Raw genomic sequence first — 57,671 nt, 5'->3', positions numbered from 1 at the left:
ACGGCGAGCTCCCGCGCCTGCCGCGGGTCGAGCTCGCCGAGCTGGGCCGCCTGGGCCTCCAGGACGATCCCGGTGACCTCGTGGGCGACGAAGTCATGCAGGTCGCGGGCCGTCTCCAGCCGCTGGACCCGCCGCGCGTCCGCCACCGCGCGCACCCGCCGGTCGTCCAGCGACCTGAGGTACAGCGCGACGGCGGCCACGGTGACCACGGCGAAGGACGACAGGAGGCAGGCGATGACCGACGCCTCCGCCGTCGGGCGGGGCATGCGCAGCGTCAGCCGCAGCGGCAGCGCGACGGCCGCCGCGATCCCGAGCGCCGTCCCGATGACCGCCGCCTGCCGCCCCGGCAGCCGCCGTACGACCCGTCCGAACAGGAGCAGCAGCGCGCCCATCTCGACGGGCAGCCACAGCCCGGCGAACTGGTGCCGCCCCTGGTAGACGAATGTGACGGTGTAGGAGACCAGCGCGACGACGCTCGCCGCCGTGGCGAGGCCGATCCGCCGGTACGGCCAGCGCGCCAGCGCGACGGCGAGGGCCAGGGTGGCCGACAGGGCGACGACCAGCGCGTGCGGGGGAGCGAGGATCGCCGGCATCGGCACCATCGCCACGACCACGACGCACAGGAAGGCGCGGACCCGGGACCTCGTCATGCCACCGAGGGTACGCAGCCACCGCCTGGCCCCGGGCCGTCACCGCCGGGGCGAGGAGGGCGGGCGCCGCGGAGACAGCGCGCTGTGGCCCCTGCGCCTGCCGGGGCCGGGAGAGCCTCATCGCCCGCCGGCGTATCCCAGCTCCCAGGCCCGTACGGCGATGCCGACCCGGTTGCGCACGCCGAGCTTGCGCTGGATGCTCGCCACGTGCGTCTTGACCGTGCCCGGCGAGATGAACAGCTCGGCGGCGATGTCGGCGTTGGTCTTCCCCTCGGCCACCTGGCCGGCGATCTCGATCTCGCGCTCGGTCAGCGGCTCCGGCGGCGGCGTGTGCCGGGGACCGTCGCCCGTGACGTGCCTGAGCAGCCGCACCGTGACCGAGGGGCTGATCAGGGTGTCGCCGGCCACGGCGGCCCGGACCGCCTCGACCAGCAGCGCGGGGCCCGAGCGCTTGACCAGGAACCCCGACGCGCCGTGCCGCAGCGCCGGGTAGACGTACTCGTCCAGGTCGAAGGTCGTCACGACCACGACCTTGACCGGGATCGCCGCGCCGGGACCGGCGAGGGAGCGGGTCACCTCGAGCCCGTCCATCCTGGGCATGCGGATGTCGACGAGCGCCACGTCCGGCTGGAACCGACGGGCCATCTCCACCGCGGCCACCCCGTCGGCGGCCTCGCAGACGACCTGGATGTCCGGCTGGCTCTCCAGGATGCGGCGCAGGCCCCGCCGCACCATCTCCTGGTCGTCGGCGATCAGGACACGAATGGTCACCCGCCGATTCTTCCAGCCCCGCACACTCGTCCCGGGGCCGGGAGCGGCCCGCGGCGGTGTCACGCCCGGTCCGGCTCCTCGAACGTCATCGACACGTGCTCGGCGGTGGCCGTCATCAGGGCCCGCCGGGGCAGGCCCAGCTCGCTCAGCTCCTTGGCGATCGGGTGGTTGCCGAGGCGGACGAGCGCGCCGCCCGGCCGCCAGCGGATCTTCCGGGCGCGGACCGTCCAGGGGATGCGGCGGGTGACCCCGTCCAGGTGGGCGTAGGCGTCCGGCACGGGCAGGGCCTCACCGAGCGGCGGCGGGGGCGTCGCCGGCATGCCGGGCCTGATCAGCAGGTCGACGACCATCCGGCCGTCCCTGCGGAGCAGGCACCGCTTGTACGGCGAGCCGAGCCGCAGATCCACGTCGGCCAGCTCCTTGGGGAAGCCCCAGATGGTCCGCCCGGCCTCCAGCGTGAACGTCTGGTCGACCGGCAGCCAGTGGACGAAGGCGCCCGACCCCGCCCCGCGCAGGTCCTTCAGCCCGGCCAGCGGCCCCCGCCTCGGCGGCGGGCCCGCGTCGGCGGGCCGCACGAGGAAGGTGACCCCGAACTCGTTGTAGGAGCCCAGGTCGGAGTCGTGGTAACGGACGAACACCAGCGAGCACAGGGCCTTGCCCGGCAGGACCTCGGTGACGTCCATCCTGGAGTACGCGAGGACCGCGCGGGCGGCGTCGGCCCGCACCAGGTAGGCGGCGAGGCAGACCGACGCGTCGCGGACCTCCACCGGCGTCTCGACCCTGCGACCCTGGACGACATGGCTTGCCATCAAAGTCGCGCGGAGGGGACCGCCTGCTTCAGCAGGTGGGTGAATCCGCGCTTCCCCCCCTCGGGTTTTGTCAGTGCCTTGCAGTAGCGTGGTGGTCTGGTTACTGAGGGTGGGAGGTGGATGTGCGCAGGTCGTTCAAGTTCCTGTTGCGCCCCACCCGTAAGCAGGCCGCCGCGCTCGCCACCTGCCTTGAGGATCACCGGCAGCTCTACAACGCCGCCCTTGACCACCGGCGCACCGCCTACCGCAAGGCGGGCGTCACGGTTCGCTACGGCGACCAGTCCGGGGAGTTGAAGGACTTCCGTGCCGACGATCCCGCCGGTCAGGGCCGGTGGTCGTTTTCCTCCCAGCAGGCCACGCTGCGCCGCCTGGACAAGGCGTTCGCCGCGTTCTTCAAGCGCGTCCGCGAGGGACGTGCGCCGGGGTTCCCGCGTTTCAAGGGGCGCGGCTGGTTCGACACCGTGGAATGGCCGAAAGACGGCGACGGGTGCCGGTGGGACTCCCAGCCGGAACACCCGACGGCGACGTTCGTCCGCTTGCAGGGCATCGGGCACGTCCGAGTGCATCGGCACCGGCCGGCGCGCGGCCGGGTGAAGACGATCTCGGTGAAGCGGGAAGGCAACCACTGGTTTGTGATCCTGTCGTGTGATGACGTGCCCGCCCGCACCCTGCCCGCGACCGGTGCGGCCGTCGGCATCGACATGGGCGTGGCCTCGCTGGTCACGACCAGCGACGGCGATCCCCTGGCCAACCCGCGCCACCTCAAAGCGTCCGCCGGGCGTCTGGCCTCTGCTCAGCGAGACCTGGCCCGCAAGAAACGCGGCTCCAAACGCCGCCACAAGGCCGTAGTGCGGGTGGCCGCCCTGCACGCTAGGGTGCGGCGGCAGCGTCTCGACGGCGCGCACAAGGCCGCCCTGGCGTTGGTGCGCGCCTACGACGTGATCGTGCATGAGGACCTGCGGATTGCGAATATGACCCGCAGCGCGTCCGGCACGATCGAGGCCCCCGGCCGGAACGTCGCGGCCAAGTCGGGGTTGAACCGGAGCATCCTGGACGCGGGTTGGGGGGTGTTCCTGCGAGTCCTCGCGCACAAGGCTGAAAGCGCCGGTCGGGAGCTGATCGCAGTGAACCCCGCCAACACCTCCCGCGCGTGCGCCCGATGCGCGCATGTGGCGAAGGAGAACCGCGTCACCCAGGCCATGTTCTGCTGTATGGCGTGCGGGCATAGCGCGCACGCCGACGTGAACGCGGCGATCAACATTCTCAGGGCAGGGCTTGCCCTTCGCGACGCTGCGGAAGCGGCTTAGCGAGAAGCCGCTCCCTTCAGGGAGCGGAGGAGTCACGCTTCCAGTACAGCAAAGCCCGGCGGCCGGGCGACAGCCGTACGGCGGCAAGGTTTCGGCAGGCACCTGCGGGGAGTGGCGACCCGGCCCCCGCAGGATGCCGCCGTCACACCGCGGGAAGGGCCGTCGGTCCGGTGGGCACGGTGGCGGGGGGAACGTCGGGCGTCAGGCGCCAGTACCCGTACGGGTTGAAGCCGAAGCTCTCCTCGTCGTACCGGTGACATGGATGCCTCTCCAGCAGCCATCGCGGGCCGTCTGGGGAGAGACGGAACCCCTCGCCGTCGGAGATCATCACTGCCCGGTCCTCGGTCAGCAGGTAGAGCGCCAGGTTGTCCATGAGGTCCACCGCGTCCTCGACCTGCTGCCGGTGCGGCCGCTGCATGTCCGGCCAGTCGACCTCGAGTTCCACGTCGGGCGCGCCCAGCAGATGCATGCCGCAACTAGTGATCAGGTTTCCGGACGCGAGCGGCCGCGTGACCCAGGCGTCGAAGAGGGGGATGGCCAGCCCCACCCAGTCCGTCGCCTCGGCCGCCCGATCCGCCAGCGAAAGCCACCGGTCACGGCCGTGGGTCAGGCCGCTGCTCTCGTTCTTCACAGCGGTGGCGCCGGAGCGGAGCAGCGCGCCCGCCACCGCCAGCATGCGCCGCGAGACGTCGAACACCTCGCTCCACGCGCCTCCCGGCAGTTTGTGACCGTGCTCGGCCCCCGCGAGCACGTGCCGCCGCGGGTCGAACGCGATGTGCTGCGGCATCGACGGCGAGAGTACGTACACCACGGAGTCGTGCGTCTCCACGGCCTCCTCGTCGGACTCGTCGAAGGAGTCGTCGAACACGCTGGCCGCGAACGCCCTGGGCATCCGAGGATCGCCGACGGGCCGGAAGCTGTCGCGGTCGACGGTGAAGCCGGGCCCACCGACCCTGCCGACGACCTCCTCCACCGTGCGAAGGTCCAAGCCGGAGCCGAGCACGCAGAGCACGTGCCGCGGGAGTACGTCGTAATTCTGCTCGAACATGTGCAGAACCGTACGGAAGGCACCCCGCTAGGGAATCACCCGTGAGGATGCCAGACAGTCACCCGTGAGGATGATCAAAAGAGGTAGCGCGCGCCGTACGGCGGAAGGCCGACCTCCCGGCGGGCACGCGGAGTTCGGTGTGTCGGCCGACAGGCAAGCCGGTACGCGGTCTTCCGCCGCAGGCCGTGACCGCGTACCGGCTCACCGGAAGGCGCGTCAGCGCGCGGGTGCGGCGACGCGTACGAAGTCGGTCAGCGACAGGGGCGTGACCTGCGGATACCTGGCGTTGTCCAGGCTGTCGAACTTGGCCTTGCCGCTCACCATGCACCACTGGTATTGCAGCGCCACATAGTCGAACGGGTTGTGAGTGAGCGCCGCCTGACGGGTGATCTCCGCGCGCAGGTCGTCGGCGGTGCCAAGGTGGCGCAGTCGCAGGGTGCGGCCGGAGCCGCGCTGGACCGCATCGTGGAACTGGCGCATCGACATGACCTCACCGGCGAAGCGCAGCGTGCCGGTGGCGGACGGGTCGAGGGCGACGCGGGCGGTGTAGGCGGCGGTGTCGGCCACCGAGGTCAGGTCGAGCGGCTGGTCGGGGTCTCCCCAGTGGGACAGGGTGCCCTGCTCCCAGTCGATGAGCCCCATGAAGCCGGTCATCACCTCGTAGAAGGCCCCGTTGAGCACGGAGACCACCTCTAGGCGGGTGCCGGCGCGCGCGGCGGCGGCCTGCCGGCGCCAGTCCATCATGAAGTTGTCGCCGTCGTCCAGCTTGGTCACATCGATGGCGAAGTCGGACGGGATGAACCGACGGGCGCCGGCCTTCTCCGCGGCGCGCACGAGGTTGGCCTGCCCGTCCACGATCACTTCGGGGCCGCCCTGGACGGCCGAGATCACGGTCGTGGCGTCGCCGACGGCCTCGGCCAGTCGCTCGGCCGGATCGGTGATGTCGCCCTCGACCAGCTCCAGGCCGTCGGCCCGCAGAGCGGTCAGGGAACTCTTCTTCTCCTCGCCGGTGCCGGGCCGCACCAGGGCCCGTACGGGGACGCCCTGGTCGAGAAGGGCTTGGACGATCTGGCCGCCGAGCAGCCCGGTGGCGCCGGCCACAAAGATCTTGGGAAAAGAGGACATGGTGGGGACTCCTTGCGAGAAACCAACGTGGACGCTCACCTGTGGGGCCCGTGACCGGGCCGGAGGGGGCGTTTCGAGATTCGGTCAGGGGATGAGCAGGGTCTTGCCGACGGTGCCGCGCGCCTCGATGGCGGCATGCGCGTCGGCCGCCCGCTCCAGAGGGAAGCGTTGGCCGATAACCGGCGTGAGCTGTCCGGCCGCGGCCAGTTCCAGGACCTCGGTCGCCAGGTCGCGGGCGAGGGCGGGCCTGCTCCAGATGAGACCCGCGCTGAACCCGGTCAGGGTCAGGCCCCGGCCGACCAGTTCCATGGGCCGGACCTCCAGCGGCGTGCCGCTGGAGAAGCCGAACGCGATCTGGCGTCCGGCGCCCGGGGTGAGCAGCTCGAACGATTCGCGTCCGAGCGCTCCGCCGACATGGTCGAAGACCACGTCCATCGAGCCGCCCACGGCGTCACGAGCCCGGCCCGTCCAGCCGGGGAGCGTGTAGTCCACCACGTGGTCGGCACGCAGCTTGCCGAGCAGGGCGAGCTTGTGCTCCCCGCGCGCCGCCGCGACGACCGTCGCCCCGACCCGCTTGAGCAACTGCACCAGGAGCGTGCCGACGGCACCCGCGGCCGCCAGCACCAGGACCCGGTCACCGGCGGTCACGCGGGCCGCCCTGATCAGGCCCTGGGCCGTGACGCCGTACCGGTAGAGGGCGACGGCCTCGGGCAGGCCGATGCCGTCGTCGACCGGGATGAGGGTGCCGGCGGGGACGACGGCGGTCTCGGCGTACCCGCCCAAGCCCGTGGTGCTGGCCAGGACCCGCGCGCCGATCAGGGCGGTATCGCCGCCGGGACCGACCTCGGTGACCAGTCCGGCGATCTCCTTGCCGAGGATCACCGGCAGAGGCGCGCCGCCGAGCGCGCCGCGCATCGTCCCCGCGCGGACCCGCGTCTCCAGGAACTGGACGCCGACCGCGGCCACCTGCACCGCGACCTCGCCTGCCGTCGGCCTCGGTGTGGGCACGTCCGCGACGCGCAGTTGGGCCGGTGGCCCGAATTCGTGCAGCAAAACGGCACGCATCTGACATCACTTCCTTGGTGGAGAAGCAGTTTTGGGTGTGCGCGACGACGGCGACAGGCAGACGGCCGTGCCGCGTTCGGGCGCGCGAGAACCGGGACCGGCAGGGACTACGACAGCCCTGGCCCGGGTCGATGGAAGCCGGCCGCCGCGGACGGAAGCGCGGCGACCTATCGAGGACGGCAGGCAGCGCGATGCCACGAGCCGAGAGGGTGTGGAGCGGCGGCGGCAGCACCGGACTTCTACATGGCCGCAGTTCTACGTTCTGGCGTGGACGGACGACACAACCGTGATGGGCTCATTGCCCGTTTTTGATCGCTTCGCTGAGCGCGCCGAGGCTCGCGGCCAGTTGCTCGATGTCAGCCGCCTCCCAGTCCGCAAGCAGGGCGGCGACGGCGGCCGCGCGCGCCTTCCAGAGCTTGCTGATGGCGAGCTTTCCAGCCCGGGTGACGCTCACCAGTTGTGCCCGGGCATCGGCCGGATCGGGCCGGCGTTCGATGAATCCCCGTGACTCCAGGCGTTTGGCCGGAGGCGACAGGGTGGACTTGTCCACCTCCATCAGCTCCGCCAGGACCGACAGCCGCACCGGCGCGTGCAGCGACACCTGGGCCAGCAGGGTGTAGTCCCCCAATGACAGCTCCAGCCCGGAGGACGCCATGATCTTCCGCCGGGTGGCCGGAGAGAACATCCAGTTGCCCACCGTGGCCAGCGCTGCCGCCACTCCGTCGACGGCCTCACGCTGCGGGCGAGACAGGCCGTCCTTGCCGGCCGACACGTGCTCCATCACACCGTTCCCGAAAGGTTGGTTGTGCCAAACCAACTATCTCGCATGAGCAGACTCGATGCAAGTGCATGTACTCAACGGTTGAGGTAGAGCAGGACGGCCAGCACGCGGCGGTGGTCCTCCTCCGAGCCGGGCAGGCCGAGCTTGGCGAGGATCGAGCTGACGTGGGTCTCCACCGTCCGGTCGGTCAGGTAGAGCCGACGGGCGATGCCGACGTTGGTACGGCCCTCCGCCATCAGCGCCAGCACCTCCCGCTCCCGGGCGCTGAGCGACGCGAGGGGGTCGGCGGCCCGGCGTACGCCGATGAGACGCGAGACGACCTCGGGGTCGAGGGCGGACCCGCCCGCCGCCACCCGGCGCAGCGTGTCGAGGAAGTCGTCCACGTCGAAGACCCGGTCCTTGAGCAGGTAGCCGAACCCGCCGCGGGACACCAGGTCGACGGAGTGCCGGGTCTCGACGTGCTGGGAGAGCAGGACGATGCCGAGGCCGGGGTGGGCGTCGCGGATCCGCCGGGCCGCCCGAGCGCCGTCGTCGGTGTGGTCGGGCGGCATCCGGATGTCCGCGATGACCAGGTCGGGATCGGCGGCGTCCACGGCGGCGACCAGCCCGGGGGCGTCCTGGGCCTTGGCCACGACCTCGTGCCCGGCGTCGGCGAGCAGCCGGGCCAGCCCCTCCCTGAACAGGGCGGAGTCCTCACCGATCACGACGCGCACGGCAGCACCGCCTCCACCGTCGTCCCGCCGCCCTCCGGGCTGGACAGCCGCAGCGCGCCGCCCGCCGCGCGGACCCGGTCGGCCAGGCCCGCCAGCCCGGCGCCCGGCCGCATCTCGGCCCCGCCCCGCCCGTCGTCGCTGATCCGCACGGTGACCCGGTCGCCGGTCCGGCTGACGCGGACGCCGATGGCGGCGGGGGCGGCGTGCTTGACCGCGTTCGTCATCGCCTCGCTCGCCACGTAGTAGGCGGTCGTCGCCACGTCGTCGGGCAGGTCGTCGGCCGACACGTCGAGCGCCACGGGCACCGGGACCTTGCCGGCCAGCATGACCAGCGCGTTGCCGAGACCGTCGTCGAGGCTGCTCGGCCGCAGTCCGTGCGCGATCTGCCGCAGCTCGGTGACCGCGACGGCCAGCTCGGTCACCCACCCGTCCAGCACGGTGCCGAGGTCTGCCGTGCCGTCGCCGAGGTGGCGCTGGGCGAGCCGGATCGCCATGCCGAGGGACACCAGGCGCTGCTGGGCCCCGTCGTGCAGGTCGCGTTCGAGCCGCCGCCGCTCCTCGTAACCGGCGTGCAGCAGCCGGGTCCGGCTGGCCTCGGCCTCTTCGAGCGCCCTGCTCACCTCGATCCGCAGCCGGACCACCTCGATGAGCAGTGCGCTCGCGTCGGCCGCCTCGCGCAGCAGCTCCCGGCTCCCCGCCCGGCCGCGTACGATCGCCCCGATCTCGTGGCCCCCGAGCCGTACGGGTGTCACGGGGGAGTCGCCGGGATCGAGGGGGGCGCCTGCCGCGTCGACCAGCCCGGTGGGACCGGTGGCGTCGACCGGCCCGGGGGCATCGGTCGCGTCGACCGGCCCGGTGGCACCGGGCAGCCGGTAGCCGACGCGCAGCTCCGGATCCCGCAGCGCCTCGCGCAGCGCCGCCTCCAGTTCCTCCGGCCGCGCCAGCCCGGCGTGCATGCGGTCGCGCAGCCGCCGTACGGCGGTCAGCACGGCCTGCCGGGCCGGGTAGAACCGGCGGTCCACCCGGCGCTGGAGCCGGACGCGCAACGGGGACAGCGCGGCGGCGCAGACGGCGGTGGCGGCGGCCGCCGCGACGGGCGAGCCGCGGCCGGCGCCGAGACCGACGAGGAACGAGGCGGCCGTGTAGAAGCCGAGCAGGACCGCGGTCACCATGCCGTAGGTGACCGCCGCGCTGATCGCCCGGTCGACGTCGTAGAGGTCGTGGCGCAGCACCGCGATCGCGGTCGCCACCGGGATCGACACGGCCGTCGCCGCCAGGCCGATCACCACCAGGTCGGAACTGCCGAGGAACAGGTAGCTGGCCCAGCACAGCAGCAGCGTGAGCGGCAGGAAGCCGCCGCCGAGGGCGAACCACTTGAGCCGCGCCCGGCTGATCTCGTCGGCCGCCCGCCGGTAGCGGATCACCATCGCCGCCGCCGAGGCGACCAGCAGCCCGAGGAAGACCGGCAGCAGCGCCACTCCCACGATCCCCAGCACCGGCAGGTACGCCTCCGGAGGCCGCAGCAGGTGGGGCGTGCTCCCGAACGGCGGCGGGTAGGCGCCGGGGACGCAGGCCGCGAGCAGCATGAACAGCGCGGGCACGACCAGCAGCCCGGCGACGGCCCAGCGCCATCGCCGCCCCGGCAGGCGCCCGTCGGGAAAGACGAGCGTGAGCAGCGCCGCCGGCACGTACAGGAACATCCAGTCGCCCTGCGACAGCGCCGCGTAGACCTCGGAGAACGGCAGTCCCGGGCGCCGTGCGGCGAGGCTCTCGTACAGCTCGCCGACCGTCAGCCGCACGGACGTCGCCCCGGCCAGCACGAGCAGCAGGCCCACCACGCTGCGCGGCCGCCGCGTGGCGACCAGCACGCCGAGCACGACGGAGGGCAGGGCGAGCGCGGTGCCGATCGCGAGCGTCAGGCCGTCCTGCAGCGGCGCGCCGTCACCGGCGAGCACGGTCAGCGTCACCCCGACGCCCGTCAGCGCGCACACCACCAGCACGGCGGCGTACGCGAGCAGACGGGGGAGTGCCACGAGCACACCGTAGGCCGTGGGGCGGCCGGGGTGAATACGTGCCAGCACGGAGATGGAACCGGGGGCGGCCCGGATCCGCCGGCGGGGCCTGCGCGCTCACACTGCGGATGTCGGCAACCCGCAGCTCAGGAGAAGCCCATGAAACGCTCCGTCCCTCTCGTCATCGGCCTGGTCATCGCAGGCCTGTTCGGTCTCATCGACGTGATCTCGGTGCCGTTCGGCGACGGTGAGCACCCGCCGTTCGTGGTGGCCCTCGCCGACGGCGTACTCGGCCTGATCACCGTGGTCGGTGTCGTACTGGCCTGGCGCGGCAGCCGCGCCGGGGTGGTGGCCGTGATCGTCACCAGGCTGCTGTCGGCGCTCACCGCCGTGCCGGCGTTCTTCTCCGACGGGGTCCCGGCGCCGGCGGTCGCGGTGGCCGCGGTCGGCATCGTGCTCACCCTCGCCTGCGTCGCGTTCCTCGCGCCGGCGCTGCGCTCCCACGCCTGACCTTTCCTTCGGTTGAGGAGAATCCATGGAAACGGCTCCGCCGCACACTCGTCACGCGCCGCTCGCGCTGGCGTTGTTCACCGCGCCGTGGGGATTCGTCGTCGCCAACGCCGCGTACGCCTGGGCCACGCGCGGCGGGGGAAGCGACGCCACCGGCGCGGAGGCGCTCGCGCTCGCGGCGGCCCATCCCGGCGAGACGCGCCTGGCCACCGTCGCCGCGATGCTGGGCAGCCTGCTCATGGTCCCGGCGGTCCTCGGCGCCAGGCGGCTGCTCGCGGGCCGGAGCTCCAGGCTCGGCTTCCTCGGCGCGACCCTCATGGCAGGCGGCTACATCTGCTACTTCGCGATCGCCTTCAGCGGGATCACCGTGGACGTGATGGCGCGGCGCGGGGGCCCTCTCGCGGATTACGCGGCGGTCGTCGACGGCGCCCAGAGCGACCCGTCGGCCGTCTGGGTGTTCCTGCTCTTCGTGCTCGGCAACCTGGTCGGCACGCTGCTGCTCGGGCTGGCCCTGCTCCGCGCCCGCGTGGTGCCGCTCTCGGCCGCGGCCGGAATCATGGCGTGGCCGCCGCTGCACGTGATCGGGCTCGTCGCCGGCACCGAGTGGTTCGAGGTCGCGGGTGCGCTCACCCAGACAGCCGGCCTGGCCGTCACCGGCAGCCGCCTGCTGGCCGCGTCCCGGCGATCCGCGGACGCGCCCGCCCCTGTCGGCGCCGGCCGCTAGACGTTCTGCCCCGACAGGTCGGCCAGGCGGCCGGCGGGAGAGCGGTCCGGCAGGGCGGCGACGGAGCTCGGGGCCTGCGCCCAGCGCTCGAGCAGGGCGACGAACTCCCCGGCCACGGCGGGCCAGTTGTAGTGGTTCAGCGCCTCGACGTAGCCCCGGGCGCCCATCGCGGCACGCCGTTCCGCGTCCTCACGCAGGCGGAGCACGCACTGCACGACCGCGTCGGCCACCGCGCCGGCCTCGCCGAACGGGACGATCGTCCCGCAGTCGACCCGCCCGACCAGGGACGCCGCCCTCGGCAGCGGGGTCGTGACGACGGGAACGCCGCGGGCCATGTACTCGATGACCTTCGTGGGCGTCGACTCGCGGTAGTTCGGCACGTCGTGCAGCAGGGACAGCCCGGCCAGGGCGCCCTCGGCCATCCGCAGCGCGTGGTTGTTGGGGACGTACCCGAACCAGTCGAGCAGCCCCGCGCGCTGCGCGTCGCGCAGCATCGGACGCACCGAGGCGTCGGCCGGTCCGATCAGGTCCAGGCGGATGCCGTACGGCCTGAGCCGTTGGGCGATCTCCAGCATCTCGGCCGCGCCGCGCGCGAGGGAGATGTGGCCCACGTAGACGATCCGGGAGTCCCCCGGCGGTGCGGGCGGCGTCTGCGGCACGTACGTGTGGTTGGGCACCACGGGATGCGCGCCGGGGAAGCGCTCACGGTAGGACTCCTCGGCGAGGATGAGGTGGAGGCGCCGCTCCGCCCGGCCCTCGACCGCGCGGATCAGCGGCGGCAGGACGCTCCGCAACGGCCCAGGCAGGTACGCCTTGGCGTTCAGCGCGCCGATCGTGTCCTCGTGGACGTCCCAGACCGTGGGTGGCCGCCTGCGCGGCAGCGCGAGCAGCAGCTCGATGTCGTGCACGAGCAGCAGGTCGGCGTCCCGCACCGCCTTGCGCAGGGCGGAGGCGGCGGCCCGCAGCGCCTTGCCCCGGTGCAGGCCCACGGCCCTCGGCACGTCGACGGCCCGGATGCCCGGCCGCGGCGTCACGTTGCAGTGCGTGAACGGCGCGACGAAGGTCACCTCGTGCCCGGCGTCGAGCAGCGCCCGGATCTGCCGGTGGGTGATCCGGGCGTCCTCGGGGTGATGGACTGTCGTGCCGACGCATACCCTCATATGGGGAGGCTGACCGCACCGTCCGAAATGACCGGATGCGCTGGGTGAATGCCCCTCGAAATGCCGCTTAACTTCCGGTGTTCGCCGGCTGCGGCACCTGCCCCCTCGGCCTGCGGTACAGCCAGGTCAGCCGGGGTTCGAGCAGCCACTTGAACGCCGTACGGGTGATCGGCAGGCACAGCACGATGGCCAGGGCGAAGCAGGAGCACGCGATGGCCGCCACCCCGAGCGGGCCGTACAGCCAGGAGAAGCTGAGCCAGCCCATCTCCTTGGCGATCATCACCGGCACGCCGTGCAGCAGGTAGCAGTAGAGCGTGCGGGTGCCGAGGTCGGTGAACCACGTCTGGCGCCGGGGGACCAGCGACATCACGGCCGCCGACATCGCCAGCGCGGCCATCAGCAGGGCCGTCCGCAGCAGCATGCCCTTCCACCAGACCAGGTGGAGGTCCTTGTAGCTGTTCTTGTAGTAGATCGGGCCGAGCTTGATCGAGTAGTTCCTCACGAGGAAGACGGCCACGCCGGCCGCGCCGAGCAGGACGACCACCGACAGCACCCGCACCCAGCGGCGCTTGAGGAAGTCGAAGACCTCCGGCTTGAGCACGAGGCCGAGGACGAAGAACGGCAGCAGGCCGAAGAAGCGGTCCATGCTGAAGTCGCCGGTCAGCTCGGAGAACCCGGCGAACAGATACACGGCGATCGAGATGACGAACGGGTACTTCATCCGCTTCCACACAGGTGTGGACAGTCGCCAGAACAGCAGCGCGAGCAGATACCAGTTCAACCAGGCCGGGTCCATGATCGTAAGGCTGAACTTGTGCCCGAAGGCGGTGCGCAGCAGGGCATACCCCAGCTCGACGATCACATACGGCACCAGGAACGTGTCGACCAGCTTGTTGGTCTTGGCGTTCGAGTTCCAGAAGTTCCTGGACAGGTAACCGCTGACGATGACGAACAGCGGCATGTGGAAGACGTAGATGAACAGGTACGCCGCCCGGGCGGAGTCGGCCGCGAGCGTCGGGACCAGCGCGTGCCCGATCGGCACCAGGGCGATGCCGACGAACTTCACGTTGTCCAGGTAGGGGTCGCGCGGCTTCCTGGCCCGGGGCGCCGGCTCCTGCTCGGGCTCGTCCTCCAAGCCGTCCTGCTGTCCCGTACCGCGGGCGAACGGGTCGTCCGGCCGGGCGGGCGCCTCGGCCCAGGCGGGCAGCGGAGCGCGCAGCGGCCTGCCGAGCGGGCCGGTCTGGCGGGGGTCGTTCGCGCCGCCGGCGCCGTCCTGGGAGCGCCGCCAGGGATCCCACTGGGCGGGGTCGGCTTCCTGACCGGGCCACGCGGTGGCCGGCGCGTCCGGCACGGGTGCGGCGCCGAAGGCCGCGTGCGGGGCGGCCCCGGGGAAGGCGTCCGGCACGCCCCGCCTGCCGCGCGGGCCACGGGAGGTCTCGGGGGCCGGCGCGGCGCCGAAGGGGTCGTCCGGCGTGAAGGCCGGGCCGGCGCCGGACGGGGGAGTGTCGAGGAAGGGGTTCGCCGTGCTGCCGACGGCGGACGCCGGCGGCTCGGGGAAGCCTGGAGGTTCGGGGAAGCCCGGGGATTCAGGGAAGCCCGGGGATTCGGGGAAGCCGGGGAATCCCGTCCCCAGCGGCTCGGGCCCGGCGCCGAAGGCCGGTGCCGGGAAGGCGGGAGAGTCGCCGAAGGGGGGCGTGGGGACGTCGGAGGCGTCCTGGGAACCGAGGCTCGACGACCGCCGGGCGGCGCCCGGGAAGGCGTCCGAGAGGTTGCGGGGACCGTGTTCGGGGAAGGCCTGCGGCCACGCGGGGCCGTCGGCGGCGCTCACGCCCGGCGCGGCCGAACGCTCTGTGCTTTGACGATCCGGGCCTCTGCCCGTGGAGAAGTAGTCGAAGCCCTCCGGCTGCGGGGCGGACGCGGGTGGCATGCCCAGGCGGGAGGCGCCCGGCGTGCGCGGCTTCCGTACGGGCAGGGGCTGCTTCTCGTACGGCGCGGAACCGGTTGGCGCGGAGCCGGTTGGCGCGGCACTGTTCGGCCCGGTGCTGTTCGGCGCTGCGCTGCTCGGCGACATGCTGTTCGGCGCTGCGCTCTTCGGCGCGAAGCCGGAGCTTTCGGCGCTGCGCGGCTTGCGCATGGGCAGGGGCTGCTTCTCGTACGGCTTGTCGTACGGCGCGGAACCGATGGGCACTGGGCCGGCGGGCGTGGAACCGGTCAGCGCGGCACTGTTCGATGCGGCACTGTTCGATGCGGCACTGTTCGATGGGGTGCTGTTCGGCGCGGTGCTGTTCGGCCCGGTGCTGTTCGGCGCGGCACTGTTCGATGCGGCGCCTGGGCCCTCGGCGCTTCCCGCTTCGGCGGCCGCGCCTGCTGTGCCTGCCGCGCTTCCCGTGCCTGCCGTGCTCCCCGCGGCCCTCTCGCCGCTCTCGTGGCGCCCGTGCGCCGGTGCGGCCGGGCTCTCGTCGCCGGAGGCCGGGAGGCCGCTCTCGTGACGCCCGTGCTCGTGCCACTCGTGTGCCTGGGAGCCGGGCCGGCCCCCGCCCCGCTCCGCCTCCGGACCGCCCGCGGTTTTCGGCTCACGCCGCGGCAGGCCGCCCTCCGGAGCGGGCCAGTCTCCGGTGATGCGGCCTATCACTCCGGTGGGAGCCTCTTCGGCATCGGGGTCGCCTTCCGGGGAACCGGGAACCGGGGGGTGATGGCGGGTGTCACTCACGGGAGAAACGCTCAGCTATCTGTTGGAGGCTCGGGGGGAACGGCCACGCCTGGCGTAGCGTCGCCGCGTCCTTTCGGACACTAGCGAAGGCGCCCCGGCGCATCAGCCCGAACGGGCGAACAGGGCGCGTTCGCCAGGTGTTCACCCTAACGTTCTTGAAGACTGATGTCGCCTCTGGGACTCAACATAACGCATGTGACATCTGTCTGATCTGCTGTCGGACCGCCCGAGACGGAACGGGCCGGGGCCCTCCGTCCTCGTGGACGGTGTGGAGCCCCGGCCCGGGTGTGGACAGGGTGCGACGCGTCAGCTCGCGCAGGGGTTGGTGTCGGCGGTGACGGCGTTGTCGCCCAGGTTGATGGGGGAGCGTGCCCCCTTCCAGTCGGTGCCGATGACGAGCTGGATGACCGGTCCGCGTACCTTGCCCGTGGGCGCGTCCGGCGGGGGCGAGGACGGGGTGAACGGGGTGACGGGGCCGCTCGCCACCTTGCCGGTCTCCGGGCTGACGGGGTTGACCAGCTTGCCGACCAGGATCTTCGAGTAGTTCCAGCCCTGACCGGTGTAGCGGACCATGGTCTTCGGCTGGTCGGTGCCGTCGGGCCGCAGAGCGTTGCCGACGCCGACGACGTTGAAGCCCAGCCCGGCGAGCTCCTCGGCGACCTCCTTGCCCAGGCCGGAGGTGTTGGTGCCGTTGAACACCTGCACCTTGACCTGCTGCGGCTTGGTTACCACCGGCCCGGACGGCGAGGCGGACGCGGCCGGGGTCGCCGGAGCCGTGGGCGTCACCTCGGTGTCGTTCGCGATGGCCTTGAAGAGGTTGCCCGCGGCCGGCTGCTTCCACTGGACGCGGTTCTTGTCGGCGGCGTACGGCTCCCACGGCACGGTGGTGGCCTTGAAGCCCTTCGCCGAGAGCTTCTGCGCGCTCGTCGCGATCTTGATGAGCTCCTCGGTGTTGAGCGCGTCGTCCATGGTGACGGACTTCGCCGCGGCGGCGATGAAGTTCTGCAGCTTGCCGACGTCCGTGAGCAGGGCGCTGCTGGTCGCCTTCTTCACGACCTGGGAGATGAAGACCTGCTGGCGCTTGATGCGGGAGATGTCGCTGCCGTCGCCGAGGCCGTAGCGCAGCCGCACGTAGCCGAGCGCCGCCTCGCCCTTCACGATCTGCTTGCCGGCCGGGAGCGTGAGCTTCGACTTCTTGTCGTTGACGGCCTGCGGCAGGCAGATCTCGATGCCGCCGAGCGCGTTCACGATGTTCTTGAAGCCGGTGAAGTCGACCTTCACGTAGTGGTGGACGCGGATCCCGGTGAGGCTCTCGATGGTGCGGCGCGTGCAGATCATCCCGCCGTCGGAGAACGCGGAGTTGATCATGCCCAGGTGTGCCGGGATGAGCGTCCTGTTCCTGTTGTAACAGGCGGGGATCATCACCATGGAGTCGCGGGGGAAACTGAGCAGCGTCGCACCGTCGCGGTTGGGCGACACGTGCAGCAGCATGATCGTGTCAGTGCGCTCGCCGTCGTTGACGAGGTGCTGGCCGTACTTCTTGTTGTCTCCCGCCCGGGTGTCCGAGCCCACGAGCAGCACGTTGATCGCGCCGGTCTCGTTGACGGGGCGGTCCTTGTCGAGGTCGTCGGTGGACTTGCCCACGTTGAACAGGCCGATCGTGCTCCGGTAGACCTTGTAGGCCGCCAGCGTGCCGATCACCAGCACACAGGTGAGCACGACGCTGATCCAGCCGCCGATCCCCAGGCGGCGACCGCCGCCGCTCCCGCCGCGCCGGCGGGACGGCCTGCCGCCCGGAGGGAGGCCGCCGCCGCCCCCGGACGCGCGGCTCGCGACGGTGGGCGCCGTGGGGGGCGCAGTGGGGGGCTGGCCGTAGCCGGTCTCCTCGTCGCCGCCGCGCCTGCGGCCGCGCCGTCTCGGCGGCTCGTCCTCGTAGGGGGGCTCGGGCGGCTCGCTCGGCTCGGCGCGCCGCCCGCCTCGGCGGCGTCCCTCGCCGTACGTCTCGGGCGGGTGGTCGTCCCTGGGTGGTCGCTGCCCGCCTCGTCTCCCCGGCATCTCCGCGTAGCCGGCGGGGGCGGTCGCCACCGGCATGTCGGCGTATCCGGCAGGTCCGGGAGCCGCTTTGCGGCCTTGCGGGGGCTCGAAGGCGCCGCCGTATGAGCCGTCTTCCGGGGAACCCCAGACTCTCTGGTCGGACGGAGCCGGCGGAGGGACGGAACGCGCGGCGACGCGCCTGCGCTCGCTCACCGCACGCCTGCCCACGAAGCGATAGCGGGGCGACGCGGCGCGGCAGCGGGACGACGCGGCGCGGCAGCGGGGCGACACAGCGCGGCTGCTGGACGACAGGGCGCGGCAGCCGGGCGGCACGATCTGGTGGCCGGACGAGTGGGCGAGAGGCCGGAAGGATTACTGGTTCGCTCGCACACTTGTCCTCCTTGCCTGGCGATCACACGTGGCGCTCCGAGGGTAGGTCACGGGAGCGTCTGCGGGCGCCGCGATTGGGAGGATCCGGGCCGCGATCACGCCGTGCCACGTCCCCCTGATCCAGGGGCAGAGCATACTAAACACCGACATTTTGGGTATGGGATTGAGTTTCCCTTTACCGGGATTTGATGTTGCGCGGCCATTTAGTCAGGTCACGCCGGTCATGTCCGCTCTGCGGAGCCCCCGGACGGACAGGGCGGCGGCCAGACAGGCGAGCGGCACCGCGGGCAGGACGTAGCGGTAGTCGAACTGGGCCGTGACGGGCGGGACGAGCAGCAGCGCCCAGGCCGTCGCCCAGGCGATGCCCCAATCCCAGGATGCCCGGTTCGCATGGACCTGGTTCGCATGGACCTGGTTCGCGTGGGCCCCGTTCGCAGGCGCCCAGTTCGTCTGGGCCTGGTTCGTGTGGGCCTGGTTCGCCTGCGCCGGCCGGCTCGTGCCCACTGGAGGCGTAAGGCGCGCCGTGGGCGTCGTGCCCGCCGCGGGGGTGGTGCCGGCCGTGGTGGTCGTGCCCGCCGCGGGGGTGGTGCCCGCCAAACGGGTCGTGCGCGCCGAGCGGGCCCGCACGGCCCGCACGGCCCAGGCGGCCGGGGGCACCAGGAGGATCACCAGCAGCGCCGTCCCCGGCAGCCGCGCGACCCCCTGGTAGGCCCGCATCAGGCCCGCGAACGGCTCGGAGACGCGCACCGTGAGGGGCCCCCGCTCGTAACGCTGCGCGAACTCCTTGCCCACCACGGCGGGGTGCCGCCCGGGCGGCGGCGGCACGGTCGCCGGAAACTCGTAGTACCCGTACGTCTCGGCGTCGGGGTAAACGGGTCGCCCGAGCGTGAACGACCTGCCGAGCTCGGTCAGCGTGCTGCGGAGGTAGTCGAGCGGCTGGCTGCGGATCGCGAGCGAGGCGAACCTCCCGGCCAGGGCGTCGGTCTCCTTGGTGAACGTGATCCCCGGCAGCCGGACCAGGGGAGACTCGGCGTTCCAGATGTACTCCTGGGACGCCGGCCTGGAGGCGGGGGGCCGGGAGTCGCACAGCACGGCGAGGTCGGCCGGCGGCTTCATCACCGAACAGTCGGCGAACGACATCGTCCGGGCGTAGAGGAAGACGCCGTTCGAACCGACCAGCCCGACGCGCTGGTAGGTCGCGTAGAACCAGCCCGCGTAGCCCGCGACCGGCAGGAGCGCGGCCACCAGGAAGGGCACGGTGAGCCTGGCCACCGCCCTGCCCGGGCGGGCCGCCCCGCTCGCACGGCTCGTCCCGTTCGCACGGCGCGCGCCGTACGCGAGCAGGAAGAGCGCGAAGACGGCGATCAGCGGCAGCCCGACGGTCCTGGTCAGCGTGGCGGCGGCCAGCACGAGGCCGAGCGCGGCGGCCGAGCGCGGCGTGAGCGGGCGGCGCATCGCCAGGCACACGGCCCCCACGACCAGGAACGTGAACAGCGAGTCGGAGACGAGCAGATGCTCCAGCTCGATCTGGTAGGCGTCGAGCAGCACCGGGACGCAGGCCAGGACGGCTGCCCACGCAGGACCGCCGCGCCGCAGCACGGTCACGTAGAGCATCACGCCGACGAGCAGCCCCAGCAGGTGCTGCACGGTCACGACCAGGGCGAAGCTGTGGAACGCCTCCAGGAGCCTCAGGAACATCGAGTAGCCCGCCGGGCGGACGAGGTCCGGCCTCGGCCGCATGGCCGTCACGACGTACGTGTAGGAGTCGGGGAACCACAGCGCGGGCCGGTAGCCGAGCACGGTCACCAGCCGCAGGAGCGCCCCCAGCCCGAAGACCACGAGGAACCACCGGTGCCTGCGCGCCCACCCCGGGAGATCCTCGCGTGTCCAGGCCACCGGGTGCAGCGGATCGCGGGGCGCCAGACGACCGCGCACCCACCCCCCGAGCCTCCCGCGAGCCCAGCCCCCAAGCCGCCCGCCGACAGACCGCCCGCCGACGGACCGCCCGTCCGTGAGCGGGCCGTCGACCAGTCGCTCGTCCGGCCCGTCCGCACGGAGCCGCCGATCCCTGAGCGGCGCCCGCCTCCGGTGCGGTGCCGGGGATCCGCCCGGCCCGCTGGGCCGGGCGGGCCCGGCGCCCTCACGTGGGTGCTCGTCCCGCTCCGGCCAGGGCGCCGAGCCCCGGCTGTCCGACAACTTCACACGCCCCCCTGCCTGCCTCCCGGCGTACGCTACCGGCTACGTATGACCCCCGCGCGAGCCCTGCGCGGGCCTGTGGACAACCGCGCCGGACAACCGCACGGACAACCGCGACGGACAACCGCGCCTGTGGACAAGGGCGACGCGCGGAGCGGGCGGCCGGCCGGGTGTAGGCCGGGCGCCGGGGCGGCCCGCTAATCTCGGGTGCATTCCAGGGAACAGATCCGGCCACCCACGTGGGCGCACACGGCTGCCATCAGAGCAGGAGGCGGCGGGCAGGACGCTCGCGGCCGTCTCCGTCGTGCCCGCGCTCGCGCTGAGCGGGTGGCTGCTCGCCGGGCTGCCGCTGCTGCTGCTCGGGTGGTTCCGGCCGCTGCCCATGGCCCTGCTCGGCGGCGCCGCCGCCCTTCTGCTGTGCGCGTGGGGTCTGCGCCGCCTGCCCGGGACCGCCACGCCGCACCGCTGGGCGACGGCGGCCACCCTCGCCGTGGCAGTCGGGTCGGGGGTGTTCAACGGGCTCCTGCACGGCGAGCAGCTGATCGTCCGGCGTGACCCGTCGACCTACGCGCAGTACGCCGTCTGGCTCGCCCGGCACGGGTCGCTCCCGATCCCGGTGGGGGACTTCGGCGGCCCCGATCCCGCGCTGCGCTTCGACAGCATGGGGTTCTACGCGGTCGACGGCGGGATCGTCCCCCAGTTCATGGCCGGGCCGCCGATGATCCACGCGATCGGCCACTGGCTGGGCGGCGTCCCGGGCCTGCTGCTCGTGCCGCCCGTGCTGGGCGCGCTCGCGGTGCTCACCGTCGCCGGGACCGCCGCGCGGCTCGCGGGCGCGCGCTGGGCGCCCCTGGCCGCCCTCGTGTTCGCGATCAGCCTGCCGATCCTCTACACGTCCCGGACGACGTTCAGCGAGATCCCTTCGCTGATCCTGATGTTCGGCGCGATGAACCTGCTGCTCGACGCGCGGGCCCGGCTCAGGGCGGCGCTGCCGGGCGCGGGCTTCCCGTCCGCCGCGCTCGCGGGGCTGTCGTTCGGGCTGGCGCTGCTGGTGCGCATCGACGGCCTGCGCGACGTGCTGCCCGTGCTCGCCTTCGCCGGGGCGCTCATCGCGCTCCGGCGGACACCCCGCGTGAGACCCTTCCTTGAGGGACGGCTGGGTGTGCCCCTGCTGACCGGCCTGGTCGTGGGAGGCCTGTGGGGGTTCACCGGCGGCTACGTCCTCGCCCGGCCATACCTGAAGTATCTGTCGGGCTCGCTCATTCCCCTGCTCGCGATCTGCGCCGTCGTCGTGGCGCTCACGGTCGCCGGCACGGCCCTCGCGCCCTGGATCGCCGCCCGCGTGCGCCCGCGCCTGGCGGGAGCCGGGTGGCTGCCGAACGCCGCGGCGGCCCTGGTCGTGCTGGTCATGGCGGGCTTCGCCGTACGGCCCTGGGTGCAGACCGTGCGTCGTCACGCGGTCACGCGTGAGGACCTGCTCACGGCCGACTTCATCGAGAAGACACAGGTCGCGAACGGCCTGCCCGGTGATGGGTCCCGGCTGTACTACGAGCACTCCCTCGACTGGGTCTTCTGGTACGTCGGGATTCCCGCCGTCGTGCTGGCGACCGTGGCGGCGGCCGTGCTCGCGCGCCGCCTGACGAGGGGCGGCCTGATGAAGGGAGAGGAGTTCGGCTGGCTGCTGCCGCTGGCCGTGATCGGGTGGACGACCGTGACGACGCTCTGGCGTCCCGCCATCACCCCCGACCACCCCTTCGCCTCCCGCAGGCTGGTGCCGATCGTCATCCCCGGCCTGGTGCTGCTCGCCGTCTGGGGGCTGCGGTGGCTCTCACGACGGCTCGTGCGTACGCGCTGGTTCGCCGCCCGCCCGGGGCGCTCGCGGGCGGCCGTCGGGGTGGGAGCGCTGCTGTTGACGGTGCCGCCCGCGATCACCTCGATCGGCACCGCGTTCACGCCGGTCAACAGGGGAGAGGCCGCCGCGGTGGCGGGCCTGTGCCGGGCGATCCCTGCGAACGCATCCGTGCTCGTCGCCGAGCGGGTCACGGGCGACCGGCTGACGCAGGTGGTGCGCGGGCAGTGCGGGCTGCCGACCGCCCGGGTGGTCTACCCTCAGGGATCCAGCGTGCCGCGCCCGGACGACGTGCTGCGCCTGGTCGAGGCCGTCCGGCGCACCGGCCGCGTGCCCGTGCTGCTCGCCGCCGAGCCCGAGCAACTCATGGCGTACGGCCCGGCGACCCGGGTGATGAGCCTGCGCACCCGGCAGGACGAACGCTCGCTGGTCGACCCGCCCAACGGCACGTGGTCGCTCGCCATCGACGTTTGGATGACCGTCCCCACCTGATCGATCTAGGGTTCGGTGTGTGGATTCCCCTGCGATGGAGGAATTGTCCTTCGGCGACGATCGGCGGGAGCCGGGTTTCCTGGCGGGCGCTCTCCGGAAGCCGCTGGTCATCACCGGGGTGGCAATCGCGCTCCTGGCCGGCCTCGCGGGCCTCGGGATCACCGGGTGGCGGTTCTACCAGCACTCCCGCTGGCCGCTGCCCCCGCCGGACGGCCCCCGGCCGCAGAGCGGGTCGTTCTCGGCCTACCTCTGCGACCGGAGCAGCGTGGAGGTCTGGCCGAACTGCCACCACCGCACGGCTACGGCGGACGACAAACGAGCGATCGAGGCCGAGCTCAAGACGTATCCGGAGATCCGGGACCTCTCCTTTGTGACCAAGGAACAGGCGTGGGAGGAATTCCGGACTCATGCCGACGAGCGCGAGGACGGCGCCAAGCTCCTCAGCGTGCTCAGTGCCGACGACATGCCCGAGTCCTACCGGGGCGCCCTGGGCCCGGGGGACTGGAACGCGCTCAAGCGTCGCGTGGAGGCGCTGCGGGGAATCTCGAACACCTACATCTTCGGGGACACTTTCTGGCGGGGCATCACCGACATCGGGATCAAGCTCTGTCCCCGGGAGGGTGAGGCATACAAACCGTGCCGGGGGCGTGCACACGCCTCCGAGCCTGAGAAGGCGGCCGTTCTGAGTCGCGTCAAGGGTCTCGACGGGGTGAAGACCGTCTACTTCGAGGACATGGACCACGCGATCGAGGACTACCGGCGGATTCTCTGGAACGGGCAGGAGAGCGATCTCGACCCGCGCGGCCTGACCGAGACCTTCTACGTCACGTTCGACAGGCCGCCCGCCAGGGCGGACATGGAGGAGATCTTCGGCCGGATGCCCGGCGTCGCTGAGGTGGTGTCGGTGTCATGACCCTTCCCGAGGCGCCTCGGACGGAGGAGATGACGACAGGCGAGAGCGGTGGCCGGCGGAGATGGCCGCTCGCGGTCGCGGTGGCGGCCGTGCTCGTCGTGGCGCTGGCGGCCGGAGGGGTGGTCGCCTACCGGGCCTCCCGGGAGCCTTCGTCCCCGCCGGACGGACCGTGGCCCCGCACCGGCACGTTCCTGGTCCACCTGTGCGGGCCCCCGTCCCCCTACGACGAGCAGTTGTCCGATGGACCGCGGCCCGAGGATATCTGCACATCCGGCGCGGCGACGGCGGCCCAGCGGCGCGAGGTCGAGCGCGTGCTCGCGAGCCACCCGGAGACCCGCGGATACCGGCGACTCACGCCGGCGCAGGCTCTCGCCATCGCCCGCCAGGATGAACGCATCGGCGACATTCTCGACGAGTATCTGCTGAGGCGCGCGGTGTACGGCGGCGTGCTGGCGCCGGGGGACTGGCGGCGGGTCCTGGGCGAGGTGCAGCGGCTGCCGGGGGTCTTCTACGTCGAGTCCTACCGGGACGACTTCTGGTGGGGTAAGGCCGACGTGGCGGTCCGCTTCTGCTGGGAGGAGTCGTCCACGTACGAGTGCGAGCGCGGACCGGCGGACCGGCGGGCCGTGCTCGACCGCATCCGCGCGCTGCCCGGAGTCGACGAGATCTACTACGAGGACGCCGAACACGCCCTGGCCGTCATGCGTCATGCGCAGTGGGTGGACCGGCCGGAGTTCCACCGGGCGGACCGGGTGCCGGAGGCGTTCCACGTGAAGTTCGCCGGCCACTGGGACTTCGCCCAGGTGCAGCGGGCCTTCGCCGGAATGCCGGGCGTCTTGAAGGTGGTCCGGCATGCTCACCCCTAAGGGCTCACCGACCCTCCCGGCGAGAGCTCTCGCGGTCGTGACGGCGGTGCTTCTCGTGGCGTCCTGCGCGACCGCCGGGTCGTCCGCGCCGCCTCGGCCCGTCGCGTCGCCGTCCCCGTCCGGATCCGCCATGGAGGGGCCGCAGCCGGACGATCCGTGGCCGGGCACGAGTGCGCTCACCCCCCTGCCGCCGCCGGACGGTCCGTGGCCGGAGACGGGGGAGCTGTCCGTGTTCTTCTGCGCGCGCTCCACCGTGTTCGACGCCTGTAACGACCGGGGAGCCGCCACGCGGGGAGAGATACGGAAGGTGCGGGCGCTGCTCGGGGCCGCGCCGGAGGTCGAGAAGGTCCGCTTCGTGTCGCAGGCGGAGGAGTTCAGGCGAAAGCGAGAGGCCCTGCGGGACAGACCCGATCTGCTGGAAGGCGCGGACCCCGCGGACGAGTCCGCGTACTACAGCGCGCGGGTGGGTCCTGGGGACTGGCCGGCACTGGTGCGCCGCATGTCGGCGTCACCGGGGGTGTCCAACGCCTTCGTGATCCGCGACGACTACTGGCCGGGCAAGGCCGACGTCATGGTCCAGCTGTGCCCCCGGGCCGACCTCAGCGAAGGGCAGGGAAAGCCCTGCGAGGGGCGGGGGTTCGCCACTCTCGCCGAGAAGAACGCCATCCTGGACCGCATCGGCGATCTCCCCGGGCTGGAGAAGGTCTATTTCCAGGCCCGCTCCCACCAGGCCCCGATGTTTCGTCGCCGGATAGTGCCGGAGGAAGACTTCGGCGCCTACCTTCCCGAGGTCTTCTACGTGAAGTTCACGACCCCGCCGGTGCTGTCGGAGGTCAGGCGGGCGCTGGGCGGAGCGGCCGGGGTGTTCCTGGTGGGCCCGGTCGACGCGACCACGAAGGAGAAGCGGCTGTGACGGCGGCGTCCTCGAAGTGAGACCGCCGCGATTTGGTGGGGCAGAGTACCCTTGCCGGACGTGACCACGCCCGAGACCTCTGGAAGCGCCGTGACTCCCGCAGACACCCCGTACGTCACGATAGTCCTGCCCTGTTACAACGAGCAGGACCACGTCATCGACGAGGTCGAGCGCATCTGCGCGGCCATGGACGCCAGCGGGTACACCTACGAGCTGCTGGCCGTGGACGACTGCTCCACCGACCAGACGCTCGCACGCCTGCAGGAGGCCGCGCCCCGCTTCCCGAACATGCGGATCAGGGCGTTCCACCGCAACGGCGGCTCGGGCACCGTGCGCAGGATCGGCAGCCAGGAGGCCCGCGGCGAGATCGTCGTGTGGACCGACGCCGACATGAGCTACCCGAACGAGCGCATCCCCGAGCTGGTCCAGATCCTGGAGAAGGACTCGACGATCGACCAGGTCGTGGGCGCGCGCACCACCGAAGAGGGCTCGCACAAGTTCCTGCGGGTGCCGGCGAAGTGGTTCATCCGCAAGGTGGCCGAGCGGCTGGCCGGGCAGAAGATCCCCGACCTCAACTCGGGCCTGCGGGCCTTCCGCAAGTCGGTGGCCAGGCCGTACCTGCGGCTGCTGCCCCCCGGCTTCTCCTGCGTCACGACGATCACGCTGGCGTTCATGTCGAACCAGCACGACGTCTACTACCTGCCGATCGAGTATTCGAAGCGGGCCGGGAAGTCGAAGTTCAACTTCGTCTCCGACGCCTACCGCTACATCCTGCAGGTGCTGCGGATGGTCATGTACTTCAACCCGCTCAAGGTGCTCATGCCGCCCGCGCTCTGGCTGGTCGGCATCGGCCTGGTCAAGGGCGTGTACGACATGATCAGCCACCTGGCCTTCTACCTCACCAGCAACACCGTCGTGACCTTCCTGTCCGGCATGCTGATCGGGGCGGTGGCCCTGCTGGCCGACCTGATCGTGCGATCTCGGGGTGATGTGTGAGGATCGCGATCGTCGGCCCGACGTATCCGTACAAGGGCGGCGGGGCGCAGCACACGACCGAGCTGGCCCACCGGCTGCGGGCGCGGGGCCACGAGGTGGTCATCGAGTCGTGGCGGGCGCAGTATCCGTCGTTCCTGTATCCCGGGCAGCAGACGATCGACAGCCCCGAGGGTGAGCCGTACCCGGACACCCGCCGCGACCTCGACTGGCGGCGGCCGGACGGCTGGGTGGCCTGCGGACGGCGGCTGCGGGGGGCCGACCTCGTCGTGCTCGCCGTGCTCAGCCCGGTGCAGGTGCCCGCCTACCTGGGCATCCTGTACGGCCTGCGCCGCCGGGCCCGTGTCGTGGCGCTGTGTCACAACGTGCTGCCGCACGAGAGCAAGCCGTACGACAGGCCGCTGATGAAGGCGCTGCTGCGCCGGGTTGACGGCGTGCTCGCCCATTCGGAGCAGCAGGCGGACCTCGCCCGCGCGCTCACCGCCGCGCCGGTGCGGGTGGCCGCCCTCGCGCCGCACCTGCCCGCGCGCGGCGCGCGGGAGGCGGCGGGCCGGGGGCCCCAGGGCAGGCTGCTGTTCTTCGGCATCGTCCGGCCGTACAAGGGGCTCGACCTGCTGCTTGAGGCGCTCGCGCAGGTGCCCGACGTACGGCTCACGGTGGCAGGCGAGTTCTGGGGCGGCCTGGAGGACACCCGCGCCCTGATCACCCGGCTCGGCCTGGCCGGCCGGGTCGAGATCCGGCCGGGATACGTGGCGGCCGAGGACGTGCCGGGACTGTTCGCCGGGGCCGACGCGCTGGTGCTGCCCTACCGGTCGGCGACCGCCAGCCAGAACGTGTGGCTCGGTCACGAGCACGGCGTGCCGGTGATCGCCACCCGGGTCGGGGCGCTGCCCGAGAACGTACGCGACGACGTGGACGGCCTGCTGGTGGAGCCGGGTTCGGCCGGCGCGCTGGCGGAGGCGATCAAGCGGTTCTACGAGCCGGGGACGCCCGAGCGGCTGCGGGCCGGCGTCGCGCCCGTCGACCCCGAACCACACTGGGCCGTCTACCTCGACACGTTGCTGGCCGCGTCGGAGAGCTGACCGGCCGGGGTGGTGCGGCCGCGGGCGAGCAGGAAGCCGAGCCCGGCCCAGGCGGCGTCGGCGACGGTGAACATCACGCGGGACACCACGGCGATCGCCAGCGCCCTCGGCGTGTCGAGCACCGGCGCCAGCGCCACGACCATGGCCCCCTCCCGCACGCCGATCCCGGCGGGGACCACGACCGTGAGGATGCCCGTGGCCCAGGCCAGGGCGTACGCCCCGGCCGCGACGGCGTACAGGGACAGGCCCGCGGGCCGCACGCCGCCGACGAGGAGCCACAGGTGTACGCCGTACACCAGCCAGCCGGCCATCGTCCAGGCGGCGGCCTTGGCCATCTCCATGCCGCTGAGCACCCGGTCGAGCGGCTCCCTGCGGGCGACGCGCAGGGCGAGGTTGAGCCCCCAGGTCATCACTCGTGGGTGAAGACCGACGAGGATGACCGGGACCAGCGCGAGCAGCCACCACGCCTGCCTGGCGATCTGCTGCGACAGCGTGGCCGCGGCGAGGGCGAGCGCGCAGCCCAGGGAGGTCACCAGGCCGAGGGCGGTGGCGCTGAACGTCCGCCGCGGTGGCGCGCCGTGGTCGCGGGCCAGTTCGATCATCGCGGCGAACGCCCAGACCGAGCCGGGGATGTACTTGCCGAGCTGGCCGACGAACAGCACCCGCGCGGCCACGCGCAGCGGCAGGTGCGAGCCGAGCCCGGCGAGGATGTCGCGCCAGGCGACCAGCATGAACCCCAGCCCGGCGAGCACGGCCAGGAACGAGGCGCCGAGAGACCACCACGACAGCCGTGACAGGGCGGCCGAGGTCTCCGTCCAGTTCCGGGCCAGGCCGTACGCCAGGAAGGCGAGCGCGACCAGGGCCAGCAGCACCCGCAGCAGCGGGCTGGAGCGCAGGCGGTTCAGCAGGCGCGGCACGCGCCCCAGCGTAAAGCCTGAAGCTACTGATCGGTAGGTCCGCCGCGCGGGTTATCCACAGGGTCGGCTGATCGGGAGACGGGGGCGGGGCGGGCACGGGTACTGTTGGGCAGCGTGAAGACGAGGGTGAGCGGAGGCCGACGGTGAGCGGGGAACGCGCGGCCCAGCTGGAATACTCCGAGTTCCAGGCCGCGATGCTCGACGAGGACAAGCGCAGGCGCAAGGCCGCGAAGATCATCGCCGTGCTCGCGCACTTCCTGGGCAGGGACGCGGCCAAGCCCGGCGAGGCGTTGGCGGGGCTGACGGTCGGCGACGTCGGGTGCTCGGCCGGGTTCATCGCCGACGAGCTCGCCGCCGCGGGCGCGCGCCGCACGCTCGGGCTCGACATCGACGTCCCGGGCCTGCGCAGGGCGTCCGACCGGTTCGGCGGGCGGGTCGGGTTCGTCTGCGCGGACGGCTCCCGGCTGCCGTTCCCGGACGGCTCGATCGACGTGCTGGTCTTCAACCACATCTACGAGCACGTGGTGGACCCCGACGCCGTGATCGCCGACATGCACCGGGTGCTGTCCGACGACGGCGTGCTCTACCTGGGCCTGGGCAACCGGCTCGGCGTCATGGAGCCGCACTACAAGCTGCCCTTCCTGTCCTACCTGCCGCCCGCCGCGGCCGACCGCTACGTGCGGGCGTTCGGCCGGGCCGACCACTACTACGAGCGCTTCCGCACCCGCCCCGGGCTGCGGCGGATGCTGGCGGACTTCCACGTGTGGGACTACACGTTCCCGGTGCTGGCCGCGCCCGAGCGGTTCGCCGGAGGCGAGCTGTTCCCCGGCGCCGTCGGCCGCGCCGCCAAGGCCACGCTGGAGCGGACCCCGCGCCCGGCCCTGCGGGCGCTGCTGCCGGTCGTTCCCACCTACCTGTGGGTCGCCACCAAGACGCCCCGCCGCCCCCTCGGCGCGCCGCTCCCGCAGGCCCCCGAGCCGGTCCGTACGTCCAGATGAGCCGCCGCAAGGCCCTGCGCGCGCTGTTCCTGCTCGTGGCGCTCGGGTTCGGTGTCTGGGCGGTGGCGAGCCAGTGGACCGCCGTGGCGGACGGCTTCGCCCGGTTGTCGTGGGCGGAGCTCGCCGGCTCGCTGGTGGCGGTGCTCGGCGCGCTGCTCGCTGGAATGCTGATGTGGCGGGCGTTGCTGACCGACCTGGGCTCCCCGCTGGCGTTCACCGACGCGTCCAAGATCTTTTTTGTGGGGCAGCTCGGCAAGTACATCCCCGGGTCGGTGTGGCCGATGCTCGCGCAGATGGAGATGGGCCGTGACCACGGCATCCCCCGGCCGCGCAGCGCCGCCGCCTTCTTCCTGACGTACCCGATCTACCTCGGCACCGGCCTGCTGGTGGCCGTCGTCACGCTGCCGGTGCTCGCCGGGCAGTCGGTCGCCAGATTCGCCTGGCTGCTGCTGCTCGTGCCCGTGGCCGCCGTCGCCCTGCATCCGAAGGTGGTCAACGGCGTCATCGCGTTCGGGCTGCGCAAACTGCGCCGCCCGCCGCTCGAACGGCCACTCACCCGGCGCGGCGTGCTCGTCGCCTGCGGCTGGGCTCTGGCGGGCTGGGCGGCCTACGGTGTGCACCTCGCGCTGATCGTGCACGGCCTCGGTGCGAGTGGGCCCTCGGCCGTGATCCTGAGCTTCGGCGCGTTCGCGCTCGCCTGGTGCCTGGGATTCGTGTTCGTGGTGGCTCCGGCCGGCGTGGGCGTGCGGGAGGTCGCGATGGTGGCCGCGCTCGCCCCGGTGCTCGACCGGCCCGCGGCCACCGCGGCGGTGCTGTGCTCCCGGCTCATCGTGTCCGTCGGCGACCTGGTGTGCGCCGGCGTCGCCGGTCTGGCCTCCCGGCGCGCGGTCCGTACGCGGGAGGAACCCGTAGCACGGGCCTGAATCCGTGGAATCGGCGCGGGTCGCCCACGCTGAGAGATGATCCTCAAGTGATATCACTCACGTTTCGGGGGACGCCGGAAATAGAGTGACAGGGAGGGATGCGGGGGAAGGCGTCAGTTCGTGGCGTGGGCCCCTGGCCCTGCCGGAACACCGCCGGAACCAGCGGGACCGCGCGGGCGGGGAGTGATCCTCCCGGCCTTGTGCGGGCCCAGTGAGGGGAGCGATTCACTTGACACCCCGGGTGCTCGTCGACGCCGCCGCGGTCCCCGCCGATCGCGGCGCCCTGATCAGGTATGTCGATGGACTGGTCGCGGCCCTGCACGAGGCGGGCGCCGACATGGCGCTGGTCTGCCAGCGCGCGGACGCCGAGCGGTACGCGGCGCTGGCCCCCTCGGCGCGGATCCTCTCAGGACCGCCCGCGATCACCAACCGGAACAAACGGCTGGCCTGGGAGCAGACCGGGCTGCCGGTCCTGGCCCGGCACGCCGGCGCCCAGGTGATCCACGCCCCCTACTACTCGATCCCGCTGGGCTCGGGCCTGCCCACGGTGGCCACGGTCCACGACGTGACCTCCTTCACCGACCCCGACCAGCACGACCCCGTCAGGGCGTCGTTCTTCCGGTCGGCCACCCGCACCGCCGTACGCCACGCCAACAGGGTGATCGTGCCGTCGAAGGCCACCATGGACGAACTGGTCCGGGTGCTGGACGCCGACCCCACCCGGATCGACGTCGCCTATCACGGGGTGGACCCCACGTTGTTCCATCCGCCCACGCTTGAGGACGTACGCCGGGTGGCCGGGCGCATCGGCCTGCACGGCCGGCCCTACGTCGCCTATCTGGGCGCGCTGGAGCCGCGCAAGAACGTGCCGAGCCTGGTGACCGGGTTCGGCCGGGCGGTCGGGCACCTGTCCGCGCCGCCCGCGCTGGTGCTGGCGGGCGGCCCGGCGTGGGACGAGGAGGTCGACGCCGCCATAGCCGCGCTGCCGCCGCGGGTGAAGGTCGTGCGTCCCGGCTTCCTGCCCTTCGCCGATCTGCCGGGCTTCCTCGGCGGTGCGCTCGTGGTCGCCTCCCCGTCGCGGTGCGAGGGGTTCGGCCTGCCGGTGCTGGAGGCGATGGCCTGCGGGGCGCCCGTGCTGACCACGCACCGCGCCTCGCTGCCCGAGGTGGGCGGCGACGCCGTCGCCTACACCGAGCCCGACGCCGACAGCATCGGGAGGGCGCTGCGGGCCCTGCTGGAGTCGCCGGAGCGCCGCGAGTCGCTGGCACAGGCGGGGGTCACCCGGTCGCGCGAGTTCACCTGGCGGCATTCGGCCGAGGCCCATCTGCTCGCCTACCAACGGGCCGTCGAAGGCTAGTGCGCTGTCCACCAACGTTCAGCGGGTGGAGGGAGCGGAGCGGGCTTCGGGAGGGCCGGAGGTCCCTTCCGGCGCAGTGACCGACCCGGCCGAGGTTCGTGGACACTCCTCAAGCCGGGGTTCCTGCCGATGGTGTGCCCCGCGGGCGGGGGGCCTACGGTTTGCGGCCCACGCCGCCGTACTGGAACACCTCACGGTGACGGAAGCTCGTGCCGGATTCGGGCCGCCACTTCGGCAATGACACCAACCCCGGCGGCAGCAACTCCAGGCCGTTGAAAAACTCCTCCAGTTCCTTCGGCGTGCGCAGGGTGAGGGGGCTGGCGCTGCTGGCGTTCCATTTGGCGGCGGCCTCGTCCATCGAGGGGCTGCGAACGCTGTGCGCGATCGCGAGGTAGCTGCCCGGGGGCAGTGCCTCCAGCAGCGTGCTCACCGCCGCATGCGCCTGATCGGCGTCGGGCACGAACTCCAGCACGCCCATGAGCATCAACGCGATCGGGCGCGAGAAGTCCAGCGTCCGCGCGGCCTGCCGCAGGATGGGCGCGGGGTCGCGCAGGTCGGCGTCGAGATAGTCGGTGACCCCCTCGGGCGTGCTGCGCAGCAGCGCGTGAGCGTGAACCAGCACGATGGGATCGTTGTCGACGTAGACGATGCGCGCCCTGGGGTTGACGCGCTGCGCCACCTCGTGGGTGTTGTCGGCCGTGGGGATGCCGGTGCCCACGTCCAGGAACTGGTCGATCCCGGCCTCGCCGGCCAGATGGCGCACGACGCGGCCGATGAACTCCCGCTCGGCCCGCGCGTTGACCGGCAGGTCCGGCATGACCTTCACGATCTCGTCCCCTACCGCGCGGTCGGGGGCGAAGTTGTCCTTGCCGCCCAGCCAGTAGTCCCAAACCCGGGCCGAATGCGGAACAGAGGTGTTGATACGCGCCGATATCTGGTCAATCAGGGCGTCCTCACTCATCAAATCCTCCTCATCGACATCACGGGACACTGTTGACATGCGACTCCCAATCTAAATGATCAACGCGCCGCACGATGGGAAAACCGCCGCAAATGCGGCTATTTCTCCAGTTTGTGATACTTCACTGTGGTGCCGCTTGGTGACGCCGCTGGACGGCGCGACCACCGGCACACAGCCGGGCGCGGCGGCCTTCCGGACGATGGCTCGGGAAAGGCCGCCGGTCCCATAGCCGATCATGCGATCGGGCCGGAATGCCTCGGCGACCCGCCTCCGGCCCGGGCGCGGCCCGCAGTCGCGACCGCGACCGGCGACGCCGTACTGATCGCGGGCTGGGCCTACATGTCCGATTAGATAGGTGCGAAGCTGTCCTGTCTGGGAGAAAAGTCCTCGCCGGACCTCCAGGTCTTTGCGCTATGGCCGACGGGCGGAAACGTGGCGGCCCTATTTTCGGGAGTCCGTTTCGAGCCTCTCGCGCTGCCCGGTTCGCGGGTTCGTGTATGGAGATCCGCGTCTGTCATGAGATATCCAGACAGCGGTCTGTGGCGGCGCGCCATGCGGAGGGCCTGGCTAAGCTACCCTCGCGGCTGTGAGGGAGAGTTCTGTGCGGTCGCCGGACGGTCTTGAGGCGATCCTTCTCGTGGGCGGGCAGGGCACGCGTCTGCGACCGCTGACGCTCAGCACGCCCAAGCCGCTGCTTCCGACGGCGGGGGTGCCCTTCCTCGCGCATCAGCTGGCCAAGGCGCGGGCGTACGGGGTGCGCCGGGTGGTCTTCGCGACGTCCTACCGGGCCTCGATGTTCGGCGAGGCGTTCGGCGACGGGGCGGGCTTCGGCCTGGAGATCGTCTACATGACCGAGGACACCCCGCTCGGCACGGGCGGCGCGATCCGCAACGCCGCGCGGGCGCTGACCTGTCCGCCCGAGGCGCCGGTGCTCGTGCTGAACGGCGACATCCTGTCGGGTCACGACATCGCGGCGCAGGTGGACCTGCACGTTTCACGAGGGGCCGCGGTGACCCTCCACCTCACGGAGGTGGACGACCCGTCGCGGTTCGGCTGCGTGCCGACCGACGACGACGGCCGGGTCAGCGCCTTCCTGGAGAAGACGCCCAACCCCGTGACGAACCGGATCAACGCCGGCTGCTACGTGTTCCAGCGCTCGGTCATCGACACGATTCCCGAGGGCCGGGTGGTGTCGGTGGAGCGGGAGACCTTCCCCGGGCTGATCGCGGCCGGTGAGCTGGTGCTGGGCTACGCCGACGCGTCGTACTGGCTGGACGTGGGCACGCCGGCGGCGTTCGTGCGGGGCTCGGCCGACCTGGTGCTGGGCAAGCTCGGCTCGCCCGCGCTGCCGGGTCCTGTGGGTGAGCGCCTCCTGCTGGACGGGGCCGTCGTGTCGCCCGAGGCCAAGGTCACGGGGGGCACGGTCGTCGGTGCCCGGGCCACGGTCGAGGCCGGCGCGAGCGTACGCGGCAGCGTGCTGTCCGAGGGCTGCCACGTCGCGTCCGGCGCGACCGTCGTGGACTCGGTCGTCGGCGTCGGCGCCCGCGTCGCCTCCGGCGCCGTGCTGCGCGAGGTCGTGGTCGGCGACGGCGCGCTCATCGGCCCCGGCAACGAGCTCACCTCCGGTATGCGCGTCTGGCCGGGGGTGAATCTGCCCGAGTGCGCGGTCCGCTTCTCCAGCGACGTCTGAGATGGTCCGTACGGCTTCCACCGCACCGCGGGGTGAGCGGCAGACTGGGCAGGGGGAGGGGAGCCCGATGCCTGGTCCATCCGCCGCGTTCGGCGGCCTGTCCGCTCCGGCCGAGAGCGTGCCCGCCGATACCGTGCCCGCGGAGACCGTGCCTGCGGAGACCGTGCCCGTCGGCGCTGTTCGGGCCGGTGCCGTTCCCGCCGCTTCCGGGGCGGCCGTCCGTGAGCGGCGCTGGCGGCCGGCCGCGCCGCTCGACGTCGCGCTGACGCTGTCCCCGCACCGGCGCGGGGGAGGCGACCCGGCCTGGCGGCGTACCCCGGACGGGGCGATCTGGCGCACCTCGCGCACTCCCGAAGGGCCCGGCACCCTGCGCGTGACGGCGAGCCGCGGAGAGGTCCTCGGGCAGGCGTGGGGGCCGGGGGCGGACTGGCTGTTGGAGACACTCCCGTCGCTGCTGGGCGCCGACGACGACGTGGCGGGCTTCGCCGCGATGCTCGCGCGGCTCACCCGCTCGGGCGGCCCTTCGCAGGCCCGCGCCGCCGCGTTCGTCGCGGGCCTGGCCGGGCGTGCCGCCGGGCTGCGGATCGGGCGCTCCCTGCGGGTCTTCGAGGCCCTCGCGCCCGCCGTGCTGGAGCAGAAGGTGGTCGGCAGGGAGGCATGGCGGGCCTGGCGGTTCCTCATGCGCCGGTACGGCGAGCCGGCCCCCGGCCCGGCCCCCGAGGGCATGTACGTGATCCCGCCGCCGGAGGTGTGGCGGGCGATCCCGTCGTGGGACTGGCACCGGGCGGGCGCGGAGGCCGTACGGGCCAGGACGATCGTCAACGCGGCCCCGCACGCCGGGAAGTTGGAGCGCACCGTGGAGGCGCCGGCGGAGGCGGACCGCCTGCTGCGGGCGCTGCCGGGAATCGGCGTGTGGACCTCCGCCGAGGTGCGCCAGCGGGCCCACGGCGACCCGGACGCCCCGAGCGTGGGCGACTTCCACCTGCCGGGGATCGTCGGCTACGCACTGACCGGGCGGAAGACCGACGACGACGGCATGCTCGACCTGCTCGAGCCGTTCCGGGGGCACCGCCACCGCGTGGTCAGGCTGATCGAGCTCAGCGGCGTCAGGCCGCCGGCGCGCGGCCCGCGCATGGCCCCGCGCGACTACCGGGCCTTCTGACCGCGTCCGGCGTGCCGCGCGCCACCTGCCTCGCGGGTCTTCAGGTCCTGGTTGATCCCGCAGTGCTCGACCCCCGCGTGGCACGTGCCGCTGAGGGTGTTGGTGAAGACGCCGACGCTCGTCTCCTGCTGGAGGCCGGCGGACGCGACGCCGTTGTTGGCGGCGGGGGCGTTCACGTTGCGCCTGCCCGTGGACACCTGCCGGGGGGCGCTGGCGATGGCGGGCGTGTTGGCCGTGTTGCGGCCGTCCGTGACCTGCCTGGCGTGTCCCTTGCCCGATCCGCCGCCGTGCCCGGCGTAGGGCGCGGCGACCGCCTCGGCCGCCGGCAGGACCGACAACGCGATGACGAGCGTCGCGACGGCCAGCGACCGGACCTCTGAGACCAGACACAACGCCTCATTCGCCCCGATAACAGCCATCGATTTCCCCCCGTTCATCGAATTCGCCCCACCGCTCATACCCTCCGGCCGCAAACTCCCCGGCGGGCGTACACCATGACTTCTCCCGTACGTGCGGCCGGGGGCTGGGTGCGCCGGACGGACCCACGCCTCATAGGGTGCGGCGTATGACGGCGAAGCGACCCCCGAACGTCAGCTCCGACAGCGGCACCCGCCGGGCACTCGCCCGGGCAAGGGACGGCAAGACCCTCGATGTCGCCGAGGCGGCGATCCTGCTGCGCGCCCGCGGCGACGACCTGGACGCCCTGCTCGCGCACGCCTCGCGGGTCAGGGACGCGGGGCTGGAGGCCGCAGGACGGCCCGGCGTCGTCACCTACAGCCGCAAGGTGTTCATCCCGCTGACCCGGCTGTGCCGGGACAGGTGCGGCTACTGCACGTTCGCCACCGCGCCGCACAAGCTGCCCAGCGCCTTCCTGTCCCCGGACGAGGTGCTGGAGATCGCTCGCCAGGGCGCGGCGATGGGCTGCAAGGAGGCGCTGTTCACGCTCGGCGACCGGCCGGAGGACCGGTGGCACCAGGCGCGCGAGTGGCTCGACGCCCACGGGTACGACGACACGCTGTCGTACGTCAGGGCGATGGCGATCCGGGTGCTGGAGGAGACGGGGTTGCTGCCCCACCTCAACCCCGGCGTGCTGACCTGGAAGGACCTGCAGCGGCTCAAGCCGGTCGCGCCCTCGATGGGCATGATGCTGGAGACCACCTCACGGCGGCTGTTCACCGAGAAGGGCGAGGCCCACTACGGCTCTCCCGACAAGGACCCGGACGTACGGCTGCGCGTGCTGGAGGACGCCGGCCGCTCCAGCGTGCCGTTCACGACGGGCCTGCTGATCGGCATCGGCGAGACGATCGAGGAACGGGCGGAGTCGATCTTCGCGATCCGCCGGGTGGCCAGGGAGTACGGCGGCATCCAGGAGGTCATCGTCCAGAACTTCCGCGCCAAGCCCGACACGGCCATGCGCGGGATGCCCGACGCCGACCTGCACGAGCTGGCCGCGACGATCGCGGTGACGCGGCTCGTGCTCGGCCCGAAGGTCCGCGTGCAGGCGCCGCCCAACCTGATCGGCGAGGAGTACGCGCTGATGCTGCGGGCGGGCATCGACGACTGGGGCGGGGTGTCCCCGCTCACGCCCGACCACGTCAACCCCGAGCGCCCGTGGCCCCAGATCGACGACCTCGCGGCCCGCACCGCCGCCGCCGGGTTCACGCTGCGCGAGCGCCTCACGATCTATCCCGAGTATGTGCTCGCGGGGGAGCCGTGGCTCGATCCCCGGCTCGCCGAGCACGTCGCGGCGCTGGCCGACCCCGCCACCGGGCTCGCCCGGGAGGACGCGGTGCTTCGCGGTCGTCCCTGGCAGGAGCCGGACGGCGGCCTGGGCGGGCTCGCGACCGGCGGACGGGCCGACCTGCACACCGCCGTCGACACCGAGGGCCGGACGGGCGACCGCCGCGCCGACTTCGACAGCGTCTACGGCGACTGGGACGCCCTGCGCGAGCGCCTGCCCAGCGCTCGGAGCCGGGCGGTCAGGGCGGACGTGCGGGAGGCGCTGCGGCAGGCCGAGGCGGACCCGGCACGGCTGACCGACGAGCAGGCGCTGACGCTGCTCGACCTCGCCGGGGACCAGTCGGGGGCGGGCGCCGACGACGCCGGCCTGGACGAGCTGTGCCGGATCGCCGACGGGCTGCGCCGTGAGGCGGTGGGCGACGACGTCACCTATGTCGTCAACCGGAACGTCAACTTCACCAACGTCTGCTACACAGGCTGCCGTTTCTGCGCGTTCGCCCAGCGGCGCACCGACGCCGACGCCTACACGCTGTCGCTGAGCGAGGTGGCCGACCGGGCGCAGGAGGCGTGGCAGGCCGGGGCGACCGAGGTGTGCATGCAGGGCGGCATCCACCCCGACCTGCCCGGCACCGCCTACTTCGACATCGCCAGGGCCGTCAAGGAACGCTGCCCCGAGATCCACGTCCACGCGTTCTCGCCGATGGAGGTCGTCAACGGCGCGAGCCGTACGAACCTGTCCGTCGAGGAGTGGCTGCACGCGGCGCGGGAGGCGGGGGTCGACTCGCTGCCCGGCACGGCCGCCGAGATCCTCGACGACGACGTGCGGTGGGTGCTGACCAAGGGCAAGCTGCCCGCTCGGGAGTGGATCGAGGTCGTCACCACCGCCCACCGGGTCGGCATCCCGACGACCTCGACCATGATGTACGGCCACGTGGACACCCACGAGCACTGGGTGCGCCACATCCGGCTGATCCGGTCGATCCAGGAGGAGACGGGCGGGTTCAGCGAGTTCGTGCTGCTGCCGTTCGTGCACCACAGCGCCCCGATCTACCTGGCGGGCATCGCCCGGCCGGGGCCGACCGCGCGGGAGAACCGGGCCGTCCACGCGCTGGCGCGGATCATGCTGCACGGCGCGATCCGCAACATCCAGTGCTCCTGGGTCAAGCTGCGCGACGACCTGTGCCGGGACGTGCTCGCCGGAGGCGTGAACGACCTCGGCGGCACGCTCATGGAGGAGACGATCAGCCGGATGGCCGGCTCGGAGAACGGCTCCTACAAGACGATCAGCGAGATCGCGGCCATGGTCGCGCCGACCGGCCGCCCCCTGCGCCAGCGCACCACGTCGTACGGCCGGCCGAGCGAGGAACGCGCCGAGGCGGCCCGGCGCAGCGACGGGGTGTGCCAGTCGGTCCGCCGTGTCCGGTTCCTCGAGACGCCCCAGACCGGGCGGCAGCCGATCGGGTAGCCCCGCCTGCCGCGCCGCGCGTCGCTTCCAAGCCGACTGCAAGATCATGACCTTAACGTCCGTCGGCATGGAGAGACGAGTGGCGCTCGGCGTCCTGCTGACGGCGGTGCTGAGCGGATGCGGCATCTTGGAGGAAGGCCAGGTGAGCGGTTCGGTGCGCGAGGAACGGTCCGTGCGGGGCGGGGAGCCCGGGGAGGTCGAACCCGGCGTGCTGAAGGGGCGGGTGGTCGACGCGCAGGGCAGGCCCATCGAGGGGGCCGAGATCGTCGCCGACAATCAGGTGCTCTACGACAGCAACGAGGTCGTGCGGACCGACGGCGACGGCCTCTACCGCGTCGCCACCAACATCGGGGTGACCTTCCACGCCACAGGGACGGTGACCAGGCGATACAACGGCCAGGAGTACACCCTGAGCCTGGCGCCCGACGACGACGCGCCGTTCGCCGGGCCGAGCGGCGCGATCAGGAACTTCACCTGGAAACTCTCGGGGAAGAAGCCCGACGGTCTCGGCTTCTACGGGGGCAAGGTGCTGTTCCGCCTCGACCTGAACGACCAGCTCAACGCGGGCGCCTTCCTGGATGACGAGAAGGTGCGGCTCACCCTCACCCCGGACGGCCCGCTGATCGACGGCTCCAAGGGAACCCGGATCGTGCGACGGGCGACCCGGAACGGGGACGGCTCGGGCCTGGAGGACGTGCCCATCGGCCGCTACCGGATCACGGCGGACTACGAGGGCCGCTCTCTCGGGGTGAAGCTCCGCGACGGCGGCGACTACGCGGAGGAGGTCGTCGCCGATTTCACCCCTGTCATGACCGGCGTCTACTGGATCGAGTTGGAGCTCGGGCTCCCACAGGGGTGATGCGGACGGGCCGGCGGCGGTCTTAATTGGACGCGGTGTATATAACAAGTTCTATTTCGCTCTTGCGCGAGGCGCGGGTGGGATGGGCAGAATCGTCACACTCGGCTGCGCATGGTGACCGTTCCCCGAACGGGTGCGGCGCCGCGGAGCATCGGCCACGAGAGCCATGAGAACTACTGGGGAGGACCCGCACCGTGCCCTCCGGTCGTCACCGCGCCGCCTTCGCCGTCGAGCGGCGGCGCAGGCAGGCCAGGTGGAAGGGCGTGGTCGCGGTCCTGGCGGCGGCGGCGATCGTCGCGGCGGGGGCCGTCCTCTTCGTCACGCGCTCGACAGGAACGTGTTCCGCCCGCGATCCCGTTCTCGTGAGCGTCGCGGCGGCCGTGGACGTCGCGCCGCCGGTCATGGACGCGGCCGAGCGGTTCAACGCCTCCGGCGCGGGGGTGGAGGGCCGGTGCGTCCAGGTCCAGGTGGCCGAGCAGCCTCCGGCGCCGGTGCTCCGCACGTTGATCGGGGACCGGGCCGGCGTCCTGCCCGACCGCCCGGACGGATGGATCGCCGACTCCTCCGTGTGGGTGCGGCTCGCCCGCAAGCAGGGCGGGCAGGACATCGCCGCCGACGAGACCGTCGTCGCGACGTCCCCGCTCGTCTTCGCCACGCGCCGCTCGCTCGCCGAGCGGTTCGCCGCCGGAGGGACGGCCATGAGCTGGGACATGGTCTTCCCCGCCACCGTGCGGGGGCGCCTCCAGCCCACCGAGCGCGAGCCCGACATCGTGCGCATCCCCGATCCCTCGGTGTCGGGGGCGGGGATCGCGACCGTCGCGGCGGCCCGCGACATCGTCGGCACGGGTGAGAAGGCCGACCGCGACCTCACGGCGTTCGTGCGGATGGCGCAGGCGGGGTCGGCCCCCGACTACCGCAGCATGCTCGGCGCGGTCGACGCCCCGGGCTTCTGGTCGCGTCCCGTGGTGATCGTCCCCGAGCAGTCGGTGTGGGCGCACAACCGGGAGAGCGGCGCCGAGCCCGTGGCCGCCCTCCAGCCCAAGGAGGGCACGATCAACCTCGACTACCCGTACGTCGTGACGGCCGCGGACCCCGACCGGGCGGCGGCCTCGCGGCTGTTCGCGGCGTGGCTGCGGTCGGCGGCCACGCAGGAGGCCGTACGGAAGGCCGGGTTCCGCGGGGCCGACGGGCAGCCGCCGTTCGACAGCGGTGTGGGCATCTCGACCGAGCTGCCGCGCCCGCGGCCGTCGATCACGGCCGAGGTGATCGACGAGGCGCTGGAGGCGTGGAGCAGGCTGGCCCCGCCGAGCCGGATCCTCGTGCTGGCCGACGTGTCGAAGGAGAACGCCGAACCGGTGAAAGCGGGCGGCAAGACCCGGCTCGACGTCGCGGTCGAGGCGGCCAAGCTCGGCCTGCAGCTGTTCCCGAACGAGACCCACATGGGCCTGTGGGAGTTCGCCCGCGATCTGAAGGACGGCGCGGACCACCGCGAGCTGATCGGCCTCGGCCCGATCACCAGGCCCGACGACGGTCAGGAGGAGATCCGCAGGACCGCCCTGTTCCGGGTGGCCGACGGCATCAAGGCGTTCGGCGACCGGAGCAGCTCGCTGTACGACGCGATCGACGCGGGCTTCCGGTCGGTGTCGAAGGGCTACGACCCGCTGATGAGCAACGCCCTGCTGGTGCTGACGGCGGGTGTGGACGACGGGAAGGGCGTGTCGCGGCGCGAGCTCGTAGACAAGCTGCGCGAGGAGTGGGACCCCGACAAGCCAGTGCAGATCATCGTGGTCGCGTTCGGCAAGGCCGCCGACCGGCCGGCGCTCGACGAGATCGTCTCGGCCACCAACGGGCAGCTCTACGTGGCGCAGGAACCGGGCCAGATCATCGACGTGTTCCTGTCGGCCCTGGCCCGGCGGCTGTGCCACCCCACATGCACCCAGAAGTGACGTGCACGCAGAAGTGACGGTCACCTCGTGACATAGAAGTCCGCCGGGTCGCGCGGCGGCCGGTCCTTCGGCGGCGCGGCGGGGTGGCCGATGGCCACGGCGCCCATGGGATCCCAGTTCTGCGGCAGATCGAGCACCTTGCGCACCACGTCGCGGCAGAACATCGTGGACGACACCCACGCCGAGCCCAGCCCCTGCACGGCGAGCTGGACCAGGAAGTTCTGCACGCCGGCGCCGGTGGCCACCACGAACATCTCCCGCTCGGCGGCGTTCCTGCGCTCGTCCCTGTAGGTGTGCGAGCCGTCCATCACCAGGCAGGGAACCGCCAGGTAGGGCGCGTTCCGCAGCACGTCGCCGCGCCGGATCCGCCGGGCGATCGACTCCTCGGAGAAGCCGTCGGAGCGCAGGTCCTCGATCCAGGCGTCCCGCATCGCGTCGAGCAGTTCCGTACGCGCCCGCGGGGTCTCCAGCAGCACGAACCGCCATGGCGTGGTGTGGTGCGGGGCGGGGGCGGCGACGGCGGCGGCCACGGCCCGCCGTACGGCCGCCGGGTCCACCTCGGCGGCGGAGAACTCGCGGATCGTGCGGCGGGCGAAGACGACGTCGGCCGAGCCGTACCGGAACATGTCCTCGTCGGCGGGGCGGACGAGGACCCGCCCGCCCGGGCCGTCCTCGTCGGTCACCAGGTCGCCCAGCCCGCGGACGACGGCCACCGGCACGCCGGACAGCTTGCCCTTCGCCAGGTCGCCCGCCGCCGCGATCTCGTCGGCCAGCGCCGTGACGGTGGCGTTGAGCGGGTTGCCGTAGCCGTCGGTGCCGCCGCGCAGGTCCTCAAGCGGCCGCACGCCGGCCGCGCCGACGGCGACGTCGGTCAGGCCGTGCCGCCAGGGCCGGCCGAAGGTGTCGGAGACGATCACTCCGACCCGCACGCCGAGCCGCTCGCGCAGCCCCCGGCGGATCCGGCCCGCCGAGGCGTCCGGGTCCTCCGGCAGCAGCAGCACGGTGCCGGGGGAGGTGTTGGAGGCGTCGACGCCGGCCGCGGCCATCACGAAGCCGTGCCGCGTCTGCGCGATGACCGTGTCGCCGCGCCGCGCGACCACGCGCTCGGTCTCCTCCTCGATCGCGGCCGTACGGCTGCTGTCCTGTGTTGTACCGCTGCCGCTCTGCCGGACGCGGCCTTCGGCCTTGCTCACGATCTTGGAGGTCACGACCAGGATGTCGCCGTCCTCCAGGCCGGGCGCGGCCTGCGCCACGAGCAGGGCGATGTCGTCGCCGGGCCGCACCTCGGGCAGGCCGGGCACGCCGGTGACTGTGATCTGGGGCATGTGTTCCTCTGACATCCGTTCCGGCATCGGTTCAGGACCTGAGGGATCCGGCCAGGGCGAGGGCCGCGGCGGCGATGTCCCTCGTGGCCTCGGGGTCGCTCATCAGGAGCGGGCGGGCCTCCACCACCACGCCGTCGAGCGCCACGCCCTTGTCCTCCTCGGCCACGAGCCAGCCGTCGAGCAGCGCGGAGCCGTACAGCTCCAGGACGGCCTGGGCGCTCGTCTCCACGCCGATCGCCGTCAGGCAGGCGTCGGCCATGCCGCGCACCGGCGCGCCGCCGATGATGGGGGAGACGCCGACGACCGTCTTGTCCTCCAGGGCCGCCCGGATGCCCGGGATCTGGAGGATCGTGCCGATGCTGACGACCGGGTTCGACGGCGGGAGGATGACGACGTCCGCCGCCGCGATGGCGTCGAGCACGCCGGGCGCGGGACGGGCCTCGTCCGCGCCGACGAGCACGATCTGCTCGGCCGGCACGGAGGCGCGCAGCCGCACCCACCACTCCTGGAAGTGGATGGCCCTCCTGCCGGCCTCGTCGGAGACGACCACGTGGGTCTCGGTGCGGTCGTCCGACATCGGCAGCAGCCGCACCCCGGGCCGCCACCGGTCGCACAGGGCCTCGGTCACCTGCGAGAGCGGATAACCGGCCGCCAGCATCTGGCTGCGGATGATGTGGGTGGCGAAGTCCCGGTCGCCGAGGCCGAACCACTGCGGTTCCATGCCGTACGCGGCGAGCTCCTCCTTGACCGTGAACGTTTCACCGGCCCGTCCCCAGCCCTGTTCCTCGTTGATGCCGCCGCCCAGCGTGTACATGACCGTGTCGAGGTCAGGGCACACGCGCAGGCCGAACAGGGTGATGTCGTCGCCGGTGTTGCCGATCACGGTGATCTCGGAGTCGGGGGCCGCCGCCTTGAGACCTCGGAGGAACCGGGCGCCGCCGATTCCTCCGGCGAGGGACACGATGCGCATGCCGCCAGTCTTCCACCGGCCGCCCGCGGGATCGCCGACACCCACCCCAGGAAGCGGGATGAACAGCCATATGTAGGGTGTGTTCGACTTGTGAGGTTCTTGGGTCTGCCGACGCTTAAGTCAGTCATGTGCAAAACTTCCCCGAGTGCCGTTTGGACCGATGGGGGTAGTCGTGCTCAAGGTCGATACCGGCCGGCTCCGCGAGCCGGCCGCGTGGACGATGCTCGCGGTGGTGATCACCACCGTCCTCGTGACCATCGCGCGCATGCTGATCGGCTCCTCGCTGAGCAGCACGTTCGGCATCCGCGCGGCGGCGAGCCTGGCCCCCCTCGTGTCCCCGGTCTCGACCGCGCTCGCCGCCGGCGCCGTACTGCTCGTCGCCAAGGCCGGCGCGCCCACCCCCCGGGCTCGCCTCGTGGCGCTCGGCGCGGCCGGGTCGCTCGGTCTCGGCATCGTCTTCGCCGTGATCGCTGTGCTGGGCGTGCTCGTGGGCGACCTGGCCACGTTCCGCGACCGGTTCGAATACCTGATCACCGGACTGCCGATGATCGCGCTCGCCGTCTTCGGCGCGCTGTTTTCGCTGAGCACGGCATCGGCGCTCCAGCCCGCCAGGGAACCGGTGGGCGACTACTTCGGCAGGCGCGAGGACGCCTACCCGCCCCAGTCGTACGCTCCGGCGCTGCCGCAGGCCCCCCAGGGACCACATGGGCAGCAGGTCCCGCAGGGGTACGGCGAGGCCCAGGGCGTGGGCGCACCGGCCCACACCCCCAACCCCGGTGCGGTGCCCGGTCAGCAGGGTCCCGGTCAGCAGGGCCCCGGTCAGCAGGGCCCCGGCCAGCAGCAGTTCGGCCACCCCGCCCCCGGAGACCCCCAGAACAATCCGCTGCCCGGGCAGAACGGCCCCCAGGGCGCCCCGCACGCCGCTCCGCTCGCCGCCGCCCCCAGCGGCCAGCACGCGGTTCCGGGCCAGGGCCAGCACAGCGGCCCCCAGAACATGCCGCAGAACATGCCCCAGAACGTCCCGCACTCCGGCCAGTACGACGCCCCCCACCAGGGCCAGCCCCAGAGTCAGCCGCAGGGCCAGCCGCAGGGGCCCGCGTACGGGCAGAGCGCGCCGGCGCCGGCCCACCCCCAGCTGCCGCCCGCCGAGCACCGGTACGCCGAGCACCAGCAGTACGCCGACCAGTACGCCCAGGACCAATACGCCCAGGACCAATACGGCCAGGACCAGTACACGCAGGACCAGTACCCCCAGGACCAGTACGGCCAGGAGCAGCGGGGCCAGGGCGCCTTCGGCCAGGAGCGGCCCCAGGACGTCTACGGCCAGGAATACGAGCCGCAGCCCTCCTACAGCCCCGCTCCGACCGCCCCGCAGCCCCCGCCGTTCGGGCAGCCCGGCGCCCCGGCTCCCGCCCAGGGCCCGGGTCACGGACAGGCGCAGCAGCCCCGGCCGTCGCTGCACGACGTCCAGACCGGCGCGCACTACGCCGACTACGGCGCGCAGGGCTACCAGCAGGAGCGGCCCGCCACCGGCGGGTACGGCGCGCAGCCCGAGGCGGCGGCGCCGCAGCGGTCCGACTACTCCCCGCCGCCGCAGGGCCCGGTGTTCGACCAGTACGGCTACGCGGGCCAGCAGACGGACTCCGGCGGCTACGGGCAGTTCCCGAGTGCTCCCCCCGCCGCGCCCGGCGGCCCCGGCGCCCAGGACCCCCGCGGTTACGGCCAGCCCTCCTACGACCAGTCCTCTTACGAGCAGCCTTCTTACGACCAGCCTTCTTACGACCCCACGGCGGGCCGCGCCCCCGAGGCCAGGCCGTACGAGCAGGACCAGTCGTACGGACAGGGGGCGCCGTTCTCCGGATACTCGGGCCAGGCGTTCGCCCGCCAGGCCCCCGAGCACGCGGCCGGTGGCCCGGCCTTCGACGCTCCCCCCGCGTACGAGGGCCCGGCCGACCCGAGGGAGCAGCAGCTCGCGCAGGCCTACCAGCAGGCGCAGAGCTACCGGAAGGGCGCCCTGCCGGACCACCCCACCGGCCCGCAGGACCTGCCGGAGTACTACGACAACCCGCTCGGCCACCCCCAGTCCGAGCCCGCGCCGTTCCAGCCCCCGGCTCCCGCCGTCGCCGACCAGATGACGGTCCGCTTCGACCCCTCCACCTACACGGGAGACCCGCTCAGCGACCCGCTGCGCAGGGAGGAGCCGCTCGATCCGACGGCCATCTACACGCCGGACCGGTCGCAGGCAAAGTATGAGGAAGGTTCCGCCCCTGATCAGACAGGCCGCAGAACCGACCCCAACCTCCCTTGGTATGGTTCCGAACGCTGATAGGACCGTAGATCGGGGCGTACGAACCGGGGCGAGCAGGTCTTTCCCCGGGTATCGTTATGCCGCTTGACGCCACACGCGCCACGCGCGTGTAATTACAGACATGTTGTTACGCCTTCCCAAGGGTGGGTATAGGGCAGGCGTTTTTATGGGGGGCTCCATGTGGGCGGGCGAGCGACAGGGAGGTGTGCAATGACCGATCTGGTCATGGCACAGGCGCTCGATGGTGAAGATCTTGGGTGGCAGGAGCGCGCTTTGTGTGCGCAGACCGACCCTGAAGCGTTCTTTCCTGAAAAGGGCGGCTCCACCAGGGAAGCCAAGAAGGTGTGCCGTTCCTGCGAGGTGCGCGCGGAGTGCCTTGAATACGCGCTTCAGCATGATGAGCGTTTCGGCATCTGGGGCGGCCTGTCCGAGCGGGAAAGGCGCAAGATCAAGCGCCAGGCCGTCTAGGCGGTGACGTCGGCGGGGCCGTGCGCTCGGCGTGCGGCCCCGCACTCATGTCTGGCTCGTGTCCGGGTTGCTACTGACATCCTGTTTCGCCTGGATGTGATCGGGTGAGTCCGGGTTGCCGTATCGTGGTCGGCGCTCAGCCGTACGACCCCCCTAGGACTCGACGTGCACTCGGTGACCGCGATCGTCGTCGCTCACGACGGCGCCCGCTGGCTCAAGGAGACGCTGGCGGCGGTGCTGCGCCAGACCCGGCCTCTCGACCGTGTCGTCGGCGTCGACAACGGCAGCCGTGACGGCAGCGGGAAGCTGCTGGCCGAGGCGTTCGGCGCGGGCAACGTGCTGTCCCTGCCCCGGTCCACCGGGTTCGGCGAGGCCGTCCACGAGGTGCTGCGGCGGCTGCCGCCCGCGCCCGGCCAGGAATGGGTCTGGCTGCTCCACGACGACTGCGCGCCCGACGCGAACGCGCTGCGGGCCCTGCTGTGGGCCGCCGAGCAGGACCCCAAGGCCGCCATACTCGGCCCCAAGCTGCGCGACTGGCTCGACCGGCGGGTGCTGCTGGAGATGGGCGTGACCGTCAGCAGGTCGGGGCGGCGCGACACCGGCCTGGAGCCGAGGGAGTACGACCAGGGCCAGCACGACGGGATCGCCGACGTCCTGTCGGTCTCCACGGCGGGCATGCTCATCCGCAGGGACGTCTGGGACGAGCTGTCCGGCCTCGACACCGCGCTGCCGCTGTTCCGCGACGACCTCGACCTGTGCTGGCGGGCCCGTACGGCCGGGCACCGCGTGCTCAACGTGAGCGACGCGGTGGCCTGGCACGCCGAGGCGTCGGCGCGGCGGCGCCGCAGGATCGCCACCAGTGAGGAGCACCCGCGCAGGCTCGACCGGCGCAACGGCCTGTTCGTCCTGATGGCGAACCTGCCGTTCGGCGCGCTCGTGCGGTCGGTGCTGCGCAACGTCCTCGGGTCCGCGCTGCGGGCCCTGCTGTTCCTGCTGGCCAAGCAGCCGGCCAACGCGCTCGACGAACTGGCCGCGCTCGCCTCGGTCATCGGCCACCCGATGCGCCTGCGGCGGGCCCGCAAGGCCAGGAAGAAGGGCAGGAAGCAGGGCTGGCCCGCGATCCGGCGCAAGCTCACCCCGCCGGGCGCCGCGCTGCGGCGGCTGGCCGACATGGTGCAGGGCTTCCTCGCCGGAGCCGGTCCGGTGGACTCGGCGGGCCGTCACCACGCGGGCGCGGACCGCGCCCAGGAGGACGACGGCGACGAACTGCTGACCGACTCGGGCGGCGTCCAGCGGGTGTTCAGCAGCCCCGGCGTGGTGCTCTGCCTGATCCTGGCGGCGATCACACTGGCCGCCGAACGGGCGCTGCTGCCCGGGCTCCTGTCCGATGGAGGACTCCTGGGAGGCGGCGCGCTGGTGCCGGTCACCGGGGGCGCGTCCGACCTGTGGCGGCTCTACGTCGAGGACCACCACGCCGCCGGGCTCGGCTCGCAGACCTGGGCCCCGCCGTACGTCGCCGTGCTGGCCGGGCTGTCGGCGGTCGCGTTGGGCAAGACGTGGCTGGCCGTGGCCGTGGTGCTGCTCGGCTGCGTGCCGCTGGCCGGGATCTCGGCGTACGCGGCGACCAAGCGGATGATCTCGTACACGCCCGCGCGGGTCTGGCTGGCCGCCACCTACGCCCTGCTGCCGGTCACGACCGGCGCGGTGGCGGGCGGGCGGCTCGGCACCGCGATCGTGATCGTGCTGCTGCCCGTCTACGCGGCGCTCGCCACGCGGGTGATCGCCGGATCGCGGCGGGCGGCCTGGGGCTTCGGCCTGCTGCTGACCGTGGGCACGGCCTTCGTCCCGCTCGTGTACGTGCTGGTGGCGATCCTCGGTGGGCTCGCCGCGGTGTCGTTCGGCGGCATCCGCAGGGGCGTCAGGCGGTCGCTCGTGATCGGCCTCGGCACCCCGGTCGTCCTGCTGTTCCCGTGGCTGGTGCAGATCGCCAGGGAGCCGGGACGGATCCTGCTCGAGTCCGGCCTGCACGAGTCCGCCCTGCACGACGGGCGCCTCACCGACGTCCGCCTCGGCGCCGACTCCCTGCTCATGCTGAGCCCCGGCGGGCCGGGGGTGCCGCCCGTGTGGGCGACGGCGGGCCTGATCGCGGTCGCGCTGGCCGCGCTGCTGTTGCGGCGTCACCAGATGGTCGTCGCGATCGGCTGGGGTGTCATGCTCTTCGGGCTGCTGGTGGCGATCGTGGTCAGCCGGATCGGCGGCGCGGCCTGGCCGGGGGTGCCGCTCGCGTTCGCGGCGACGGGCCTGCTGGTGGCCGCGGGGCACCAGGCGCACCGGATCGCCGAGTTCCGCGCCGCGGGCGGGCTGCGCCGCCTGGGCGCGATGCTGATCGTCGTGGTCGCCTTCGCGACCCCGCTCGCCGCCGCCACGCTGTGGGTGACCAGAGGCGCGGACGGTCCGCTGCGCGGCGACCTGAGCGACCCGGTGCCGGTGCTCGCCGCGCTCCAGTCGGCGCCCGGCGAGGGCACGCTCCTGCTGCGTCCCAGGGACGGCAGGGTCGGCTACGCGCTGATGCGCGGACGGGGCCCGCTGATCGGCGAGTCCGACCTGGAATCGCCCCGGGAGGCGAGCGACCGCTTCACGACAGCGGTCGCCGGGCTCGCCTCGGGCCGGGGCAGCACGTACGTCCAGACGCTCGCGTCGTCCGGGGTCCGCTTCGTGACCGTGCCTGGCCCCGTCGACCCCGCCCTGCAACGCGCGCTCGACTCGCAGCCCGCCCTGGCCAGGGTGAGCCTCTCGGAGACGGGCGGTCTGTGGCGCGTGGCCGGTCAGGTGACGGTGCCCCCGCCGCCGGCGACCGCGGGCGCGCTGCATCGGGGCTGGCTGTGGGCCCAGGGCGCGCTGCTCGTGCTCGTGCTGATCCTGGCCTCGCCCGGGGCCCGTACGAAGGAGCCGGAGGGCGACTACGCCGACGCGCCCGTCGAGGAAGGGCCGCGGGGCCGCCGCCGAGCGAAGGAAGATCGGGTGCCCGCGTGAGGAGACTGATCGAGAACCGCTTCGGCCTGCTCGCCCTGGTGCTGGTCGCGCTGGGCGCGTTGTACGGCGTGGCCTTCGTCAGCCGGCCCGCGCCGGCCGCGCAGGTGCGCCCGCAGGCCGTCAAGGCGCCGGTGGAGTCGGTGACCGCCGTGTGCCCCGCGCCGTCCGGCAGCCGGGTGAGCGTGGTCACTCCCACCGAACAGCAGCAGAACCAGGGGCAGGGAAGCGCCACCCTGTCGGCGATCAAGGCTCCGGAGGAGAAGGGCGGCGGCAAGGACGACGTGATCGACCGGCCGGGCCTGCTCTGGCAGCGCGAGATCGCCGCCGGGGGCGGCCCTCTGGTGGTCGACGCCACCGGTTCGATGGCCGCCGGGCTGGAGAGCGCCCAGACCGCCAGGGAGACGTCGGGCACCCAGCGGGGGCTCGCCGGGGTGCGTTGCGTCGAGCCGGGCGCCGAGAGCTGGTTCGTCGGGCCCGGGCCCGCCGCGGCGGAGATGACGCTCTACCTCGCCAACCCCGACTCGGCCCCGGCCAACGTCTCGTTCATGGTCTACTCCGGCGAAGGCCCCGTGCTGAGCGAGCGTGGCAACGGCGTCGTCGTCAAGCCCGGCCAGCACCGCGTGATCAGGCTGCGCGACCTCGCGCCCTCCCCGCTGATCATGGCCCTGCAGGTGAGCACCCGCAGCGGCCGGGTGGCCGCCGCGGTGAAGGCCGTGCTGGGCGAGGGGAGGGGCGTCGACTGGCTGCCCGTCGCCGCCGCCCCCGCCACCCGGGTCGTCGTCCCCGGCATCCCCGGCACCGCCGGGCAGCGGGAGCTGTACGTCGCCACGCCGGGGGAGCGGGACACGGTCGTGCGGATCAGGGCGGTGCTGGAGGACGGCTCCTACGCGCTGAAGAACAAGGAGACGATCGAGGTGCCGGCCGGTTCGGCGGCCTCGCTCGACCTGTCCACCGGGATCGGCGGGCAGCCGGCCGCGCTGGTGCTGGAGTCCGACGTCCCGATCGTGGCGGGCCTGAAGATCACCGGAACGGGGGCCAGGCAGGACGTCGCCTTCACGGCCGGGGCCGCCTCCGTCGACCTCGGCAGCGTCGTCGCGGACGGCCGGGCGGAAGGCAAGCAGACCTCCTGGCTGGTGCTGTCGGCGCCCTTCGCGGCGGCCGCCGTGGAGGTCCGGCTGCTGCCTTCGAAGGGTGAGGCGCCGGCCCCGGTCGAGGTGAAGCTGCCCGCCGGCCGCACCAAGGAGATCAGGCTCGCGCCGCCGAAGGGAAGCAAGGGCGGCTTCAGCGTCGTCGTCCGCCCGATGCCGGGCTCGGGCCCCGTGTACGGCGGGCGCGTCCTCGACGAGGCGGCCAAGGACGGCCAGATGGTCACCGCGCAGCCACTGGCCTTGGCCAGGACCTGGGCACTGGTGCCCCCGACCGTCGACTCCCCGGGCGCCGTGCTGCCCTAGGGAGTGTCAGTGCCGGTCGTCGTAGCCGGGGTCGATCGTCTCCGGCGTGAGGCCGAGCAGGCTGGCCACCTGCTCGACGACCACGTCCAGGACCAGCGTGCCGAGCTGGTCGCGGTCACGGGCCCTGGCCTCGAGCGGGCGGCGGTACAGCACGACGGAGGCGGGGTCGTCCCCCGAGGCCGACTCCGCCCGTCCCAGCGGGATCGGGTCGGAGGACAGCCGGGCGGGCCCGTCCACCAGCTCCGCGGCCGGCGGCACCTCCTCGACCGCGAACTCGACCGACGCGAGCTGGGTGCCCCACCGAGGCTTGAGCCGGTCGACCGCGTCGAGCACCAGGTCGTCGAACCGCTCGCCGCGGGACTTGGCGATGGGCACGTGCGAGGGCGCGAGGGGGCCGCGCATGCCGCGGCCGTGCCGGTCACGCCGGCGCACCCGCCGCCCTCGATCCGGCCTGTCACCGCTCCGATCGCTCACGCAGCCAGCTTAGAGCGCTCCCCGCCGGTGCGGTGGATCCGGCGGGGCGTGTCCGCTTTGCCCACCAACGTCATGTCGACTTCAGAGATCGCTGAATTGTGGCGACACGTTCAATAAGAGCGGCGGGGTGGTGGCAATGTGAACGCGGACCGGATACGGTCCCTCCGTGAGCCCCGTCCGCAGCTGTTCCCGTACCGCCTGCAGGCAGCCTGCCGTCTTCACACTCACGTATGTCTACGCCGACTCGACCGCCGTACTCGGCCCCCTGGCGACGTACGTCGAGCCACACTGTTACGACCTGTGCGCGGAGCACGCGGAACGGCTCACCGCGCCCAGGGGGTGGGAGGTCGTGCGCCTCCCGTCCGAGTCCGTCGCCCCGAGCGGGGACGACCTGGAGGCCCTGGCGAACGCGGTCCGCGAGGCCGGGCGCCCCGCTCCCGCCGCCGGCGAGCCCGTCGGCCAGGCGGTCGAGGTGGGCCGCCGGGGCCATCTGCGGGTGCTCAAGTCCGCCCAGCCCAACAGGGAGCGATGACACCCCGCCATGACACCCCGCGATGAGATCGCACGCGGCGCGTTGGAGGGCTCATTCTGGGGGCAATCGGGCGCTATAGGCTCAGGTGCGAAGACTTAACGACTTTTAGGGGCGTGCAGTGGCCGACCTCAGCAGGATCTTCAAGGCGTACGACGTGCGCGGCGTGGTGCCGGACGAGCTCGACGAGGAGATCGCACAGGCCGTCGGTGCGGCCTTCGTCGAGCTGACCGGTGCGTCCTCGGTGGTGATGGCGCACGACATGCGCACCTCGTCCGGCCCGCTGGCCGCGGCGTTCGCGCGGGGTGCGACCTCCCGGGGCGCCGACGTGATCAACGCCGGGCTCGGCTCGACCGACATGCTCTACTACGCCAGCGGCAGCCTGAACCTGCCGGGCGTCATGTTCACCGCGAGCCACAACCCGGCCAAGTACAACGGCATGAAGATGTGCCGGGCGGGCGCCGTGCCGGTGGGCACGGAAACCGGCCTGCTGGAGATCCGCGACCGCGCCGCCGAACTGCTCGGCTCGGGACTGGGTGGCTCGGGCCTGGGCGGAGAGCCCGGCAAGGGCACGGTGACCGAGCGGAACCTGCTGGAGGGCTACGCCGCCCACTTGAAGACGCTGGTCGACCTGTCGGGCATCCGGCCGCTGAAGGTGGTCGTGGACGCCGGCAACGGCATGGGCGGCTACACCGTCCCGGAGGTCTTCAAGGGCCTGCCGATCGAGCTGACCCCGCTCTACTTCGAGCTCGACGGCAGCTTTCCCAACCACGAGGCCAACCCGATCGAGCCGGAGAACCTGCGCGACCTGCAGAAGGCGGTCGTCTCGCAGGGCGCGGACCTCGGCATCGCCTTCGACGGCGACGCCGACCGGTGCTGGGTCATCGACGAGCGGGGCGAGTCGGTCCCGCCGTCCACCATCACGGCGCTGGTCGCGGTGCGGGAGCTGGCCAAGAACCCCGGCGCCGCGATCATCCACAACCTGATCACTTCCAAGGGCGTGCCGGAGATCGTCACCGAGCACGGCGGCAAGCCCGTGCGCACCCGCGTCGGCCACTCGTTCATCAAGGCGGAGATGGCCCGCACCGGCGCCGTCTTCGGCGGCGAGCACTCGGCCCACTACTACTTCCGCGACTTCTGGTTCGCCGATTCGGGCATGCTGGCCGCACTGCACGTGCTCGCCGCGCTGGGCGAGCAGGACCGGCCGCTGTCGGAGGTGCTGTCCCGGTACTCGCGTTACGCCGCGTCCGGGGAGATCAACAGCAGGGTCGAGGACCAGGCCGGCGCCCTGGCCCGGGTACGTGAGACCTTCGCGGGCCGCGAGGGTGTTACCTTCGACGAGCTGGACGGGCTCACCGTCAGCGGCCCGGACTGGTGGTTCAACCTGCGTCCGTCCAACACCGAGCCGCTGCTGCGGCTCAACGCGGAGGCCGCCGACGAGGAGAAGGTCGCCGCAGTCCGGGACGAAGTGCTCGCCGTGGTAAGGAGCTGACGAGTTGAAGATCGACGACTGGCTGCTGGACATCCTCGCCTGCCCCGCGTGCAAGTCCCCGCTCCGCGCCGTGCCCGACACGGACGAGCTGGCCTGCACCTCGGAGTCGTGCGGGCTGGTCTACCCCGTGCGTGACGACATCCCGGTGCTCCTCGTGGACGAGGCCCGCAAGGCATGAGCACTGCCGGAGGGGCCCGGTTCGAGCCCGACCGGCTCGGCGACCAGGCGTACCTGGTGGAGGGCGACCCCTCCGGCATGCTCCGCTCCGTCGCGTCGTCGGCCGCCCAGGTGCGGGCGGCGTACCGATCGGCGATGGAGAGCGGCGTGGCCCGCGTCGGCAGGGACGGTCGCCCCCGGGCGATCGTCGTGGCGGGCATGGGCGCCTCGGCCCTGGCGGGTGACGTGCTCGAGGCGCTGTGCCGGTACGGCGCCCCGGTCCCGGTGGTGACGGTGCGCGGCCACCGGCTGCCCGGCTGGGCCGGCGCCGCCGATCTCGTCATCGCGGTCTCCCGCTCCGGCAGGACCGAGGAGACCGTCGCCGTGACCGCCGAGGCCCTGCGGCGCGGGTGCGCGCTCGCCGGCGTCGGCGCCCCCGACACGCCGCTGTCCGCCCTGGTCGCGCGGGCGGGCGGCCCGTACGTGCCGGTGGGCGGGGCGACCGGGGTGGCCGGGCAGCCGAGGGCCACGCTGTGGTCGCTCGTGGTGCCGCCGATCCTGGCGGCGGCCGCGCTCGGGCTGGTCTCGGCAGGGGAGAGCGAGTTCGAGGCGGTGGCCAAGCGGCTGGAGGACCTGGCCCATCGGTGCCGCCCGTCGAGCGAGTCGTTCATCAATCCCGGCAAGACGCTGGCGATGGAACTGGCCGGGACGCTTCCGGTCATCTGGGGCACCTCGCCGCTGGCCTCGGTGGCGGCCCACCGGCTGGCCGCCCGGCTGAGCGAGGACGCGGGCTACCCGGCGGTCTGGGGGGAGCTGCCCGAGGCCGCGCACAACCAGATCGTGACGTTCGACGGCCCCCTCGCCGGGCGGGACGTCTTCGCCGACCCGTTCGCCGACGAGCCGGGGGAGGGCGCGCGCCTGCGCCTGTTCCTGCTGCGTGACGTGGAGGAGCACCCGCAGGTGACCAGGTCCCGCACGGCCGCCGTACGGCTGGCCGAGGACCGGGGGGTTCCGGTGTCCGAGATCCTGGCCGAGGGCGTGCACCCGCTGGACCGGCTCGCCGCCCTGGTCGGCCTGTGCGACTACGCGAGTGTCTACCTCGCCCTCGGGTACGGGATCGACCCGGCGTCGGCCGCGGCGGCGACGGAACTCCAGGCCAGGATTTCCCAATAGGAGTTTCCCAATAGGATCGCTTCGGCCGATCGAACTGAGGAGTTCAACGTGAGTGCGGGTGGCGGTACCAAGGCGATCCTCGCGGCGCTCGGCGCCAACCTGGCGATCGCCGTGGCGAAGTTCGTGGCGTTCCTGTTCACCGGGTCGTCGTCGATGCTCGCCGAGTCGGTCCACTCCGTGGCCGACTCCGGCAACCAGGCGCTGCTGATACTCGGCGGCAAGCGCGCCGCCAAGCGGAGGACCCGCAAGCACCCCTTCGGTTACGGGCGGGAGCGCTACTTCTACGCCTTCGTCGTCGCCGTCGTCCTGTTCACGATCGGCGCCCTGTTCTCCCTGTACGAGGGCTGGCACAAGATCGCCGACCCGCAGCCCGTGGAGTCGCCGATCTGGGCCTTCGCGGTGCTGGTCTTCGCGATCGTCGCCGAGGGTCTTTCCTTCCGTACGGCGATCAAGGAGTCGAGCGCGCTCAAGGGCGACCACTCCTGGGTGGCGTTCATCCGCCGGGCGAAGGCCCCCGAGCTGCCGGTGGTGCTGCTGGAGGACTTCGGCGCGCTGATCGGCCTGATCTTCGCGCTGTTCGGCGTGACGATGGCCGCGGTCACCGGCAACGGTGCGTGGGACGGCGTGGGCAGCCTCGCCATCGGCCTGCTGCTCGCGGTCATCGCCGTCATCCTGGCGGCCGAGACCAAGTCGCTGCTGATCGGCGAGAGCGCGACGCCCGAGATGGAGGACAAGATCTGCGCCGCTCTGGAGGCCGCCCCGGAGGTCAGCCGGGTCATCCACCTGCGCACCCTGCACCTCGGCCCGGAGGAGCTGCTGGTCGCCGCCAAGATCGCGGTGGAGCACGACGACACCGCCGGCGAGGTGGCGCGAGGCATCGACGAGGCCGAACGGCGCATCCGCGAAGCGGTTCCGATGGCCCGGGTGATCTACCTGGAGCCGGACCTCTACCGGGCGGACGCCGCCTCGGGGCAGCGCACGGGCGCATAACCCCCGTTACGGGGAGCCGTTTTTCACTGCGCACCGTAATTGAAATGTGATGCAGAGTCACTTCAGCGATGATGGTACCGGTCGGTAACTTTACCTTTACATTACGGCTGGTTACCCCCGGAGGTGACTCATGATTCAGGGACGCGTGCGGTGGAAACGATTCGCGCTCGTCTTCGTGCCCGCGCTCGCGGTCGCCTCCGTGCTGGTCGGCGCGACCGCCGAGGGGGCGATCGGCGCGTCCTTCGTGGTCTCGGGTGACACGTTCAAGGTGTCCGCCGACACGCTGCAGGGCCAGGGCTTCGTGCAGTACGGCAGCGTGGTCGAGAACAAGAAGGGCCAGAAGATCCCGGTCGCCGTCTCCGGCATCAGGAAGGCCACCCTGACCAACATGTGCCAGACGGTCCTGGTGAAGTCGCCCGTCGGCGCCGTGACCATCCGGATCACCGCCGGCGCGGGCAAGGACCCGGTGACCGCCGAGAACATGATCGTCGACGCCACCCAGATCGAGGGCAACGCGGTCTTCACGAAGCTGGAGGCGGGCCGCGACGCCGGCTCCCTCGACCAGTTGCCGGACGGCCAGGGCGCGGCGGGCATGTTCGGCCAGCAGGCCTCCGGGGTCACCATCAAGGACTTCCGGCAGACCTCCTGGGCGGTCAACGCGGCGACCTTCAAGCTGCCGGGGCTGAAGCTGGCCGTGGAGCCGGGCGAGCACGAGTGCTTCTGATGGAGCGGCCGGTGAAATGGCGGCGGTCGCGGCCGTTCTGGGGCGGCCTGCTGGTGCTGGCGGCCGGCCTGGAACTGCTGAGCATCCCGTTCGCGACCCAGGCCCTGCCGCTCGTCATCCAGTCGGGCACGGTCGGCGCCACCTACCTGATCGCGCTGGTGCTGATCATCCTGGGTCTGATGGTCTGGCTCCAGCCCGGCCAGCGGGCCTTCCTCGGTGTGGTCGCCGTACTGGTCTCGATCGCGTCGTTCGTCTACGCCAACCTGGGCGGCTTCCTGATCGGCATGCTGCTCGGCCTGGTCGGAGGCGCGCTGTCGGTCGCCTGGGCGCCCGCGGAGAGCACCGAGGCCGGCACGGCGCCGATCGAGCCCGCCGCGCCGCCCGTGCTGTCGGAAGGGGGAATCACCATCACCGAGCGCCGGGTGGTCAGCGGCGACGAGCGCCTGGAGGCCACCCGGCCGCAGCAGCCCGCCGAACCCGCGGACGAAGGCCCGCGCGTCCTGGTCGCCCGCGTCCGCCGCGACCCCGTTCCCGCCTCGGAAGACCCCGGCGACGGCCCCGAGGACTCCGGTGAGGGCTCCGGTGAGGGCCGCGACGACGGGGGCGTCCGCCCGGACGGCGGCGGGCGCGGAGACGCCGGCCCGGGTCCGGCGACCAGGGCGCTGGCCATCGCCGTGCTGCCCGTCATCCTGGCGGCCGGGACGGGCGCGGCGCGCGAGGACCCCGGACCGGGCGGGCAGGGCGGCTCACTCCTGCCCGGTGTCGTCCCGAGCGCCGTTCCCGGCGGCCTGTCCGACGTTCTCCACGGCGTCCTGCCCAGCGCGGTCCCTTCGGGCCTGCCCACGGACCTGCCCACCGACCTGCCCACGGACCTGCAGGGCGCCGTGGGGTCACTCACCGGCAGGAAGAGTCCCTCACCGTCCCCGGGCGAGGACGAGCCGGGGGACTCTTCCACGCCCGGCGGCGGCGCCCCGGGCTCGGTGACGGTCGCGACCGAGACGGCCGCCGTCCGCGCGCCCTCGCTGACCATGACCGGGATGAAGTTCACCGGCGTGGTCACGATGCCCACCGCGACCGGCACGGTCAAGATGCTCCGCTTCACCATGGACAAGGCGGTGCTGGAGCAGCCCCAGCAGACCATGGGCTCGACGACGCTGACCGGCAGCACGTTCACCTTCGAGGGCAACGTGGTGATCTGCACGACGAGGATGACCGCCAAGCTCCTCGGCGTGCCCCAGGAGTTCACGGCGGACCACCCGAACCTCCTGGTCAGGGCGCTCAAACTGGTGCCGTCGCTGAACGTCCCGCTGACCATGACCGACATCGTCAGCGAGCAGCCGTACGTCACGGCCGACTCCCTGCGCGCGGACGACCTGCACCTCGTGGTCGGCGCCTGACCGTCCGCGATCAGACGAGGTCCCCGGGCCGTACGAGCCCGGTCTCGTAG

Annotated in this window: 49 protein-coding genes (2 of these 49 running past the window's edge); 29 read left to right on the top strand and 20 right to left on the bottom strand. The window is 72.6% G+C overall.

The window, feature by feature from the left end; translation table 11 throughout:
* The 3 genes from ABZ857_RS00975 to ABZ857_RS00965 all read right to left on the bottom strand — a co-directional run.
* On the bottom strand, window positions 1-650 hold the 5' portion of the coding sequence (locus tag ABZ857_RS00975; protein ID WP_357035397.1) for a histidine kinase. 553 nt of this gene lie to the left of the window's left edge; the window shows 650 of its 1,203 coding nt (coding positions 1-650); it begins with the start codon at window positions 648-650; its stop codon lies off the left edge, out of view.
* A gap of 117 nt (window positions 651-767) precedes the next feature.
* Entirely contained in the window at window positions 768-1,421 is a 654-nt protein-coding gene (locus ABZ857_RS00970; protein ID WP_357035394.1) for a response regulator transcription factor, read from the bottom strand.
* Window positions 1,422-1,480: 59 nt separating this feature from the next.
* The gene (locus tag ABZ857_RS00965) at window positions 1,481-2,230 is read right to left on the bottom strand and encodes an acetoacetate decarboxylase family protein (RefSeq protein ID WP_357035391.1); all 750 of its coding nucleotides are present in this window, start codon (window positions 2,228-2,230) and stop codon (window positions 1,481-1,483) included.
* A gap of 122 nt (window positions 2,231-2,352) precedes the next feature.
* On the opposite strand from ABZ857_RS00965, the gene ABZ857_RS00960 reads away from it, so the two are divergent.
* Window positions 2,353-3,537: a transposase gene (locus ABZ857_RS00960; protein ID WP_357035388.1), complete on the top strand. Its 1,185-nt coding sequence runs from the start codon at window positions 2,353-2,355 to the stop codon at window positions 3,535-3,537.
* Between the two features lie 142 nt (window positions 3,538-3,679).
* On the opposite strand, the gene ABZ857_RS00955 is transcribed toward ABZ857_RS00960, so the two are convergent.
* From ABZ857_RS00955 to ABZ857_RS00930, 6 genes are all read right to left on the bottom strand, one after another.
* Entirely contained in the window at window positions 3,680-4,585 is a 906-nt protein-coding gene (locus ABZ857_RS00955) for a hypothetical protein (RefSeq protein WP_357035385.1), read from the bottom strand.
* A gap of 216 nt (window positions 4,586-4,801) precedes the next feature.
* Window positions 4,802-5,710, bottom strand: coding sequence for an NmrA family NAD(P)-binding protein (locus tag ABZ857_RS00950; protein ID WP_357035382.1), 909 nt, complete (start codon window positions 5,708-5,710; stop codon window positions 4,802-4,804).
* Between the two features lie 84 nt (window positions 5,711-5,794).
* Window positions 5,795-6,775 carry a zinc-binding dehydrogenase gene (locus ABZ857_RS00945; protein WP_357035379.1) on the bottom strand — a complete coding sequence of 327 codons (981 nt, stop codon included), beginning with the start codon at window positions 6,773-6,775 and terminating at the stop codon, window positions 5,795-5,797.
* Between the two features lie 295 nt (window positions 6,776-7,070).
* Window positions 7,071-7,556, bottom strand: coding sequence for a MarR family transcriptional regulator (locus tag ABZ857_RS00940; RefSeq protein ID WP_357035376.1), 486 nt, complete (start codon window positions 7,554-7,556; stop codon window positions 7,071-7,073).
* A gap of 74 nt (window positions 7,557-7,630) precedes the next feature.
* Complete coding sequence (locus ABZ857_RS00935) at window positions 7,631-8,269, bottom strand: response regulator transcription factor (protein WP_357035374.1); 639 nt, start codon at window positions 8,267-8,269, stop codon at window positions 7,631-7,633.
* Window positions 8,257-10,302 (bottom strand): histidine kinase, encoded by a 2,046-nt coding sequence (locus ABZ857_RS00930; protein ID WP_357035371.1) that lies wholly within the window; start codon window positions 10,300-10,302, stop codon window positions 8,257-8,259. The genes ABZ857_RS00935 and ABZ857_RS00930 overlap by 13 nt, the downstream gene beginning before the upstream one ends.
* A gap of 138 nt (window positions 10,303-10,440) precedes the next feature.
* Between ABZ857_RS00930 and ABZ857_RS00925 the strand changes: the two genes are divergently transcribed.
* Together ABZ857_RS00925 and ABZ857_RS00920 are read left to right on the top strand one after the other, a co-directional pair.
* Window positions 10,441-10,791 (top strand): hypothetical protein, encoded by a 351-nt coding sequence (locus tag ABZ857_RS00925; protein ID WP_357035368.1) that lies wholly within the window; start codon window positions 10,441-10,443, stop codon window positions 10,789-10,791.
* A gap of 25 nt (window positions 10,792-10,816) precedes the next feature.
* Window positions 10,817-11,515: a hypothetical protein gene (locus ABZ857_RS00920; RefSeq protein WP_357035365.1), complete on the top strand. Its 699-nt coding sequence runs from the start codon at window positions 10,817-10,819 to the stop codon at window positions 11,513-11,515.
* Here ABZ857_RS00920 and ABZ857_RS00915 read toward each other — a convergent pair.
* Both ABZ857_RS00915 and ABZ857_RS00910 read right to left on the bottom strand, forming a co-directional pair.
* The gene (locus ABZ857_RS00915) at window positions 11,512-12,675 is read right to left on the bottom strand and encodes a glycosyltransferase (protein WP_357035362.1); all 1,164 of its coding nucleotides are present in this window, start codon (window positions 12,673-12,675) and stop codon (window positions 11,512-11,514) included. The genes ABZ857_RS00920 and ABZ857_RS00915 overlap by 4 nt on opposite strands.
* A gap of 67 nt (window positions 12,676-12,742) precedes the next feature.
* Window positions 12,743-14,602 carry an acyltransferase family protein gene (locus ABZ857_RS00910; protein WP_357035359.1) on the bottom strand — a complete coding sequence of 620 codons (1,860 nt, stop codon included), beginning with the start codon at window positions 14,600-14,602 and terminating at the stop codon, window positions 12,743-12,745.
* 22 nt (window positions 14,603-14,624) lie between these two features.
* On the opposite strand from ABZ857_RS00910, the gene ABZ857_RS00905 reads away from it, so the two are divergent.
* Complete coding sequence (locus tag ABZ857_RS00905) at window positions 14,625-15,164, top strand: hypothetical protein (RefSeq protein ID WP_357035357.1); 540 nt, start codon at window positions 14,625-14,627, stop codon at window positions 15,162-15,164.
* A 527-nt stretch (window positions 15,165-15,691) separates the two neighbouring features.
* Here the strand turns inward: ABZ857_RS00905 and ABZ857_RS00900 are convergent.
* On the bottom strand, window positions 15,692-17,476 hold the full coding sequence (locus tag ABZ857_RS00900) for an LCP family protein (protein WP_357035354.1): 1,785 nt from the start codon (window positions 17,474-17,476) through the stop codon (window positions 15,692-15,694).
* A 540-nt stretch (window positions 17,477-18,016) separates the two neighbouring features.
* Entirely contained in the window at window positions 18,017-19,705 is a 1,689-nt protein-coding gene (locus ABZ857_RS00895; protein WP_357035351.1) for a hypothetical protein, read from the bottom strand.
* A gap of 604 nt (window positions 19,706-20,309) precedes the next feature.
* Between ABZ857_RS00895 and ABZ857_RS00890 the strand changes: the two genes are divergently transcribed.
* The 6 genes from ABZ857_RS00890 to ABZ857_RS00865 are packed head-to-tail and all read left to right on the top strand — an operon-like array spanning window position 20,310 to window position 27,113.
* Entirely contained in the window at window positions 20,310-22,346 is a 2,037-nt protein-coding gene (locus ABZ857_RS00890) for a hypothetical protein (protein WP_357035348.1), read from the top strand.
* A gap of 19 nt (window positions 22,347-22,365) precedes the next feature.
* The gene (locus ABZ857_RS00885) at window positions 22,366-23,259 is read left to right on the top strand and encodes a permease-like cell division protein FtsX (RefSeq protein WP_357035345.1); all 894 of its coding nucleotides are present in this window, start codon (window positions 22,366-22,368) and stop codon (window positions 23,257-23,259) included.
* Complete coding sequence (locus ABZ857_RS00880) at window positions 23,256-24,125, top strand: permease-like cell division protein FtsX (protein WP_357035342.1); 870 nt, start codon at window positions 23,256-23,258, stop codon at window positions 24,123-24,125. Before ABZ857_RS00885 ends, ABZ857_RS00880 begins: the two co-directional genes overlap by 4 nt.
* Window positions 24,112-25,038 (top strand): permease-like cell division protein FtsX, encoded by a 927-nt coding sequence (locus tag ABZ857_RS00875; protein WP_357035339.1) that lies wholly within the window; start codon window positions 24,112-24,114, stop codon window positions 25,036-25,038. Before ABZ857_RS00880 ends, ABZ857_RS00875 begins: the two co-directional genes overlap by 14 nt.
* 60 nt (window positions 25,039-25,098) lie before the next feature.
* Window positions 25,099-26,034 (top strand): glycosyltransferase family 2 protein, encoded by a 936-nt coding sequence (locus ABZ857_RS00870; RefSeq protein WP_357035337.1) that lies wholly within the window; start codon window positions 25,099-25,101, stop codon window positions 26,032-26,034.
* Window positions 26,031-27,113 carry a glycosyltransferase family 4 protein gene (locus ABZ857_RS00865; protein ID WP_357035333.1) on the top strand — a complete coding sequence of 361 codons (1,083 nt, stop codon included), beginning with the start codon at window positions 26,031-26,033 and terminating at the stop codon, window positions 27,111-27,113. Before ABZ857_RS00870 ends, ABZ857_RS00865 begins: the two co-directional genes overlap by 4 nt.
* Here the strand turns inward: ABZ857_RS00865 and ABZ857_RS00860 are convergent.
* Complete coding sequence (locus ABZ857_RS00860) at window positions 27,077-28,030, bottom strand: lysylphosphatidylglycerol synthase transmembrane domain-containing protein (protein ID WP_357035330.1); 954 nt, start codon at window positions 28,028-28,030, stop codon at window positions 27,077-27,079. The genes ABZ857_RS00865 and ABZ857_RS00860 overlap by 37 nt on opposite strands.
* Window positions 28,031-28,173: 143 nt before the next feature.
* On the opposite strand from ABZ857_RS00860, the gene ABZ857_RS00855 reads away from it, so the two are divergent.
* The 3 genes from ABZ857_RS00855 to ABZ857_RS00845 all read left to right on the top strand — a co-directional run bounded on the left by ABZ857_RS00855 (window position 28,174) and on the right by ABZ857_RS00845 (window position 31,308).
* Window positions 28,174-29,028, top strand: a complete 855-nt coding sequence (locus tag ABZ857_RS00855; RefSeq protein WP_357035327.1) for a class I SAM-dependent methyltransferase — start codon at window positions 28,174-28,176, stop codon at window positions 29,026-29,028.
* A complete protein-coding gene (locus ABZ857_RS00850; protein WP_357035324.1) occupies window positions 29,025-29,951 on the top strand; it encodes a lysylphosphatidylglycerol synthase transmembrane domain-containing protein in 927 nt (308 codons plus the stop codon). Before ABZ857_RS00855 ends, ABZ857_RS00850 begins: the two co-directional genes overlap by 4 nt.
* Before the next feature lie 229 nt (window positions 29,952-30,180).
* Complete coding sequence (locus ABZ857_RS00845; protein ID WP_357035321.1) at window positions 30,181-31,308, top strand: glycosyltransferase family 1 protein; 1,128 nt, start codon at window positions 30,181-30,183, stop codon at window positions 31,306-31,308.
* A gap of 154 nt (window positions 31,309-31,462) precedes the next feature.
* Here ABZ857_RS00845 and ABZ857_RS00840 read toward each other — a convergent pair whose 3' ends face one another.
* Window positions 31,463-32,269: an SAM-dependent methyltransferase gene (locus ABZ857_RS00840; protein WP_357035318.1), complete on the bottom strand. Its 807-nt coding sequence runs from the start codon at window positions 32,267-32,269 to the stop codon at window positions 31,463-31,465.
* 586 nt (window positions 32,270-32,855) lie between these two features.
* Between ABZ857_RS00840 and ABZ857_RS00835 the strand changes: the two genes are divergently transcribed.
* Window positions 32,856-33,959 carry an NDP-sugar synthase gene (locus ABZ857_RS00835; RefSeq protein ID WP_357035315.1) on the top strand — a complete coding sequence of 368 codons (1,104 nt, stop codon included), beginning with the start codon at window positions 32,856-32,858 and terminating at the stop codon, window positions 33,957-33,959.
* A 67-nt stretch (window positions 33,960-34,026) separates the two neighbouring features.
* On the top strand, window positions 34,027-35,121 hold the full coding sequence (locus tag ABZ857_RS00830; RefSeq protein ID WP_357035312.1) for a DNA-3-methyladenine glycosylase 2 family protein: 1,095 nt from the start codon (window positions 34,027-34,029) through the stop codon (window positions 35,119-35,121).
* Here ABZ857_RS00830 and ABZ857_RS00825 read toward each other — a convergent pair.
* Window positions 35,106-35,540: a hypothetical protein gene (locus tag ABZ857_RS00825; RefSeq protein WP_357035309.1), complete on the bottom strand. Its 435-nt coding sequence runs from the start codon at window positions 35,538-35,540 to the stop codon at window positions 35,106-35,108. The genes ABZ857_RS00830 and ABZ857_RS00825 overlap by 16 nt on opposite strands.
* A 146-nt stretch (window positions 35,541-35,686) precedes the next feature.
* Between ABZ857_RS00825 and ABZ857_RS00820 the strand changes: the two genes are divergently transcribed.
* The 3 genes from ABZ857_RS00820 to ABZ857_RS00810 all read left to right on the top strand — a co-directional run bounded on the left by ABZ857_RS00820 (window position 35,687) and on the right by ABZ857_RS00810 (window position 41,131).
* On the top strand, window positions 35,687-38,326 hold the full coding sequence (locus ABZ857_RS00820; protein ID WP_357035306.1) for a bifunctional FO biosynthesis protein CofGH: 2,640 nt from the start codon (window positions 35,687-35,689) through the stop codon (window positions 38,324-38,326).
* Window positions 38,327-38,393: 67 nt separating this feature from the next.
* Window positions 38,394-39,185, top strand: a complete 792-nt coding sequence (locus tag ABZ857_RS00815; protein WP_357035303.1) for a carboxypeptidase-like regulatory domain-containing protein — start codon at window positions 38,394-38,396, stop codon at window positions 39,183-39,185.
* Between the two features lie 194 nt (window positions 39,186-39,379).
* The gene (locus ABZ857_RS00810; protein WP_357035300.1) at window positions 39,380-41,131 is read left to right on the top strand and encodes a substrate-binding domain-containing protein; all 1,752 of its coding nucleotides are present in this window, start codon (window positions 39,380-39,382) and stop codon (window positions 41,129-41,131) included.
* A gap of 20 nt (window positions 41,132-41,151) precedes the next feature.
* Here the strand turns inward: ABZ857_RS00810 and ABZ857_RS00805 are convergent, their stop codons facing one another.
* Together ABZ857_RS00805 and cofD are read right to left on the bottom strand one after the other, a co-directional pair.
* Entirely contained in the window at window positions 41,152-42,456 is a 1,305-nt protein-coding gene (locus tag ABZ857_RS00805) for a coenzyme F420-0:L-glutamate ligase (RefSeq protein WP_357035297.1), read from the bottom strand.
* Between the two features lie 31 nt (window positions 42,457-42,487).
* The gene (gene cofD, locus ABZ857_RS00800) at window positions 42,488-43,426 is read right to left on the bottom strand and encodes a 2-phospho-L-lactate transferase (RefSeq protein WP_357035294.1); all 939 of its coding nucleotides are present in this window, start codon (window positions 43,424-43,426) and stop codon (window positions 42,488-42,490) included.
* A 172-nt stretch (window positions 43,427-43,598) separates the two neighbouring features.
* On the opposite strand from cofD, the gene ABZ857_RS00795 reads away from it, so the two are divergent.
* The 4 genes from ABZ857_RS00795 to ABZ857_RS00780 all read left to right on the top strand — a co-directional run bounded on the left by ABZ857_RS00795 (window position 43,599) and on the right by ABZ857_RS00780 (window position 50,686).
* Window positions 43,599-45,752 carry a hypothetical protein gene (locus tag ABZ857_RS00795; RefSeq protein ID WP_357035291.1) on the top strand — a complete coding sequence of 718 codons (2,154 nt, stop codon included), beginning with the start codon at window positions 43,599-43,601 and terminating at the stop codon, window positions 45,750-45,752.
* Between the two features lie 192 nt (window positions 45,753-45,944).
* Window positions 45,945-46,202 (top strand): WhiB family transcriptional regulator, encoded by a 258-nt coding sequence (locus ABZ857_RS00790; RefSeq protein ID WP_079313297.1) that lies wholly within the window; start codon window positions 45,945-45,947, stop codon window positions 46,200-46,202.
* A gap of 165 nt (window positions 46,203-46,367) precedes the next feature.
* Entirely contained in the window at window positions 46,368-49,235 is a 2,868-nt protein-coding gene (locus ABZ857_RS00785; RefSeq protein WP_357035288.1) for a glycosyltransferase family 2 protein, read from the top strand.
* Complete coding sequence (locus ABZ857_RS00780; protein WP_357035285.1) at window positions 49,232-50,686, top strand: DUF5719 family protein; 1,455 nt, start codon at window positions 49,232-49,234, stop codon at window positions 50,684-50,686. Before ABZ857_RS00785 ends, ABZ857_RS00780 begins: the two co-directional genes overlap by 4 nt.
* Before the next feature lie 6 nt (window positions 50,687-50,692).
* On the opposite strand, the gene ABZ857_RS00775 is transcribed toward ABZ857_RS00780, so the two are convergent.
* Complete coding sequence (locus tag ABZ857_RS00775) at window positions 50,693-51,160, bottom strand: metallopeptidase family protein (protein ID WP_357035281.1); 468 nt, start codon at window positions 51,158-51,160, stop codon at window positions 50,693-50,695.
* 166 nt (window positions 51,161-51,326) lie between these two features.
* Here ABZ857_RS00775 and ABZ857_RS00770 point away from each other — a divergent pair, with 166 nt between their 5' ends.
* The 7 genes from ABZ857_RS00770 to ABZ857_RS00740 all read left to right on the top strand — a co-directional run bounded on the left by ABZ857_RS00770 (window position 51,327) and on the right by ABZ857_RS00740 (window position 57,621).
* Window positions 51,327-51,692, top strand: coding sequence for a DUF3499 domain-containing protein (locus tag ABZ857_RS00770; protein WP_357035278.1), 366 nt, complete (start codon window positions 51,327-51,329; stop codon window positions 51,690-51,692).
* A 118-nt stretch (window positions 51,693-51,810) separates the two neighbouring features.
* Window positions 51,811-53,181, top strand: a complete 1,371-nt coding sequence (locus tag ABZ857_RS00765) for a phosphomannomutase/phosphoglucomutase (protein WP_357035275.1) — start codon at window positions 51,811-51,813, stop codon at window positions 53,179-53,181.
* A gap of 4 nt (window positions 53,182-53,185) precedes the next feature.
* Window positions 53,186-53,359 (top strand): Trm112 family protein, encoded by a 174-nt coding sequence (locus ABZ857_RS00760; protein ID WP_357035272.1) that lies wholly within the window; start codon window positions 53,186-53,188, stop codon window positions 53,357-53,359.
* Window positions 53,356-54,510, top strand: a complete 1,155-nt coding sequence (locus ABZ857_RS00755; RefSeq protein ID WP_357035270.1) for an SIS domain-containing protein — start codon at window positions 53,356-53,358, stop codon at window positions 54,508-54,510. Before ABZ857_RS00760 ends, ABZ857_RS00755 begins: the two co-directional genes overlap by 4 nt.
* A gap of 48 nt (window positions 54,511-54,558) precedes the next feature.
* Window positions 54,559-55,500 carry a cation diffusion facilitator family transporter gene (locus ABZ857_RS00750; RefSeq protein ID WP_357035267.1) on the top strand — a complete coding sequence of 314 codons (942 nt, stop codon included), beginning with the start codon at window positions 54,559-54,561 and terminating at the stop codon, window positions 55,498-55,500.
* Between the two features lie 130 nt (window positions 55,501-55,630).
* Window positions 55,631-56,224, top strand: coding sequence for a DUF6230 family protein (locus ABZ857_RS00745; RefSeq protein ID WP_357035264.1), 594 nt, complete (start codon window positions 55,631-55,633; stop codon window positions 56,222-56,224).
* 11 nt (window positions 56,225-56,235) lie between these two features.
* Entirely contained in the window at window positions 56,236-57,621 is a 1,386-nt protein-coding gene (locus ABZ857_RS00740; protein ID WP_357035261.1) for a DUF6114 domain-containing protein, read from the top strand.
* 10 nt (window positions 57,622-57,631) lie between these two features.
* Here ABZ857_RS00740 and ABZ857_RS00735 read toward each other — a convergent pair whose 3' ends face one another.
* On the bottom strand, window positions 57,632-57,671 hold the final stretch of the coding sequence (locus ABZ857_RS00735) for a response regulator transcription factor (RefSeq protein ID WP_357035257.1). Its footprint extends 626 nt past the window's final position; 40 of the gene's 666 nt are visible here — the last part of the coding sequence; its start codon lies off the right edge, out of view; its stop codon occupies window positions 57,632-57,634.

It is taken from the genome of Microbispora sp. NPDC046933 (assembly GCF_040644635.1).
GTDB lineage: Bacteria > Actinomycetota > Actinomycetes > Streptosporangiales > Streptosporangiaceae > Microbispora.
Note: the sequence above shows the minus strand (reverse complement) of the source record. Positions and strands in the feature narration are given on the sequence as shown.

Excerpts from the sequence above, each read along its gene's own strand:
- cofD (WP_357035294.1), bottom strand. The coding sequence starts at position 43,426 with ATGCGCATCGTGTCCCTCGCCGGAGGAATCGGCGGCGCCCGGTTCCTC.
- ABZ857_RS00945 (WP_357035379.1), bottom strand. The coding sequence starts at position 6,775 with ATGCGTGCCGTTTTGCTGCACGAATTCGGGCCACCGGCCCAACTGCGC.
- ABZ857_RS00965 (WP_357035391.1), bottom strand. The coding sequence starts at position 2,230 with ATGGCAAGCCATGTCGTCCAGGGTCGCAGGGTCGAGACGCCGGTGGAG.
- ABZ857_RS00755 (WP_357035270.1), top strand. The coding sequence starts at position 53,356 with ATGAGCACTGCCGGAGGGGCCCGGTTCGAGCCCGACCGGCTCGGCGAC.
- ABZ857_RS00915 (WP_357035362.1), bottom strand. The coding sequence starts at position 12,675 with ATGAGGGTATGCGTCGGCACGACAGTCCATCACCCCGAGGACGCCCGG.
- ABZ857_RS00815 (WP_357035303.1), top strand. The coding sequence starts at position 38,394 with ATGGAGAGACGAGTGGCGCTCGGCGTCCTGCTGACGGCGGTGCTGAGC.
- ABZ857_RS00820 (WP_357035306.1), top strand. The coding sequence starts at position 35,687 with ATGACGGCGAAGCGACCCCCGAACGTCAGCTCCGACAGCGGCACCCGC.
- ABZ857_RS00830 (WP_357035312.1), top strand. The coding sequence starts at position 34,027 with ATGCCTGGTCCATCCGCCGCGTTCGGCGGCCTGTCCGCTCCGGCCGAG.
- ABZ857_RS00925 (WP_357035368.1), top strand. The coding sequence starts at position 10,441 with ATGAAACGCTCCGTCCCTCTCGTCATCGGCCTGGTCATCGCAGGCCTG.
- ABZ857_RS00920 (WP_357035365.1), top strand. The coding sequence starts at position 10,817 with ATGGAAACGGCTCCGCCGCACACTCGTCACGCGCCGCTCGCGCTGGCG.
- ABZ857_RS00805 (WP_357035297.1), bottom strand. The coding sequence starts at position 42,456 with ATGCCCCAGATCACAGTCACCGGCGTGCCCGGCCTGCCCGAGGTGCGG.
- ABZ857_RS00900 (WP_357035354.1), bottom strand. The coding sequence starts at position 17,476 with ATGCCGGTGGCGACCGCCCCCGCCGGCTACGCGGAGATGCCGGGGAGA.
- ABZ857_RS00790 (WP_079313297.1), top strand. The coding sequence starts at position 45,945 with ATGACCGATCTGGTCATGGCACAGGCGCTCGATGGTGAAGATCTTGGG.
- ABZ857_RS00910 (WP_357035359.1), bottom strand. The coding sequence starts at position 14,602 with ATGCCACCCGCGTCCGCCCCGCAGCCGGAGGGCTTCGACTACTTCTCC.
- ABZ857_RS00745 (WP_357035264.1), top strand. The coding sequence starts at position 55,631 with ATGATTCAGGGACGCGTGCGGTGGAAACGATTCGCGCTCGTCTTCGTG.
- ABZ857_RS00875 (WP_357035339.1), top strand. The coding sequence starts at position 24,112 with ATGCTCACCCCTAAGGGCTCACCGACCCTCCCGGCGAGAGCTCTCGCG.
- ABZ857_RS00840 (WP_357035318.1), bottom strand. The coding sequence starts at position 32,269 with ATGAGTGAGGACGCCCTGATTGACCAGATATCGGCGCGTATCAACACC.
- ABZ857_RS00850 (WP_357035324.1), top strand. The coding sequence starts at position 29,025 with ATGAGCCGCCGCAAGGCCCTGCGCGCGCTGTTCCTGCTCGTGGCGCTC.
- ABZ857_RS00940 (WP_357035376.1), bottom strand. The coding sequence starts at position 7,556 with ATGGAGCACGTGTCGGCCGGCAAGGACGGCCTGTCTCGCCCGCAGCGT.
- ABZ857_RS00955 (WP_357035385.1), bottom strand. The coding sequence starts at position 4,585 with ATGTTCGAGCAGAATTACGACGTACTCCCGCGGCACGTGCTCTGCGTG.
- ABZ857_RS00950 (WP_357035382.1), bottom strand. The coding sequence starts at position 5,710 with ATGTCCTCTTTTCCCAAGATCTTTGTGGCCGGCGCCACCGGGCTGCTC.
- ABZ857_RS00880 (WP_357035342.1), top strand. The coding sequence starts at position 23,256 with ATGACCCTTCCCGAGGCGCCTCGGACGGAGGAGATGACGACAGGCGAG.
- ABZ857_RS00825 (WP_357035309.1), bottom strand. The coding sequence starts at position 35,540 with ATGGCTGTTATCGGGGCGAATGAGGCGTTGTGTCTGGTCTCAGAGGTC.